The sequence below is a fragment of the Acinetobacter sp. NIPH1876 genome (assembly GCF_022808535.1).
GTDB classification, from domain to species: domain Bacteria; phylum Pseudomonadota; class Gammaproteobacteria; order Pseudomonadales; family Moraxellaceae; genus Acinetobacter; species Acinetobacter higginsii.
The window spans coordinates 1-57671 of record NZ_JALGBR010000003.1; the positions used below are offsets into that span (position 1 = coordinate 1).

The 57671-nt window shown below is 40.8% G+C and carries 54 protein-coding genes and 1 riboswitch (1 of these 55 running past the window's edge); of the genes, 33 read left to right on the forward strand and 21 right to left on the reverse strand.

Features of this window, described 5'->3' with window-relative positions:
- Window positions 1-273: 273 nt before the first annotated feature.
- From MN869_RS03895 to MN869_RS03935, 9 genes are all read left to right on the forward strand, one after another.
- Window positions 274-936 carry a hypothetical protein gene (locus tag MN869_RS03895; RefSeq protein WP_243306887.1) on the forward strand — a complete coding sequence of 221 codons (663 nt, stop codon included), beginning with the start codon at window positions 274-276 and terminating at the stop codon, window positions 934-936.
- 143 nt (window positions 937-1079) lie between these two features.
- Window positions 1080-1667 (forward strand): recombinase family protein, encoded by a 588-nt coding sequence (locus MN869_RS03900; protein WP_243306888.1) that lies wholly within the window; start codon window positions 1080-1082, stop codon window positions 1665-1667.
- 399 nt (window positions 1668-2066) lie between these two features.
- Window positions 2067-2444, forward strand: coding sequence for a hypothetical protein (locus MN869_RS03905; protein WP_241304673.1), 378 nt, complete (start codon window positions 2067-2069; stop codon window positions 2442-2444).
- 2 nt (window positions 2445-2446) lie between these two features.
- Window positions 2447-3421, forward strand: coding sequence for a hypothetical protein (locus MN869_RS03910; protein ID WP_241304674.1), 975 nt, complete (start codon window positions 2447-2449; stop codon window positions 3419-3421).
- Window positions 3422-3427: 6 nt separating this feature from the next.
- Window positions 3428-3871 carry a hypothetical protein gene (locus MN869_RS03915; protein ID WP_243306891.1) on the forward strand — a complete coding sequence of 148 codons (444 nt, stop codon included), beginning with the start codon at window positions 3428-3430 and terminating at the stop codon, window positions 3869-3871.
- A 457-nt stretch (window positions 3872-4328) separates the two neighbouring features.
- Window positions 4329-5600, forward strand: a complete 1272-nt coding sequence (locus MN869_RS03920) for a HAMP domain-containing sensor histidine kinase (protein ID WP_033133846.1) — start codon at window positions 4329-4331, stop codon at window positions 5598-5600.
- Window positions 5601-5672: 72 nt separating this feature from the next.
- Window positions 5673-8420: a bifunctional [glutamate--ammonia ligase]-adenylyl-L-tyrosine phosphorylase/[glutamate--ammonia-ligase] adenylyltransferase gene (gene glnE / locus MN869_RS03925; protein ID WP_241304676.1), complete on the forward strand. Its 2748-nt coding sequence runs from the start codon at window positions 5673-5675 to the stop codon at window positions 8418-8420.
- A 30-nt stretch (window positions 8421-8450) separates the two neighbouring features.
- The gene (locus tag MN869_RS03930) at window positions 8451-9377 is read left to right on the forward strand and encodes a branched-chain amino acid transaminase (RefSeq protein WP_241304677.1); all 927 of its coding nucleotides are present in this window, start codon (window positions 8451-8453) and stop codon (window positions 9375-9377) included.
- A 175-nt stretch (window positions 9378-9552) separates the two neighbouring features.
- The gene (locus MN869_RS03935) at window positions 9553-10308 is read left to right on the forward strand and encodes a hypothetical protein (protein ID WP_004802722.1); all 756 of its coding nucleotides are present in this window, start codon (window positions 9553-9555) and stop codon (window positions 10306-10308) included.
- Window positions 10309-10394: 86 nt separating this feature from the next.
- On the opposite strand, the gene MN869_RS03940 is transcribed toward MN869_RS03935, so the two are convergent.
- From MN869_RS03940 to MN869_RS03950, 3 genes are read right to left on the reverse strand one after another with little or no spacing between them, the layout of a single operon-like run.
- Complete coding sequence (locus MN869_RS03940) at window positions 10395-11420, reverse strand: NAD-dependent epimerase (protein WP_005206211.1); 1026 nt, start codon at window positions 11418-11420, stop codon at window positions 10395-10397.
- Window positions 11417-12586 carry a nucleotide sugar dehydrogenase gene (locus tag MN869_RS03945; protein ID WP_241304678.1) on the reverse strand — a complete coding sequence of 390 codons (1170 nt, stop codon included), beginning with the start codon at window positions 12584-12586 and terminating at the stop codon, window positions 11417-11419. Before MN869_RS03945 ends, MN869_RS03940 begins: the two co-directional genes overlap by 4 nt.
- A 35-nt stretch (window positions 12587-12621) precedes the next feature.
- Window positions 12622-13503, reverse strand: coding sequence for an ATP-grasp fold amidoligase family protein (locus MN869_RS03950; protein ID WP_241304679.1), 882 nt, complete (start codon window positions 13501-13503; stop codon window positions 12622-12624).
- A gap of 375 nt (window positions 13504-13878) precedes the next feature.
- Here MN869_RS03950 and MN869_RS03955 point away from each other — a divergent pair, with 375 nt between their 5' ends.
- The 8 genes from MN869_RS03955 (at window position 13879) to MN869_RS03990 (ending at window position 20243) form a co-directional block, all read left to right on the forward strand.
- Entirely contained in the window at window positions 13879-14877 is a 999-nt protein-coding gene (locus MN869_RS03955; RefSeq protein WP_005322388.1) for a Stealth CR1 domain-containing protein, read from the forward strand.
- A gap of 3 nt (window positions 14878-14880) precedes the next feature.
- A complete protein-coding gene (locus MN869_RS03960) occupies window positions 14881-15639 on the forward strand; it encodes a glycosyltransferase family 25 protein (RefSeq protein ID WP_005322391.1) in 759 nt (252 codons plus the stop codon).
- 69 nt (window positions 15640-15708) lie between these two features.
- Complete coding sequence (locus tag MN869_RS03965) at window positions 15709-16623, forward strand: capsular polysaccharide synthesis protein (protein ID WP_005322393.1); 915 nt, start codon at window positions 15709-15711, stop codon at window positions 16621-16623.
- Window positions 16624-16700: 77 nt separating this feature from the next.
- On the forward strand, window positions 16701-17480 hold the full coding sequence (locus tag MN869_RS03970; RefSeq protein WP_005206201.1) for a glycosyltransferase family 25 protein: 780 nt from the start codon (window positions 16701-16703) through the stop codon (window positions 17478-17480).
- A 12-nt stretch (window positions 17481-17492) separates the two neighbouring features.
- Complete coding sequence (locus MN869_RS03975; RefSeq protein ID WP_026057528.1) at window positions 17493-18257, forward strand: glycosyltransferase family 25 protein; 765 nt, start codon at window positions 17493-17495, stop codon at window positions 18255-18257.
- Window positions 18258-18284: 27 nt separating this feature from the next.
- Window positions 18285-19064, forward strand: a complete 780-nt coding sequence (locus MN869_RS03980) for a glycosyltransferase (RefSeq protein WP_005206199.1) — start codon at window positions 18285-18287, stop codon at window positions 19062-19064.
- A gap of 20 nt (window positions 19065-19084) precedes the next feature.
- Window positions 19085-19726, forward strand: coding sequence for a glycosyl transferase (locus MN869_RS03985; protein ID WP_243306897.1), 642 nt, complete (start codon window positions 19085-19087; stop codon window positions 19724-19726).
- Window positions 19701-20243, forward strand: coding sequence for a glycosyltransferase family 4 protein (locus MN869_RS03990; protein WP_243306898.1), 543 nt, complete (start codon window positions 19701-19703; stop codon window positions 20241-20243). The genes MN869_RS03985 and MN869_RS03990 overlap by 26 nt, the downstream gene beginning before the upstream one ends.
- Window positions 20244-20263: 20 nt before the next feature.
- Here the strand turns inward: MN869_RS03990 and MN869_RS03995 are convergent, their stop codons facing one another.
- The 4 genes from MN869_RS03995 to MN869_RS04010 all read right to left on the reverse strand — a co-directional run bounded on the left by MN869_RS03995 (window position 20264) and on the right by MN869_RS04010 (window position 24172).
- Window positions 20264-21127, reverse strand: a complete 864-nt coding sequence (locus MN869_RS03995) for a lysophospholipid acyltransferase family protein (protein ID WP_005322398.1) — start codon at window positions 21125-21127, stop codon at window positions 20264-20266.
- 4 nt (window positions 21128-21131) lie between these two features.
- Window positions 21132-21353: a hypothetical protein gene (locus tag MN869_RS04000; protein WP_004802750.1), complete on the reverse strand. Its 222-nt coding sequence runs from the start codon at window positions 21351-21353 to the stop codon at window positions 21132-21134.
- 122 nt (window positions 21354-21475) lie between these two features.
- Window positions 21476-23257, reverse strand: coding sequence for an aspartate--tRNA ligase (aspS, locus tag MN869_RS04005; protein ID WP_004802753.1), 1782 nt, complete (start codon window positions 23255-23257; stop codon window positions 21476-21478).
- 144 nt (window positions 23258-23401) lie between these two features.
- Window positions 23402-24172, reverse strand: a complete 771-nt coding sequence (locus tag MN869_RS04010; protein ID WP_243306901.1) for a DUF4184 family protein — start codon at window positions 24170-24172, stop codon at window positions 23402-23404.
- A 137-nt stretch (window positions 24173-24309) separates the two neighbouring features.
- On the opposite strand from MN869_RS04010, the gene znuD reads away from it, so the two are divergent.
- The 3 genes from znuD (at window position 24310) to MN869_RS04025 (ending at window position 28793) form a co-directional block, all read left to right on the forward strand.
- Window positions 24310-26388: a zinc piracy TonB-dependent receptor ZnuD gene (gene znuD / locus MN869_RS04015; protein ID WP_241304681.1), complete on the forward strand. Its 2079-nt coding sequence runs from the start codon at window positions 24310-24312 to the stop codon at window positions 26386-26388.
- A gap of 106 nt (window positions 26389-26494) precedes the next feature.
- A complete protein-coding gene (locus MN869_RS04020) occupies window positions 26495-27958 on the forward strand; it encodes a phospholipase D family protein (RefSeq protein ID WP_241304682.1) in 1464 nt (487 codons plus the stop codon).
- A gap of 25 nt (window positions 27959-27983) precedes the next feature.
- The gene (locus tag MN869_RS04025) at window positions 27984-28793 is read left to right on the forward strand and encodes a hypothetical protein (protein ID WP_241304683.1); all 810 of its coding nucleotides are present in this window, start codon (window positions 27984-27986) and stop codon (window positions 28791-28793) included.
- Window positions 28794-28876: 83 nt separating this feature from the next.
- On the opposite strand, the gene MN869_RS04030 is transcribed toward MN869_RS04025, so the two are convergent.
- Complete coding sequence (locus MN869_RS04030) at window positions 28877-29323, reverse strand: hypothetical protein (RefSeq protein ID WP_241304684.1); 447 nt, start codon at window positions 29321-29323, stop codon at window positions 28877-28879.
- Between the two features lie 170 nt (window positions 29324-29493).
- On the opposite strand from MN869_RS04030, the gene MN869_RS04035 reads away from it, so the two are divergent.
- Window positions 29494-29985, forward strand: a complete 492-nt coding sequence (locus MN869_RS04035; protein ID WP_005322417.1) for an RcnB family protein — start codon at window positions 29494-29496, stop codon at window positions 29983-29985.
- Window positions 29986-30138: 153 nt separating this feature from the next.
- A complete protein-coding gene (locus MN869_RS04040; protein WP_005322419.1) occupies window positions 30139-30510 on the forward strand; it encodes an RcnB family protein in 372 nt (123 codons plus the stop codon).
- Between the two features lie 41 nt (window positions 30511-30551).
- On the opposite strand, the gene MN869_RS04045 is transcribed toward MN869_RS04040, so the two are convergent.
- The 4 genes from MN869_RS04045 to MN869_RS04060 form a co-directional block, all read right to left on the reverse strand.
- Window positions 30552-31049 (reverse strand): phosphate-starvation-inducible PsiE family protein, encoded by a 498-nt coding sequence (locus MN869_RS04045; protein WP_241304685.1) that lies wholly within the window; start codon window positions 31047-31049, stop codon window positions 30552-30554.
- Between the two features lie 122 nt (window positions 31050-31171).
- Complete coding sequence (locus MN869_RS04050; protein WP_241304686.1) at window positions 31172-32953, reverse strand: acyl-CoA dehydrogenase C-terminal domain-containing protein; 1782 nt, start codon at window positions 32951-32953, stop codon at window positions 31172-31174.
- A gap of 162 nt (window positions 32954-33115) precedes the next feature.
- Window positions 33116-34918, reverse strand: a complete 1803-nt coding sequence (locus MN869_RS04055) for an acyl-CoA dehydrogenase C-terminal domain-containing protein (protein WP_005193034.1) — start codon at window positions 34916-34918, stop codon at window positions 33116-33118.
- 311 nt (window positions 34919-35229) lie between these two features.
- Window positions 35230-35604 carry a hypothetical protein gene (locus tag MN869_RS04060; RefSeq protein WP_004652439.1) on the reverse strand — a complete coding sequence of 125 codons (375 nt, stop codon included), beginning with the start codon at window positions 35602-35604 and terminating at the stop codon, window positions 35230-35232.
- Window positions 35605-35735: 131 nt separating this feature from the next.
- Here MN869_RS04060 and baeS point away from each other — a divergent pair, with 131 nt between their 5' ends.
- On the forward strand, window positions 35736-37409 hold the full coding sequence (gene baeS, locus MN869_RS04065; protein WP_005322421.1) for a sensor histidine kinase efflux regulator BaeS: 1674 nt from the start codon (window positions 35736-35738) through the stop codon (window positions 37407-37409).
- Window positions 37410-37454: 45 nt separating this feature from the next.
- Entirely contained in the window at window positions 37455-38141 is a 687-nt protein-coding gene (locus tag MN869_RS04070) for a response regulator (RefSeq protein ID WP_004652437.1), read from the forward strand.
- Between the two features lie 422 nt (window positions 38142-38563).
- Here the strand turns inward: MN869_RS04070 and MN869_RS04075 are convergent, their stop codons facing one another.
- From MN869_RS04075 to MN869_RS04085, 3 genes are all read right to left on the reverse strand, one after another.
- Window positions 38564-39145 carry a L,D-transpeptidase family protein gene (locus tag MN869_RS04075; protein ID WP_005206172.1) on the reverse strand — a complete coding sequence of 194 codons (582 nt, stop codon included), beginning with the start codon at window positions 39143-39145 and terminating at the stop codon, window positions 38564-38566.
- A gap of 12 nt (window positions 39146-39157) precedes the next feature.
- Window positions 39158-40600: a protein adenylyltransferase SelO family protein gene (locus MN869_RS04080; RefSeq protein WP_241304687.1), complete on the reverse strand. Its 1443-nt coding sequence runs from the start codon at window positions 40598-40600 to the stop codon at window positions 39158-39160.
- A 137-nt stretch (window positions 40601-40737) separates the two neighbouring features.
- Window positions 40738-41907 carry an acyl-CoA desaturase gene (locus tag MN869_RS04085; RefSeq protein ID WP_005193015.1) on the reverse strand — a complete coding sequence of 390 codons (1170 nt, stop codon included), beginning with the start codon at window positions 41905-41907 and terminating at the stop codon, window positions 40738-40740.
- Window positions 41908-42118: 211 nt separating this feature from the next.
- On the opposite strand from MN869_RS04085, the gene MN869_RS04090 reads away from it, so the two are divergent.
- Window positions 42119-42643, forward strand: a complete 525-nt coding sequence (locus MN869_RS04090; protein ID WP_241304688.1) for an META domain-containing protein — start codon at window positions 42119-42121, stop codon at window positions 42641-42643.
- A gap of 36 nt (window positions 42644-42679) precedes the next feature.
- Here the strand turns inward: MN869_RS04090 and MN869_RS04095 are convergent, their stop codons facing one another.
- The 3 genes from MN869_RS04095 to MN869_RS04105 form a co-directional block, all read right to left on the reverse strand.
- Window positions 42680-43396 carry a glycerophosphodiester phosphodiesterase gene (locus tag MN869_RS04095; RefSeq protein ID WP_241304689.1) on the reverse strand — a complete coding sequence of 239 codons (717 nt, stop codon included), beginning with the start codon at window positions 43394-43396 and terminating at the stop codon, window positions 42680-42682.
- Between the two features lie 21 nt (window positions 43397-43417).
- Window positions 43418-44005, reverse strand: coding sequence for a cob(I)yrinic acid a,c-diamide adenosyltransferase (locus tag MN869_RS04100; protein WP_241304690.1), 588 nt, complete (start codon window positions 44003-44005; stop codon window positions 43418-43420).
- 104 nt (window positions 44006-44109) lie between these two features.
- Window positions 44110-45954 (reverse strand): TonB-dependent receptor, encoded by a 1845-nt coding sequence (locus MN869_RS04105; protein WP_005322434.1) that lies wholly within the window; start codon window positions 45952-45954, stop codon window positions 44110-44112.
- Between the two features lie 36 nt (window positions 45955-45990).
- A riboswitch (cobalamin riboswitch) is annotated at window positions 45991-46205 on the reverse strand.
- 119 nt (window positions 46206-46324) lie between these two features.
- Here MN869_RS04105 and MN869_RS04110 point away from each other — a divergent pair.
- From MN869_RS04110 to MN869_RS04120, 3 genes are read left to right on the forward strand one after another with little or no spacing between them, the layout of a single operon-like run.
- Window positions 46325-46981, forward strand: coding sequence for a phosphoribosylanthranilate isomerase (locus MN869_RS04110; RefSeq protein WP_241287200.1), 657 nt, complete (start codon window positions 46325-46327; stop codon window positions 46979-46981).
- Complete coding sequence (trpB, locus tag MN869_RS04115; protein ID WP_065343939.1) at window positions 46965-48194, forward strand: tryptophan synthase subunit beta; 1230 nt, start codon at window positions 46965-46967, stop codon at window positions 48192-48194. Before MN869_RS04110 ends, trpB begins: the two co-directional genes overlap by 17 nt.
- A 9-nt stretch (window positions 48195-48203) precedes the next feature.
- A complete protein-coding gene (locus MN869_RS04120; RefSeq protein ID WP_033133867.1) occupies window positions 48204-48716 on the forward strand; it encodes a DUF1543 domain-containing protein in 513 nt (170 codons plus the stop codon).
- Between the two features lie 61 nt (window positions 48717-48777).
- Here the strand turns inward: MN869_RS04120 and MN869_RS04125 are convergent, their stop codons facing one another.
- A complete protein-coding gene (locus tag MN869_RS04125) occupies window positions 48778-50553 on the reverse strand; it encodes a bifunctional metallophosphatase/5'-nucleotidase (RefSeq protein WP_241304783.1) in 1776 nt (591 codons plus the stop codon).
- 216 nt (window positions 50554-50769) lie between these two features.
- Between MN869_RS04125 and MN869_RS04130 the strand changes: the two genes are divergently transcribed.
- Window positions 50770-51765, forward strand: coding sequence for a DUF2804 domain-containing protein (locus MN869_RS04130; RefSeq protein ID WP_241304691.1), 996 nt, complete (start codon window positions 50770-50772; stop codon window positions 51763-51765).
- Between the two features lie 58 nt (window positions 51766-51823).
- Here MN869_RS04130 and MN869_RS04135 read toward each other — a convergent pair whose 3' ends face one another.
- Window positions 51824-52699: a metal-dependent hydrolase gene (locus MN869_RS04135; RefSeq protein WP_005206151.1), complete on the reverse strand. Its 876-nt coding sequence runs from the start codon at window positions 52697-52699 to the stop codon at window positions 51824-51826.
- A gap of 116 nt (window positions 52700-52815) precedes the next feature.
- Here MN869_RS04135 and MN869_RS04140 point away from each other — a divergent pair, with 116 nt between their 5' ends.
- Entirely contained in the window at window positions 52816-53838 is a 1023-nt protein-coding gene (locus MN869_RS04140) for an AraC family transcriptional regulator (protein ID WP_241304692.1), read from the forward strand.
- A 335-nt stretch (window positions 53839-54173) separates the two neighbouring features.
- On the opposite strand, the gene MN869_RS04145 is transcribed toward MN869_RS04140, so the two are convergent.
- Window positions 54174-55505 (reverse strand): Na+/H+ antiporter NhaC family protein, encoded by a 1332-nt coding sequence (locus tag MN869_RS04145; RefSeq protein ID WP_241304693.1) that lies wholly within the window; start codon window positions 55503-55505, stop codon window positions 54174-54176.
- 275 nt (window positions 55506-55780) lie between these two features.
- Between MN869_RS04145 and trpA the strand changes: the two genes are divergently transcribed.
- The 3 genes in view from trpA to folC are tightly spaced (each overlapping or abutting the next) and all read left to right on the forward strand, a layout consistent with a single transcriptional unit that may run on beyond the window.
- Window positions 55781-56584 (forward strand): tryptophan synthase subunit alpha, encoded by an 804-nt coding sequence (gene trpA, locus MN869_RS04150; RefSeq protein ID WP_005192993.1) that lies wholly within the window; start codon window positions 55781-55783, stop codon window positions 56582-56584.
- The gene (gene accD, locus MN869_RS04155; RefSeq protein ID WP_005192992.1) at window positions 56581-57477 is read left to right on the forward strand and encodes an acetyl-CoA carboxylase, carboxyltransferase subunit beta; all 897 of its coding nucleotides are present in this window, start codon (window positions 56581-56583) and stop codon (window positions 57475-57477) included. The genes trpA and accD overlap by 4 nt, the downstream gene beginning before the upstream one ends.
- Window positions 57474-57671: the start of a bifunctional tetrahydrofolate synthase/dihydrofolate synthase gene (folC, locus tag MN869_RS04160; RefSeq protein WP_241304694.1), read on the forward strand. It continues 1089 nt past the right edge of the window; the window shows 198 of its 1287 coding nt (coding positions 1-198); the start codon lies at window positions 57474-57476; its stop codon lies beyond the right edge, outside the window. The genes accD and folC overlap by 4 nt, the downstream gene beginning before the upstream one ends.

Consider the following 57671-nt stretch of genomic DNA (forward strand, 5'->3'; position numbering starts at 1 on the left):
TGGTACAGCTAAAACGGTGGCTGTTGCATAAATATCTGAAGATTAGAACAACTCTATCTTTCGTCTATTTGTGCAACAAAGCCGGCAAAACCTACCATATTCTTTGTATTTCTCTATTTTTGCACCAATATGAACCGCAAAAATGATACCCCCTCCCTCCGACTTTTGACCAAGAGAAAATTTCATGGGGGGACGGTCTTTATTTAGGTGTTTCCCTTTGACTTTTGACCCCATATCCCCTTGATCGGTCAAGCCAATAGGTGTGTTGGGTAATTGCATCACAGTCAAAAATTTTGGAAAGGTATTTCCCCTTGCCAAAGGGCACACCACGGCAAAACCATCAATGTGGTTTTAAGAGTGAACATAGGCAGTTACGGCAACAATCTTCATCGACTATACTTAATGATTATCCCTTATTTTCAAAGAAGAGCATTTGATATGGATGGACTTCAATTACTTATTGAACAACAAAATGAATTTGAAGCCTATAAAAGCGAGAAAGCTAGACAGTTGGAAGAGCATGTAAACCATCTAAAGTATTTGATTACAACAGAGTTCCTTTCTACCTGTCCCGATTTCGATCATGAGATTAAAGAAGATAATGTTTTATCCTTTAAGTACAAGGAGTTAATTCTTTTAATTCAAATTGTTAATCCTATAACGGAGAAGCGTAATGAGAAAGAATATAATTTTGCTGAGCGTGCTACTAAAAGATTAAAAGTTAAAGTAACTATGAAAAGAAAAAAGGAAGCGCATCCAGAAATCTTTGAAATATTAGATGTAACTCAGTATAAAAAGAATGGACCTTACACATATAAATATGATGATAAGACCACTGAAGATTTTCTCGAATTACTTGATTTATTCTTTAAGTACTTTGTTGTTAAAAAAGTTGAATTCAATCAAAGTGAATTTACAGGGGGCTTTGGTTTGTAGACCTTTACCTATCATTAGACTATACCCTAAAGATAATTTGATAATTATATTTAGGTAGCTATCATTTAACCTATTTACTTAGTTAAATGATAGTTTTATCATAAATCATATTAAATGATAGCTATATGATAAAGGCTAATGATATGACAATTCGTATTTATGTAAGAGCAAGTACCAAAGATCAAGATGCAGAACGAGCATTGAGCGATCTTGTTTTATTCAGTCAAAGCTATGGTGACCAATACAGCACATATATTGAAAACTATTCAGGTACGAAGCTTGAACGCCCAGCATTAAACCAATTACTTACAGAGGCGAATAAAGGCGATATTCTTTTAGTTGAAAGCGTGGACAGACTTAGCAGACTTTCACAAGATGACTTTGCAATTCTAAAAGATAAGATCAAGGCGAAAGGCTTACGCTTAATCGTTGCTGATCTACCAACTACACATACAACCAATGATGGCATGACAGGTGAGATATTGAATGTCATCAATGCCATGCTTATTGATCTACTGGCAACAATGGCTAAGCTAGACAATGACAAGCGCAAGGAAAGAATCAAACAAGGCTTGGCACGTTCAGGATATGTCCCTACTGGAAAGAAAGCCAATACAGCTAAACATGAGCGAATTAAACAATTATTAAGCAAAGGCGATATGACGAAAGAAGAAATTGCAAAGGCTGTAAGTGTAGGAATTGCAACGGTTTATCGAGTGGCTAAGGAATAAATAATAAGGATATAGTTAAGGATATAATTTTATTTTCCTTAATATAATTTATTTATATCAGTATCTTATTGATATAACCGAGTCCGACCCTCGGACCAAGATTCAAAGACCCCAAGCTGGTATTAAAGGCTTGGGGTTTTTTAATTTCTGGTACGTGTGTTTTTTTACGGTATTTCTGGTTTTTTGTTGTTAAAACTCTGGGATCAGGTTGACCCCGCACAGCATGCAACTTTGCTGACTTTGGTTGGAAATTTTGCTGAAAGTTTTGGAATTAAAAAAAGCGATTAAAAGTTCTTTTGAACAAATAAACATAAGTTCATTCGTTCAATATTTTTTTAGAATAATAAAAATGTTATAAATACATCAAATTAAAAATTTTAAATTTATAAGAGTTTATAAATGTATATTACAAAAGTTTTGAGTTACAACGGAGCTTGGGAAAAGTTAGAAAAAAATCATCCTGAAGAGTTTTCTAACTTTCTTTCTTCAATAGATGTAGAAAATTTAGTCTGTGATGAAAGTAACTCATATAATGTAAATTATGATCAATCCATAAGAATGCAATTACTAGTTAGAGATAATCTTAAAGATTTAGGTTGGGTTGAAGATTATTATAGGAATTTTGACTCTCCATTTAGTGATCGAGGTGGTTATATTGGTGGGCTTGGACATATAAAAAATCGGTTATCTGTTAAAGAGTTTTTTAATGAAGAAGATACTCTTATATGGGCAATAAAAGATGTTCAAGAAAATTATAAATTAAAAAAATTGATATAGGAGTGCAATATACTATTGGTTGTGATTATTACTTGAAAGATATATTTTACTTTGAAAGGATTCTTAAGTTACTTAATAATTATAAAGGATTGTCATTTGAAGCTCCTTTTTTAATTTTTGATCTTGGTTTTAAAGAAACTGAAATTGAATTTTTTGAGCTTAACTCAGATTCGATTAAAATAGAGCGTTCAATTGAATTTAAACCAGAGCATTATCAAGCAGGATTAGGCATACTCAACTACTTCGGGACTGTCATGAGGAAAAAATATCCTGAACAGAATGCTAAAGTGCGTATTGAGCAAGATGATAATGCTGTCCGCTTAGTTGTCGAATCCGCTAATGGTGATAAAGAAGTTATAGAGCGTGCATTCGATGAGTTTGGGTTAGTGATTCATAGAGATATACAGCCTGAACAGTTTTACGATAATTACTTGGATGTTGCAGAATTAAAAACTAAATTGGGAACCTTTGAATCAGAGTTGAAGTTTCAGTATCAGCTTGTAGAAATGAAAGAACATAGAATTATTGAGCTGAAACAAGATAAAGAGTTTTTAGAAAACATTATTAGTCAGGCATTAGTCCGTCCAAATTCACCCATATATATAAATAATCAGCTTACAAATTCGCAATCCATAGTGATTAATCATAAAGCTGAGATCTTAAAATCTAATGATGATCTAGAGGAACTGATTGATCTTGCTGATAACGAGGCTCTGAAGAACAAACTTACAATGATTCAAAATGCTTTAGACAACAATAGAAACTCAGATAATCCTGAGGATATTAAAGACTCTAATGGTATGAAAAAATTAGCTAAGTTTTTAAATGAAGCAAATAAAGTAGGTACTGAGGCGAGTGAATTAGTAGAAAAGGGTGGCAAAGCTCTAGATTTACTTAAAAGTTTAGGAAGAAGTTATAACAGTATAGCTCAGTGGTGTGGCATGCCTGTTATTCCGAGTCTGTTTGTGAAGGAGTAATGTCAGATGGAAAATTTAAAAGATTGGATACCAATACTTGCAGGTCTAGCAGCTGTAATAGGTCTTTTTTATAAAAGAGAGGAAGTTTTATCATTAAGACATAAGGATTTCTCGACTCGCTTAGACGCAACCATACGTTTTTTCGATGAGTTCTATGGAAAGGAACAGGGTAAGAATAAATTGGTCTCAGATCGAGCTGCACAGGATGTAGTAAAATCTGAATTAATAGACTTTAAGTTTTTATGTTATTTAATCAAACTTGACGAAAATTTTTTAATTAAGCTAGATGAGCTTATACATCATTATAAAGTTGGCAAAGAATTTATAATATATTTACCAAGTCTTGGGCAAGTTGATGTAAATAATTTTAGCCTAAAGCTTAAAAATGATAGGTCTGTAAAAAACAAAATTTATTTTTTAATCTACAGTATTTTTTATTTGCATTTATAGTTTCTATTCCTTTTTTGATTTCTCCTTGGTTCTCTAGCTTTTTGATGTCCAAGGAGACACCTCTTATATTTGTTCTCTGTACCGTTATCCTTGGTTTTGCTAGCTTTATGGCCGCAGCTGTTGCTTTATTGCAAGCATCAAGTTTGTCACATGCAGAAAAGTTTATGCAAAAAATAACAGAAGCAGATCAAATAATTAATTTATAAAGAATGAGTCTCTCCAAAATGGATGTAGATTTAAATAGTAAAGATGGAGTTTGCAATACTGTTAGTTACTTTGTAGGGAGCAGGTAGGGAACTTACAAAGTTAAAATTTAATGAAATTTCACGTTTTGTTGCGAATTGATTGAATCAACAATTGCCTTTTCTGTTAAAGTTTGTTAATACTAAGTGATAGTTTTCACATTTTTTTTATAAAACGTAAAGAACCGTATAACGAAAATATTCGAGAGGCGGGAATGACGATTCAATTATTAGAACTACAGCAAGCCGAAAAGTTAAGTGCTTGTAAAATCTCTCTTTCTTTGGGGCTGACTTCAGAGCAGAATTTGCTTGAGCAATTTTTACAGTTTAACCGAAAACTGATGCAAGCCAGTACCGCACTGCTGTCATTTCACCAAGAACCCTATCTGTGGCACCGTTGCCCTGAAAAACTCAAAGCCATTGATTCTGCAAAAATTACCAAAAGTCTAAATACGCTATTTGTGAATGGAGATCTGGTCGATAGCGATCATCCGCAATACTCAACCTTACTGGCATTCCTTGCACCACTGAAAAAGAAAATCCAAACTGCGGTTGCTCTACATCTCAGGCATCCAGATCAAACTTCACTGGGTTATATCATCCTGTTTGATGAAGCTGCACAAGGCTTTAGTGACTTGCAAAAACAACTGCTGCAAGAACATTGCATCAACTTCATGCAACAACTGGAATTGAAGTTTAACCATGACGAGCTGAAAGAATTATACGAACAAGAAGCTGCACTCAATTTTAGTAAAACCAAATTCTTTTCGATTATTTCCCATGACTTACGTGCACCATTTCATGGGCTATTAGGCTTCTCGGAAATATTGGCGAAAGAACGTGAAACCTTAGATGAATCCAGTATTCAGAATATTGCCGACTATCTTTATGATACTTCGCAATCGACTTATAACTTATTGGAAAGCTTACTGAATTGGGCGATGGCGGAAGGTGGGCGGTTCGTCTATCACCCCATCAACTTTAAGCTGCGCCAGATCACCAATATCGTGACCGATATTCTTAAAACTTTAGCAATTAAGAAGAATATTCAACTGATTAATGAAGTCGATGAAAATCTTAAAGTCTATGCTGATATGAATATGATCACCTCGGTGATTCAGAACTTGGTGTCTAATGCGCTGAAATTTACCGATGTCGATGGTACGGGCAAAGTCTATATCCAAGCACAACATAAAGGCACTTATGTTGAAGTCTATGTCAAAGACACCGGTCTTGGTATGACTCAACAACAAATCAACGATTTGTTCCAGCCACGGATTACTATGAGTTATAAAGGCACTGCAGGAGAGAAGGGTGCAGGTCTGGGCTTAAGCTTGTGTAAGCGCTTTGTGGAAATGAATTTGGGTGAAATCAATGTCAGCTCCAATGAAGGCGAAGGTACGGTGTTTACCGTGTTGCTGCCAATCGAACGTGAACAGGTTGATTTATGTACGGATCAACAAAAAAGCAAAGCGAAATTAGTCTAAAGAGATTTTAAAGATAAGCTTGTAACTGATATAACTAACCTAGATGACATGACATCAGTCGAGCTTTTTTATATGAATGCGCAACAGCTACAAAAAACCTTAGTTGCAAGCCAATATGCTGAACAAGTTTTAAATTTATACACATTACAATTAGAACAAGACTATTCCGAAGATCAATTTCTGGACTCGCTGTCGACCGAAACCATCTATCAAAAAGTGCAACTGGCTGTGGCTGAGGTCAGCGATGAACAATCATGGATGAAAGCCTTACGCATACTCCGTGCCAAGCTGATGTTTCGCTGGATTTGGCAAGATGCCAATCAACTCACCAATGTGGTGACACTAACACGTGAGCTATCAGATTTTGCTGATGCCAGTATTTGTGCCGCCAAAGCTTTTGCATTACCACCCTTACTAGCCAAACACGGTGAACCCATCGGTTATTCAGGTCAGTTACAAGACTTGATTGTAATTGGGATGGGTAAGCTCGGTGCCCAAGAGCTGAATCTTTCTAGTGATATTGACCTGATTTTTGCCTTTGATGAACAAGGCGAAACCAATGGACGTAAATGTATTGATGTACAGCAGTTCTGTATTCTGTGGGGACAGAAGCTAATTTATTTGCTCGATCATATTACCGCTGATGGTTTTGTATTCCGTGTTGATATGCGTTTGCGTCCGTGGGGCGATGGTTCAGCATTGGCGATTAGTCATAGTGGTTTGGAAAAATATTTAAGCCAGCATGGGCGTGAGTGGGAACGTTATGCTTGGATTAAGGCGCGGGTGATTACCGGTGGCAAAGCGGGCGAAGAATTGCTCGACATGTCACGTCCCTTCGTATTCCGTCGTTATGTCGATTATTCCGCTTTCGCCGCCATGCGTGAAATGAAGGCCATGATCGAACGCGAAGTCATGCGCCGTAATATTGAAGAGGATATTAAGCTAGGCGCAGGCGGGATTCGTGAAATCGAGTTCATCGTGCAGGTGTTCCAGTTGATCTATGGCGGATCGAAGCGCGAACTACAAGATCGTCAATGTCTGGTCAATTTGCATCATTTGGGTGAAGCGGAGCTGCTGGATCAGCAAGCAGTGATTGATCTGGAAGATGCTTATTTATTCCTAAGACGAGTTGAACACGCTATTCAAGCCTTGAATGATCAGCAAACCCAATCTTTACCCACTGAGCCTGAACAGAGACAACGGATGTTGGATACGCTTGGCTTTGCTGATTGGGCTGCCTTCTTGGATGTGTTGAATCAGAAACGTGACAAGGTCAAAGTCCAGTTTAAGCAGTTGATTCAGGAAAAAGAGTTTGCTGAGCCAGTTGATGATTTTGTGCAGCTTGAACAAAAACTTAATGCCGTATTGGATGATGATGCCAAGAATTTAATTCAAAACTTTTGGCATGGTCAGGCATTACGCAAAATCCCTGCCAGTGCCTTAGAGCGGTTAAAGAAATTCTGGCCGCATTTAATCGAAGCAATTTTACAGTCGGATCAACCGCAAATGGCGCTGTTACGTTTGATGCCATTGGTTGAATCGGTGCTACGTCGTACCGTCTATCTGGTGATGTTGATGGAAAGCCGTGGCGCGTTACAGAGACTGGTCAAGATGGCAACGGTCAGTCCATGGATTTGTGAGGAACTAGCACAGTATCCAGTGTTGTTGGATGAATTCCTGTCGATGGATTTTGGTTTGCCACAACGCAAAGATTTGGAAGATTCACTGCGTCAACAATTACTACGCATCGAGATTGATCAAGTCGAGGATCAGATGCGGGTGCTGCGCTTATTTAAAAAGAGTAATGTATTGACGGTTGCTGCCAGTGATGTACTGGCAGAAAGTCCGTTGATGAAAGTCTCCGATGCCTTGACTGATATTGCTGAAGTCAGTGTACAGGCGACTTTGCGTTTGGCTTATGAGGCGGTTGCACAGCGTCATGGCTATCCAGTTGGAAATGATGGACAGCGTTGCAGTCTCGATAACAAAGGTTTTGCCGTGATTGCCTATGGCAAATTGGGTGGCATTGAGTTGGGCTATGGTTCAGATTTGGATTTGGTGTTTATCCATGCCTTTGAAGAGCAAAGTGAAACTGATGGCCGTAAGGGTATTAGTGGTGCTGAGTTTGCCATTCGTGTGGCGCAGAAGTTTATGTCCTTGATGACCACACAAACCTTGGACGGGCGTGTCTATGAAATTGATACCCGTCTGCGACCATCGGGTGAAGCGGGGATGTTGGTCACCAGTTTAAAAGCTTATGAGCAATATCAACAGAAGAGTGCCTGGTTATGGGAACATCAAGCCTTGGTACGTGCTCGCTCAATTGCAGGAGATCGTGGATTATGCACGCAATTTGAACAGATTCGCTGTCAAATCTTGACGCAAGTACGTGATGAAAATGTGGTGCGTGAAGAAGTGTTGAAAATGCGTCAAAAGATGAAAGATCATTTGGGATCATCTTCTGAGCAAAAAAAACATGGGATTTTTCATTTAAAACAGGACTCAGGTGGTATCGTTGATATCGAATTTATGGCACAGTATGCTGTGCTTGCATGGAGTGGGACGAATACAGATCTCGCCCATTTTTCCGATAATGTAAGAATTCTAGAAGATGCTGCTAAAGCAGGCTGCTTATCCAGTGAAGATGCCACAGCATTAATACACGCTTATCTCCGTGAACGAGCTGAGAGCCACCGTCTAGCGCTTGCAAATCAATCTATGCAAGTCAATGCTGCGGATTGGCACGATACCCGCGAGATCGTTTGCAAGTTATGGCAAAGATTAATTGATCCAACTGCGCAAGCATTGGAAAGTGAATAATTGTGTAAAAAAGAAAATGGAGTATGTGCGATGAGTTTGGCTGATCGTGATGGTTTTATTTGGCAAGATGGAAAATTAGTTGATTGGCGTGATGCAAAAATTCACGTCTTAACTCACACACTACACTACAGCATGGGTGTCTTTGAAGGCGTCAGAGCTTACGAAACCTCGAATGGTACAGCAATCTTCCGTTTGCAAGATCATACTAAACGCTTATTAAATTCAGCAAAAATTTATCAAATGAATGTTCCATTTGATCAAGCGACACTAGAACAAGCACAAATCGATGTGGTGCGTGAAAATAAATTAGCATCTTGCTATTTACGTCCATTGATTTGGATTGGTTCTGAAAAACTCGGTATTGCCGCAACTGACAACACCATTCATGCCGCAGTTGCAGCATGGGGCTGGGGTGCATACCTTGGTGAAGAAGCAATGGCACGTGGTATTCGTGTAAAAACCTCTTCATTCACGCATCACCATCCAAACGTGACCATGTGTAAAGCTAAAGCATGTGGTAACTATACCGTGTCGATCTTGGCGCATCAGGAAGTGGCACGCTCAGGTTATGACGAAGCGATGTTACTTGACCCACAAGGCTTTGTTTGCCAAGGTGCGGGCGAGAACGTATTCCTGATTAAAGATGGCGTGTTGCATACCCCTGATTTAGCAGGTGGCGCGTTAGAAGGGATTACCCGTCAAACCGTGATTACCATTGCTAAAGACCTGGGCTATGAAGTGGTTGAACGTCGTATTACTCGTGATGAATTCTACATTGCAGATGAAGCATTCTTTACAGGTACTGCTGCGGAAGTAACACCGATTCGTGAATATGATGACCGTGAAATTGGTTGTGGTTCACGTGGTCCGATTACCACTGTGATTCAAAAGACTTTCTTTGATGCAGTACAAGGTCGCAATGACAAATATGCACACTGGTTAACTTATATTAAATAAGCTGTAATCGTGCACAAAGGCGAAGCTTAGGCTTCGCTTTTTTATTGACGAATTAATACTAAAAAAAACAATCCGCTCTATGCTAAGATGAGCGTATATTCAGTGCATATGATTGAACACTTTTGTTTTTTTGGACAAAGTGTAGCCTCGTATCTCAAGCATTTAAGGTTATCAGATGGTAGATATTCAACAAAATTCGGCAACTCATGAAGACAATGTGATCTTGTGCATGAAGTGGGGAACCAAGTATGGTGCTGAGTACGTCAACCGTTTGTATAACATGGTCAAACGTCATTTGACTCTGCCTTTTAAAATGGTGTGCTTGACTGATCGTACCGAGGGTATTGACCCGAATATTCAATGTTTTCCGATTCCATCTCTAGATTTACCCGCAGGTAGCCCTGAGCGTGGCTGGAATAAACTGTCGACCTTTGAACCTGATCTGTATGGCTTAAAAGGCAATGCTTTATTCCTCGATTTGGACGTGGTCATTATTGATAATATTGACTGCTTCTTCCAAGCGGAAGGTGAGTTCTTGGTGATTCACGACTGGAAACGCCCTTGGCGTATCACAGGCAATAGTTCGGTTTATCGTTTTAAACTGGGGGCTTTTCCAGATATCTTGCCGTACTTCCGTGCAAACTTTAAAGAGATCAGTCAAAAGTTCCGTAATGAACAAGAGTACCTGTCTTGGTTTGTGCATAAAGAAGGCAAATTGAGTTATTGGAATAAAGAGTGGTGCAAAAGCTATAAATACCACTGTTTAAGACGAGTGCCATTTGCTTATTTCCAGCCGCCTATCAAACCAAAAGGCGCAAAAATCATTATTTTCCATGGTGAGATTAATCCACCTGATGCGATCAGTGGTGGTGGTGGTAAGTGGTATCGCTATGTATTGCCATCGGATTGGATTAAAGAGTCTTGGCAATAATCCAAGTGTTATTCATCTTGAAATTGAATAGATGAATAGGATAAAAAAATCAGGCGGAATGCCTGATTTTTTTGCTTTAAGGGTTGTTAAATATTGTGATATTGGCGATACCAATCGACAAAGTTTTTCACGCCATCAACCACCGAAGTGGCTGGTTTATAGTCCACATAATTTTCTAGCGCAGAACTATCGGCAAAGGTATCTGGTACATCGCCAGGCTGAAGAGGAAGCAGGTCTAAAATTGCTTCTTTACCTGCTGCTTTTTCAATCGCCTGAATATATTCAATCAGTTTTACCGTACGGTTATTACCAATATTGAAAATTCTAAACGGAGCATTGCTGGTGGATGGATTTGGATGGTTGCTGTCCCAAGTCTCATCAGGGGTCGCAATCTTGTCGCTAGTACGGATAATCCCTTCAACAATATCATCGATATAGGTAAAGTCACGGGTGTGATTGCCATGATTAAACACAGGAATTGGTTTGCCTTCAAAAATGTTCTTGGTGAATTTAAACAAGGCCATATCTGGGCGTGTCCACGGGCCATAGACGGTAAAGAAACGCAGTCCTGTGGTTGGCAATTTAAATAAATGACTGTAGCTATGTGCCATTAATTCATTGGCGCGTTTGGTTGCGGCATAGAATTGTAGCGGATGATCCACACCATGTTGCTCGCTAAAAGGCATGGTGGTGTTAGCACCATAGACACTACTGGTGCTGGCATAGGTTAGGTGGGGTGTTGCTGCGTAACGGCAGGCTTCCAAAATGTTGGTAAATGCAATCAGGTTGCTCTCCACATAGCTATGTGGATTTTCAAGTGAATAGCGTACACCAGCCTGCGCGGCCAAATGAATCACACGATCAAAACGATGATCTTGGAAGCATTGATCCACCACGGCTTTATTGGCGAGATTGTCACGAATCAGAGTGAAACTGCCTGTATCGTTGCGCTCAGCCAGCAGTTGTAATTGCTGAGCACGGGCCTCTTTCAGGGATGGATCATAATAATCGTTAAAATTATCAAAACCGACCACATCATCACCGCGTTCCAGCAGTTTTTTTGCAACACTAAAGCCGATGAATCCAGCAGCACCTGTGACTAGAACTTTCATTCATCGCCTCCAAAAATATCTCGGGTATAAACTTTATCTTGTACATCTAGCAATTCATTGGAGAGGCGATTGGCAATAATCACATCACAAGCTTGTTTGAATTCATTTAGATCTTGAGTCACTTTAGACTTAAAAAAGCTGTCTTCGTGAAAGGTCGGTTCGTAGATAATGATTTCCAGACCTTTGGCTTTTAATCGCTTCATCACGCCTTGAATCGCTGAAGCACGGAAATTATCTGAGCCACTTTTCATCACCAGACGATAGATGCCCACTGTGCTTGGGTTTCTTGCTAGAATCGAATCCGCAATAAAATCTTTACGGGTGCGGTTAGCATCCACAATCGCTTTAATTAGATTACTTGGGACGTTGTTATAGTTGGCCAATAACTGCTTGGTATCTTTTGGTAGACAATAGCCGCCGTAGCCAAAAGATGGATTGTTATAATGACTGCCGATACGAGGGTCGAGACAAACACCGTCAATCACTTGTTTGGTATCTAGGCCAAAGCTTTGTGCGTAAGTATCCAATTCATTGAAGAAGGCCACCCGCATCGCCAGATAGGTATTGGCGAACAATTTAATCGCTTCAGCTTCAGTTGAATGGGTCAGTAAGACAGGAATATCCTGCTTGATTGCGCCTTCTACCAGTAAATCGGCAAATTGCTGGGCACGTTCAGACTGTTCTCCAACGATGATACGCGACGGGTAGAGGTTATCGTGCAGCGCTTTACCTTCACGTAAAAATTCAGGCGAGAAAATAATGTTTTCAGTCTGATATTTATTTTTGACTTGCTCTGTGAAACCCACGGGAACGGTAGACTTGACGATCATGGTTGCATTGGGGTTAATGGCCAGTACATCCTGAATGACGCTTTCTACACTTTGCGTATTAAAGTAATTGGTTTGAGGGTCATAGTCAGTTGGGGTGGCAATAATAATAAAATCAGCATCTTGAAAAGCCAGCTGTTTATCTGTAGTCGCCGTGAAATTGAGCTGTTTTTCTTTTAAAAAGAGTGAAATATCATGATCTTGAATCGGTGATACTTTGTTATTCAGTAAATCTACTTTACTTTGTAGGATATCCAAGGCGATGGTTTCATGGTGTTGTGCAAATAGCATTGCATTTGACAACCCGACATATCCTGTTCCAGCAATCGCTATTTTCATAAGTACCTAACAGATTCGACATACATGATGGACGGCTAATAGGATAACCAGAGTGAGCCTAATTTTAAATCCCATTCTACAGGTGTAATCACCATTCGTCCTGCATTCGGAGTGAGCGTGATTTCACTAAAATACACATGATCTTGAGAGAGTAAGAAATCTACTCGGCTATAACCATACGCAAAACAAAGCTTTTCTGACAGTTGAATGATCTCTTGCAATTGTTTCGGTGCAGCTAAAGCGGATGGTGAATTATCTTTAAGATCGACCCGAAATGGCTGTAACTGCCATTGTGTATCATACATATTTGAATAGTCATTGCCTTGAGCATCTTGGACATCAATTTCTAGATATTCTGGACGACCTTCAAAACAGTGCACACGACACGTGGTAATGGCGGATTGACTGGCCGGATCGACATAGAGCTCTACATATTCTTCAACCAGTACTTTAGGGCAAATATCTTTGTAGTGCCATTCACGCTTTCTAAAATACATATTCATTTTAAGATGATTTTTGATTTTAGCGGTTGCTGCTTCGACACTAAATTTGCTTTTATCGCGACAGACCATGGCGCTGCCACTATCGTGGGTGCATTTTAAAACAAATTGATTGGGTAACTGGTTAAAATCAATCTCATCAATACATTTGTAAATGCCAATCAATGGAACAAAATAGCCATCACCAACCTTTGCTGAAACCAGCTGTCTGACTGCACATTTATCTGCTAATTTTGTGAACAGGGGACTCCGCTCGAAAATCATTCGGGCAGTGACTTTTTCATTGAAGCTTTTTGGCGAGCAAAAATCAGGGGTATAACCTAATTTGCAGATAAAACGTTTAGTGAGATACGCTTTATCTGAAACAAATTTAGTTCTAATTATTTTTGCTTGATACTCAAAGTAATTATAAATCATCAGTCAAAAGATTAAATCCCGTCAAAGTAACCTGTAATTATAATAAAAATACCTAAATTCGTCTAATAAAAATGTGGTGATTTTAGGTGTAAAATGATTCCAAAAGGTTTGATTTTGTTAGGGATTGTCAGGGGTTAAGTTGATGTTAATAAAGTCAGTAAACAAGGTGGAATTATATATCTGCTGATTACCTCATCGATATTAAAATTTAAACAATTATAATATATTGATTTATATGGAATGATCGCACAATGAATACCTCCGCTATTACGAAAAGAGACTGACTGTGAACAGATCAGTGGTGTTATCATATGCTCCTAGATTAAACATGTTTGGCCGTATTTTCGGGCTTTCGGATCGTTTAAGAGTGAATTGATGAGTGAAATGATGCAACCGGTTGATGTGGTGATTGCTTGGGTGGATGGCAATGATCCGAAGTTGAAACAGAAGCGCATGCAGTATCAGGGCAAAACACAAGCTTCTGATGCCGTTAGTGATACCCGTTTTGCCAGCAACCATGAAATTTATTATAACGTTGCATCTATTTTAAAATATGTCCCATTTTGTCGACATATCTATATTGTGACAGATGGTCAGCAACCGCAATGGATTGATGACTTTGTTCAGGATGGGATTTGTGAGGCGGGTAAAATTCGAATTGTTGATCATCGTGAAATATTTATGGGGTATGAGCAATACTTACCCACTTTCAATACACGTTCGATTGAAACCATGCTCTGGAATATTCAGGGTTTATCCGATTACTTTTTCTACTTGAATGATGATTTCTTTTTTAACGCGCCAGCACAATTAGAAGATATTCTGATTGATCAGAAAATGGTGATTTACGGGCATTGGCAAAGCAGTTTTGTGCTCAAGGCCAAGCTTTGGTATCGTCAGGTTTTAAATCAATATTTTTCCAAGCCGATACAACCTAAACATATGATTGCGCAAATGTTAGGTGCAGATATGCTTGGATTTAAAAAGTTTTTTGAGATTCACCATTATCCGCACGCGGTTGACCGTAAAATATTACAAGATTATTTACTTGCTCATCCTAAGTTTCTAGAAAAACAGATTCAGTATAAGTTCCGCAGTGTCGAACAAATCAATCCGATTTCATTGATGAATCATTTGAAAATTCAAAAGGATGAGGCCTTGTTAAAGCCTGACCTTGAGATTGCCTATTTGAAAAATGAAAGCAGTTTAAGCAGCTTCTTACAAAGCTTGGGTAATGAACAGATTAAATATGGGTGTATGCAAAGTCTGGATCAATTGAGTGATGCGGCAGCGGCAGAAATTTATGCAGCTTTAAATCAAAAATTGGCAGGCTATATCCCGAAAGTTTTATTGGCTGAAACGGCCAAAGGATAAATGATGAAAGTTGAAACTTATCTAATTAACCTTGATGGCAGTGATCAGCGTCTGGCGAGTGCGACCGCACAATTACAGCAACAGGGATGGCCGTTTACCCGTTTTTCGGCCTATGATGGGCGTGGTAAGGCCTTATCAGAGTTTAAGCAATATGATGATGCCGAAGCTCAACGAATTTTAGGTCGTAGTCTGATGAATTCAGAGCTGGGATGTTATCTGAGCCATTATGGTTGTGCTGAAAAGTTTCTTGAAAGCGACGCTGATTATTTGGTGGTGTTAGAAGATGATATTCAGGTTTTGCCCAACTTTAAACACAAGCTTGAGTCGCTCCTCAATTATCTGGATCAGCATAAAGAACTGGATTGGTATGTGGTCAATATGGCGGCGAAAAAGAAAAAACTCGCCAAAGATATTGTACAGATGGATCAATACAACCTGTGGCATGCTTATTATTTCCCGATCCGTGGGGTTGGGCTGCTTTGGTCGCGTAAAGGGGCGGAAGAGTTTGTAAAACTTGGCAAACAAATACATGTGCCTGTCGATATCTTTTTCCAAGGTTGGCTCAGCAAGAATGGAAAAGGTCTTGGTGTATGGCAGCCTTTTGTTAAACCTGCTGGATTGGACAGTGATATTTTGGGTACGGTTGCAACACAGGGTATTCAGCGTAAAGACTTGGAAAAGCGCGATTCGTCTCATGGTCTAAAGAAACAGAAACGAATGTGGCGTGACCGTTTTTATGCTTTTAAGCATCTTTACTTTTAATTAAATATTCTGGGCAAATCACTTGAGTAAAAAGCTGAGGTGATTTGAAGATATGGCTGAGTGATCTGTATGAAAATATTTAAAAAAATATTCTATCTCTTAAAGTTCTATACGATGTATTCGAACAAAATGAGAGGGATTAATGATGCCATAGACAATGAAGCAGATCTGATAGTACTTAATCCGACTATTTCTGATGCACTCATTCCAAAGAAAATCTGGATGTATTGGGAAGGACCACTGGCTGGATTTGTGGAAAAATGTGTTGAACAGGTTAAAAAGACCAATCCGGATTATGAGGTTCATTTTCTCACGCCAGATACAGTGAAAAGCTTTTGTGATATTGATTTTACTCGTTTCCCAAAGGCAACGCCGCAACAAAAGGCCGATTTGCTTCGTTTTGAGTTGATTTATCAATATGGTGGTATTTGGTTGGATGCAAGCATCCTTGTTTATGAAAGCTTAGACTGGATTCAGGAACTGATTGCAAAGAATCATACCAACAGTTTTGCCTATTACCGTGCCAAGAATACAACACTTAAAGATTTTCCCGTCTTAGAGAATTGGTTATTGGCCAGTGCAGAGAAAAATATTTTCTTTAAAGAATGGTTTGATGAACTGGCGAAAGCGATTGAAATGACGCCTAAAGCCTATCTGCAAAAATTGAAAGAAACAGAACCTGATTATCAGGATATGTTTCAACAGATTGGTCGTCTGGAATATCTAGTGGCGTATGTGGCCTGTCAGAAAGTGATGCGTCATCATTTGCCGAGTATGTGCTTAATTAACTGTGATCAAAATGCGCTGTATTTTCAGGTAAAGCACCAATGGGTGAAAGAAAAAGTGCTGATCGATATGGCAATCAATTACCCGCCTCAGCAAATGCCAAGGTTGATCAAGCTTGCAGGAAAGGAAAGAAAAACCCTGAGTCATTATTATGAAAAAGGCATGTATCTAAAGGATTCTTTGTTGGACATTTCTTAACAATAGAGGAATAGAATATTGATGAAAGGGGAAGAGGAAGGCAGTAGAATATAGCTAAGATCGAAGTTTCCATTGTTATGAAAAAATTTGTTATTAGTTTATCCACCGCACATGAGCGTAGAGCGCATATTTGTAGTGAATTCGGTAAAAAAAGTATTGATTTCGAATTTTTTGATGCTTTAACACCAGAGCCTGCAGCATTATTTGCCCAAGGGCTTGGTCTAAATACCGATGAATATACACTGACAAAAGGTGAAGTGGCATGCTTTATGAGTCATGTATTTTTGTGGGAAAAAATAATTTCAGAAAATATTCCACATATGGCAATTTTCGAAGATGATATTTATTTGGGTGAAAATGTTAAAGAATTTCTCGCAGATGATGGATGGATTGAGCCTGATTGGCATTTAATTAAAATAGAGGAATTTACACCGAAGGTTGTATTGGGGACGAAACTTAAAGAATTCATGAGTCAGCCACAAAGAGCTATGTTTGATCTAAAAAGTAAGAATTTAGGTACAGCAGGTTATATTTTATCGTTGAGTGGTGCTAAGCAATTAATGAGCTATATTCAGTCGTTGGATAAGCTGATTGCCTTAGATCATTTAATGTTTGAGAGCTTGATCAAGGATCAAATTTTATCTGTCTCCCAAATGAAGCCAGCGTTGTGTATTCAAGATGTGACACTTTATTCAACCAAAGATAGTGTGAAGTTTGCAAGTCACTTATATAAAGAGCGTCAGGTTCGGATGAAATATAATAAGAAAAGTGGGGTTGATAAAATATTGCTTGAGCTTTTTAGAGTATTTCAGCAAATCAAAAATATTATTTTCCTAAAATCTGTTGGATTTAAATAAGGAAATGAAGTGGTGAAAAATTTTGTCGTGAGCTTGAAAACGGCAGTTGATCGTCGAACACATATCGAAGATCAATTTATGCAGCAAGGGATCGCTTTTAGTTTTTTTGATGCCATAGAGCCTCAACAGGTTGAAGAACTCGCAGCACGCTTGTCAGTTCGTATTCATAATTGTCATTTAAGCCAAGGTGAGTTGGGGTGTTTATTTAGTCATATTTTGCTTTGGAAAAAAGCAATTGATGAAAACATCGACTATATTGGGATCTTTGAAGATGATATTTATTTAGGGGGACAGGCCAAAGCTTTTCTTAGTGATCATGGTTGGATAAAAGCTCAATGGGATATTATCAAGATAGAGAAAAATTCAGCATTTAACTATTTATCTTTAACAGATAAGACCTCTCTGGAAAATGGCCGAATAATCTCAAGATTATTAAATCCTAATTTTGGTACAGCAGGATATATTCTTTCGAATAAAGCAGCTCAAAGCTTACTTTGCTATATACAGAATTTATCTGTGGTTGATCATGTTGATCAAATTATGTTTAAAAAGTATTTGAAATATGGCGAATATCCAGTTTATCAGGTCAATCCTGCATTATGTATTCAGGAGTATCTTTTATACCCAGATGATAAGAAATTCCAGTCTAGTTTATCTTGGAGAGATTCTTATAAAAAGAAAGAACAGAGTCCTTTAAATAAAATTAAAAGAGAACTGACAAGAGTCTTTTTACAGTTATATCGACTGCCTTTTAAAGTGAAAATTATCTTTAAGTAATTTATAGATTAGGTTAATGAGGTACTAATGGAACTTCCAACGATTCATGCTCTATGGATTGGTAATACACTAGGTAAAATATCAAGTTCTTGCCTTCAATCATTTGTTATGCGAGGACATACGGTCTTTTTGCATACCTATGGTACAGTTTCAGATGTACCTAAAGGCGTACAGTGTGTAGATGCAAATCAAATTATTCCAGCAGAGAAGATTTTTAAGCACAATCAAACAGGCAGTTATGCACTGTTTTCAGATGTGTTTAGATACGAGTTGTTAACGAAGGTTTCTGGTATTTATGTTGATTGTGATGTCTATTGTTTAAAACCAATGATAATTCCTGAGTCTCGTTATCTTTTAGGCTATGAAAGTGACAACAAGATTAATGGTGCAGTATTAGCACTGCCACAAGACAGTTCTTTATTAAAATCATTATTGGATGCAGCTTATAATCCATTTTTTGTACCACCATGGTATAAGAAGTCTCGTCAAAAACGATTGAAATTTAAAAAAATGTTGGGTATTGGGCAACACATATCAGATATGCCATGGGGGGTGATTGGCCCTGATGCAATTACTTATTTTGTCAATGCACTCCAGTTGGTTGATCAAGTCCAACCTATCGATCTTTTTTACCCTGTACATTATCAGTGTATTGGACAGTTATTGGACCCAAGGCTACAGATTGAAGATATTGTAAGCTCTAAGACAGTCTGCGTACATTTATATAATGAAATGTTGAGAAATGTCGATTTAGAAAAAATTGCCCCTGAAAGTATTTTGGCTAAAATGTTTAGAAATGAAATTTAAGTGTAGAGAAAAAATTTAAGATGAATGTGGCACATAAAAAGATCAAAATAGGTTTAATTATTGATGAGTTTTTTGGTGCAGTTGGTACCGCTTATGGTGGATATGGTTTTTTAGCTAGACGACATATTGCCAAATATCTTCCGAATGAGGATTTTCAGGTAGATGTTTTGCTCGGACGAGGAAAGCGCAGGTTTTTTGCTGAGTCATATCAAGTCGATGATGTGAATGTCTACCGTTTACCTCGTGGGAAGTGGTTTGCGAAACAATGGTTAAAAAAACAAGATTACGATCTCTACTTAAGCATTGAACTCACATATGAATATGTTTTAAAACATGAGCCGAATCCAAACAAGAAATTAATTTTATGGGTTCAAGACCCAAGACCTCACTATGAGTGGGATGAAATTAATACCGTAAAGCTATTCCCAGAAACGTCATATTATAATCAAAAAATATATGACCTAGTTCATGAATGGTATAAACAAGACCGGGTTAAGTTCATATCACAAGGATATTTTTTAAATCAAAAAGCCAAAGATTTATATCAATTGAATGATGATGTTGATATCCAGTATCTACCAAATCCAATTGATATCGATGAAAATTTTCATTTTGATATACACCAGAAAAAAAAATATGATTATTTTTTTAGGTCGAATTGAATCGGTGAAGCGAGGTTGGTTGTTTTGTGAAATTGCTAAAAAAATGCCTGAATATGAGTTTTTTGTATTAGGTCAAACCTTTAGAGAAAATGAAAAAAACTCTGAAATCATGAAAGATTATTATGCAATTGAGAATCTGCATTTTGCTGGTCATGTTGATGGGGTAGAAAAAGAGCAATATCTGAAAGATGCGAAGATATTGGTGAATACCTCCATTCATGAGGCACTTCCGATCTCATTTTTAGAGGCTCTGTCTTTTGGTACATTGCTTGTAAGTAATCGGAATCCAGAAGAATTAACCGAGAAGTTTGGTATTTATGTTGGTGATGTTTTGGGAGATGGTTTTGATAAAGTTGATCTTTTTGTCGATGCAATTCGAAACCTCATGCTTGATGATGAAAAGCGCCAGATATTAGGCAAGCAAGCGATTCAATATATTAAAGACAGACATAGTGTTGAAGGCTTTCAAGAAAATATGCGTACGACGGTGTTACAGGCTTTAAAATTAAGTGAGTAGGGGGGGCTTACTTTTGGAGATCAAACGTAGTGATCCTGTTGACCACCTCTAAACCGTTTATAACCCCACATATATTCAGCAGGAAAGCGGTTAATCATCTGTTCAACGGCTTGATTGAGTGCTGTTGTGGCAACTTCGATATCTCGATCATATAGTTGTGTATCATTCAGGTTATCACAATACACATCAAAACCTTTACCATCTTCACGACGGAAACAACTTAAGCCGACTAAGCGGCATTGGGTTTTTTGTGCCATTTTACTGGCAAGTGTGCTTGTGAGACATGGAACTCCAAAAAAAGGAACCACAACACCACCAGACGGGTCTGGGACATGATCGGGCAAGATGACACTGAAGCCACCTTGTTTTAGGTTTTTAAACAAGGCCTTTACACCAGATGCATCAGTTGGGACTAAAGTGGCGTTAAGACGCTGACGGGCATGTAAAGCAAAAGCATTAAAGCCAGAATCTTTCATGGGTTTGTACATGATGGTTGGAATACCGTATTGATGTACCCATGCATTCATCATTTCCCATGTGCCCAGATGCGGGGTAATGATCAGTGCACCTCTTGGATCACTAAGCGCATCGGTTAATACGTCCAGATGATGTACCGTATGAATCTGTTGGATGCTCCATTCAGGTGGCATCGCCCAGCATTTACCAGATTCAATATAGCTGAGGCATTGTTTGGTGACGCTTTCTCTCGCGAGCTGTTCTTTTTGTTCTAGACTAAGTTGAGGATAGGCTAGACCTAAGTTGACTCTGGTTTTCCACAGCATACTTTTATTCGGATTTTGATTGATAAAGTATGCCGCCACTTTTGCGATACTACGTAAAAGTGCTAAAGGGAGAATACGAAGTAGGGTAGCGTAAAAAGACATGATCTTAGTCTTGTTTATCTACGTTGCCTTTAAGCACCATATAGATCAATGCGACAAAAATCAGTAGAGCACCTGCCAAGCTACTTACACAGAAGTATAAAATGCGTTGATTGGTGTCCATATTGAAGAGTTCATTTGCCAAGATGTAACGCATGAAAAACCATTGAGCAAGTGAAAATACAATAAGTACAATTGCATGTCGACGTACATCAGGACGCATTGCCATAAGACGGATCTCTCAATAAAAAGCAGCCTATTATGCCACTAGCGGACTTGTTCGCAAAGTAAAACTCGAAGATAAAAAACCCTGCATGAAGCAGGGTTTTTGTTGAAGCATAAACTTAAGGTTTATTTTTCTTCAGCTTTTGGCTTTTCACGTAAACGAATACCTAAGTCGCGCAATTGATTTGCTTCAACTGGTGCAGGTGCTTGTGTCAATGGACATTCGGCTGTCTTGGTTTTCGGGAATGCAATTACATCACGAATTGAAGACGCACCGGTCATGAGCATGATCAAACGGTCAAGACCAAATGCCAAACCGCCGTGTGGAGGCGCGCCATAACGTAATGCATTCAATAAGAAGCTGAATTTCTCTTCTGCTTCTTCTTCACCAATACCTAAAGCTTCAAAAATTGCTTTTTGCATTTCTAAAGTATAGATACGAAGTGAACCACCACCGATTTCAGTACCGTTCAGTACCATATCGTAGGCAACAGAAAGTGCTTCACCTGGATTGCTCTTCACTTCTTCAACACTTGATTTTGGCAGCGTGAATGGGTGGTGAACAGAAGTCCATTTGCCATCGTCAGTTTCTTCAAACATTGGGAAGTCAACCACCCAAAGCGGTGCCCACTCGCACGTCGTCAGCTTCAAGTCATGACCGATCTTGACACGAAGTGCGCCCATCGCATCATTTACAACTTTAGCTTTATCCGCACCAAAGAACACGATGTCGCCATTTTCAGCGCCAACACGTTTTAATAGATCAAGCACGATTGGCTCGATAAATTTAACGATTGGAGATTGAAGACCTTCAATACCTTTTTCAAGTTCGTTGACTTTGATGTAAGCCAAACCTTTTGCACCGTAGATACCAACGAATTTAGTGTATTCGTCGATCGCACTACGCGGCAATGAACCAGCACCAGGAACACGTAAAGCAACGATACGGCCTTTAGGATCTTTTGCAGGGCCAGCGAAGACTTTGAACTCTACGTCTTGCATCAAGTCTGCAACGTCAACCAGTTTCAATGGAATACGCATATCTGGCTTGTCAGATGCATAGTCACGCATTGCGTCGGCATAGGTCATACGTTCAAATTTATCGAATTTTACATTCAATAATTCATTGAACATTTTAACCGTTAAGCCTTCCATTAAATCCATGATGTCATCGTCACTCATGAACGATGTTTCAACGTCGATTTGGGTAAATTCAGGCTGACGATCTGCACGTAAATCTTCGTCACGGAAACATTTCGCAATTTGGTAATAACGGTCGATACCACCCACCATCAACAACTGTTTGAACAATTGTGGTGATTGTGGAAGTGCGTAGAAGCTACCATTTGAAACACGGCTTGGCACTAAATAGTCACGTGCACCTTCTGGTGTCGCACGTGTCAAAATTGGTGTTTCAACATCTAAGAAACCATGATCTTCAAAATAGTTACGGATCAAGTTGGTCACTTTAGAACGGAAACGCAAGCGCTCTAACATTTCAGGACGACGGATGTCCAAGAAACGGTATTTCAAACGAATTTCTTCTGAAATATTGGTGTTTTCGTCATTCAATGGGAATGGCGGAGTATCAGAAGCTGCAAGAACTTCGATGTCTTTACCTAAAACTTCAATCTGACCACTCACCATGTTGGCATTTTCAGTACCTTCATAGCGACGACGAACACGACCTGTAATTTTTAATACAAATTCTGAACGTGCTTTATCTGCTGTTGCGAATGCTTCAGGCGTATCTGGATCGATCACCACCTGTACGAGACCATCACGGTCACGCATATCAAGGAAAATTACACCGCCATGGTCACGGCGACGATGAACCCATCCGCATAAAGTAACTGTTTGATCGATTTGGGCTTCTGTTAAAGAGCCACAGTAATGAGTGCGCATCATATTGAATTATGTATCCAAACTATATTGGCTGTAGACGGTGAATGCGTAAACAGCGCACCACCAATGAAGGGGAGATTATGCCTTGTTGAACGTTTAGTCTCAAGTCTTAATGTTTTCAAGCGAATTTTAAACAGACGCTTTTTGTTAAAATGATTTTAGACGCTCTGTTCGATCCAAAAATAAGAATAATAGACAAGCCATGCTAAAGACAGTTAGGCCAGCTTGGGTAAATTCATTAATCGATTTGCCAATAAAAAAATAGAGTTCACTGTTCCAAAGATCAGAGCTGATATGACGGCTATAGTCTAAAACTGAGAACAGTCCATATAAGATGGAGAAGATGGCACTGATGAGTGCAAATCCTTTGAGTCTAGCTGGGACGGGATCGGGATGTTGATGGGTCTTATAATAATGCCAGCACATTCTTATGAGGAACGGCAAAACAATAATGGATGACCCGATCTGTAATATAAAATGTAATGGATAACTAAAACCCAACAGTGAAATGTTCTGAGCCAGAATCCCTTTAAAAGCAAACGTTCGAAAATCAAGATGGGTGAGTCCATCCCAGATTAAGTGCGTGCTGATCCCGACTATAAGTGCTAGACAACTGAGAAAGCTGAAAGAAATAAAATCATCCAGTGAGTGAATATTTAAAGGATGTTGGATTTCAAGACAGCGATAGCTTACAGGGCGATAGATTAAATACCACAAGAGGCAAAAGAATATTCCAATTGGTAGATTCGGAAATAAGATACCTGACCATTGGTGTGTTAAAACGATATTTTCTTGGGTAAATAATCGATAAAGATCGGGTGCCATGCATCCAATCGCCAATGCTGCGACAGGCAAATGACCCTGACTTAATTTAGATAAAGGTGGGGCAAGGACTGCATGAGAAAGTGTAAAAGGCATATCGTTGAAAAACGACCATTCATTGAATCATGGAGAATCAGTGTAGCAAATGTTCATTGTTGCACTGTTTTTTATTGCAAAATAAACGAAATGTTATAATATAACAAAAACAACGATCGACTGATTCGAGACCCGATATGTCATTTCCACAGAATATTTTGACCTTATCTATTTTAGCTGTTGTATCTGTATCTACTTTTGCAGCAGAAAATGAGCAAGTGACAAGCTTAGAGACAATACGAATAAAAGCACATCCATTAGAGCAAACATCGAAAGATTTTGCGGTTGCCGATACCGTCGTAGATCAAAAACGCTTGCAACAGGGCGCTGTCACCATTGGTGAGGCATTGAGCAGTGAACCTGGGATCTATTCCAATCAATTTGGTGCGGGCTCAAGCCGCCCTGTGATCCGTGGTCAAGATGGCCCACGGGTAAAAGTTTTGCAAAACTCCTCTGAAAATATTGATGTATCGACGCTATCTCCTGACCATGCAGTGACTGTAGATCCTGCATTAGCGCAACAGGTTGAAGTGATTCGTGGACCATCGACTTTGTTGTTTGGTGCAGGAACAGTGGGTGGTTTGGTGAATGTGACGGATAGCAAGATTCCAACCAAAATGCCTGAAAATGGTTATGAGGGAAATGTGGGCTTACGTTACAACACTGGCAGTGATGAAAAACTGGCAACGGCTGGTGTAACAGTTGCTTTGGGTGATCAAGTGGCCTTACGAGTTGAAGGCTTAAATCGTGAAGCCAATGACTATATCGCGCCGAACTATGTGCACGAAGGTGAGAAAGAGCGTCGTGTCGGTAATACCTTTGCCAAAGGTGAAACGGTGAATGTCGGTTTGTCTTGGATTTATGATCGCGGTTTTACGGGAATTTCATATAGCAATCGCCAAGATAAGTATGGTCTACCTGGACATAGCCATGAATATGAGAGCTGTAGTGCTCATCTTTCAGGACGTCCTCATTTACATTGTGGCGACCATGATCACGAAGATGGCGATGATCATGACCATGGTCATGACGATCACGACCACGATCATGCACATGAGGCAGGCCCTTGGATTGATCTGAAATCTGAGCGTTATGATGTCCGTACTGAATTGAATGATCCGTTTGCAGGATTTAAAAAGTTACGTGCTCAGGCCAGCTATACTGATTATAAACACGATGAAATTGAAGAAGACACCATCGCGACTCGCTTTAAAAATAAGGGTTATGATGGCCGTTTAGAATTGGTACATAACCCAATTGGGCCATGGGAAGGGGTAATTGGAACCCAATATGGTCAACAAAAACTGGAACTCACTGGTGAAGAAGCATTCTTGGCACCCAATACCACGAAGAAGTGGAGCATCTTTGGTTTAGAGCATGCACAATTTAATGATGTCCATGTTGAGCTGGCAGCACGCGCAGAAAAACAAAAAATTGATATTGATGACTCAAGCAAAAAAGATTTCGACGGTTCAGCCTTTTCTGTTTCTGGCGCTGCCAACTGGGAGTTTGCACCCAACTACAAACTCTCTTTGGTGACTTCACATCAAGAACGTTTACCTTTAGCGCAAGAGCTCTATGCCAATGGTGGACATTTTGCGACCAATACCTATGAACTAGGTAATGATCAATTGAAGAAAGAAAAATCCAATAATGTGGAACTCGGTTTCCATTATGACAATAACAAGTTTGATTACCATGTGCATGTCTATCACAACTGGTTTGATGACTATATCTACGCTCAAACTTTAGACCGTTATAAAGATTTCCGCTTGGTGCAATACGCCCAAGATCAGGCACGTTTCTATGGTGCAGAGGCAGAAGCGGGTTATCAGATCTCGGATATGTATAAAGTCGGTGTATTTGGTGACTATGTGCGCGGCAAGATCGATAATGAAAATGCGCCACGTGTCCCAGCAGGTCGTCTAGGAACAAAAGTAAATGCGGACTTTGGTGATGGCTTTAGCGGTTCAGCTGAATACTATCATGTGTTCCAACAAGACAAGATTGCGGCTTATGAAACTGATACGCAAAGCTATAACATGCTGAATTTAGGTGTGGCTTACACAGGTAAATATAGTAAGGCTACAGATTATCGTGTTTATCTGAATGCCAATAATTTGCTCGATGATCAGGTGTACCAACATGCATCATTCTTATCAACGATTCCACAAGTGGGACGTAATTTCACGGTTGGGGTGAATTTTAACTTCTAAGTGAAAATTTAATTTTTGATTTTTTAAATGATCACCAAATTAGCATTGAAAAATCAAAGCATAAGCTCTAGCCTTAACTCATTAGGCTAGGGCTTTTTTTGTTTATATGCGTATCTTCCAACGAATCCATCGAAAATTAAACTGGTCAGGTCGACGTTACATGGCAGTCATATTGTGTATTTTTGCGATTGGATACATTGCTTCGGCAATCTATCACACCGTAAAACCACTCCCAAAGGGATTGGATTTTACTGGGCAATTACGTTATGCCAATGTGAAATTCTTAGCCGATCAGACTTATATCGATGCGCAAGGTCAGCAACAAGTAGATCAGCATATTTTCAAAGAAGTGTTTCAGTTGATTGATCAGGCACAGAGTACCATTGTGCTGGATATGTTCCTGTTTAATCAGGAAGTGGGTAAGTCGACAGTCAAACAGTTTCCTTTAATGCAAGAGCTCACCGATGCCTTAATCGTGAAGCGTCGTTTGCATCCAAATGTTGAAGTTGTAGTGATTACCGATCCGATTAATTCGGTTTATGGTGGGTTAACGCCAAAGCATTATCTACAACTACGCCAAGCAGGTGTGGATGTCATCGAAACTGATTTAAAGCCATTGCGTGCTTCGAATCCGCTATGGTCAGGTTTTTGGTATATCTGTTGTCAGAACTTGGGCAATAATCCTGAAGGTGGCTGGTTAAGTAGCCCATTTGGCAATGATAAAATTACTCTGCGTAGTTATCTGGAATTATTTAATTTTAAAGCCAATCATCGTAAAACCTTGGTGGTCGATACTGTGGATGGCTGGAAAAGCTTAGTAACTTCGGCCAATCCGCATGATGGTAGTTCGCATCATAGCAATGTGGCCTTGGTGGTGGATGGGCCAACAGCGATTGATGTGTTACAAACCGAGCAAGCTGTGGCCAATATGTCTAAAGGTTCGAGCCCATTTGTGATTATGGGCGGGCTAGCCGAAGATAAAACATTACCACAAGTGCAAGTGCTGACTGAAAAAGCGATTTATGACGCCGTTCTGAAAATGATTCAGACTGCGAAAAGTAAAGAGCATTTGGATATGGCGATGTTCTATTTATCAGAACGCAATATCATTGATGCACTCAAGCAGGCACAGCAACGTGGTGTCAACATTCGTATTATGATTGACCCGAATAAAGATGCATTTGGTCGTCAAAAGAATGGCATTCCCAATCGTCAAGTGGCTTCGGAACTGAATGCAGTTGGTATTCCAATCCGTTGGTGTGATACCCGTGGCGAACAATGTCATAGCAAAATGCTGCTTAAATCAAATGCCCAGCAAGCAGAGATCATTCTCGGTTCAGCTAACTTAACTGCACGTAATTTAAAAAATTATAATCTTGAAACTGATATGCGGGTGATTGGTGCAGCACAAGCACCTGTATTTAAAGATGCGGGACAGTATTTTGATGCAGCATGGACCAACGCCAATGCACGTCAAATCACGGTGGATTATGCAAAATATGCTGATGAGTCAAAAGTAAAATACTGGATTTATCGTTTTATGGAATGGTCTGGCTTATCTACTTTTTAATTCAGCATAACGAGGGTTCTACGCAATGGCGAAAATTAAACTGAATATTAGACAGAATGAGCAGATTGATTTAGAGGTACATCAATTTAATCATTATGCAGATATTGTTGAAATTCAAAGTTGGGCAGAACTCTTAGAATGTTATCGCTCCCTTAAACAAGATGTTTATCCTAAAAAAGTGTTTCTAGTTTTAGATGACGCCGCACAAGCAAAATATACTTCGATGCATGCGGTCGAGGATGACCGTCTGTATGTCGATTTTAGTGACGACCTCAAGGGAATTGAAGTCAATGATCCACGGTGGGAGCAAACTTATCAAAATGTTTGTGTTCCAAAGCAATTGCAGCATTATCTTCAACAGTTGAATGATCCCGCACAGCAGCAGCGTTTTGAAAGCCTAGCTGAAAAAATGCAGCATTATGATGAAAATGACTTAGAAGCACTGCTTTATTTCAATCAACATCTATTGATTTCATTAGACAGTGTTATCGAAGTTAAAGTGGCTGATATTGAAACTGAAGCTTTGAAACTGGCGATGCTACCAAATGGCTATTTTTCTTGTGATTTTGATCCCTTTGAGAATTATGCGCTGATTCAGAAAATGCAGCACTATGGCTTCGAATTTATCGGACTTGGAGCAGCCTTATTGGGATGGATTAAAACCCCAGATTTTAAAGCCGAAAAAATTGAAGATTTAATTCAGGATCTCGCTTTGATTTATCCGTTAGATTCCGCTCATCAAAAGGCAATGAAAGACCTAATTTTTAAAAATAATTATCTGATTTTACCTTATTCTGAATCACCACAAGAATATCTAGGTTACGACTTATCCTGATTCAGAACCTGAGCTCAACAAGCTGAATGTGCAACTTTACTTGGGATTCAGCTTGTTGAAAGAAATATGCTATCAATAAAAAATTAAGGGTTTGGTGGAATCAATTGATCTAAATCCTTATCAGCCATTTGCTCGAGTTCACTTAAATCGGTTTTGATTTTCCACTGACTTTCATCATCCACAGGATTCGGTAAGCGTGCTTCTAGCCAGTCACAGACCACATCTGGAGTGAATTCTGGATGATTGCACTGAATGACCCAAGCCAAAAAATCTTTGGCTTCACCGTTCATATAGGGTGGTGGAGACACTGGGAAGAACTGGGTCGGTAAACGTTCATTGGTGGATAAATAATTGAGTACATGTCCAAGCTCTTGAACGGTTTGCCATGCCAACGGATGTTCAACATCAATATTGAATTTAAACCACCATGCATGTTGACCATCTGCACCGTGCGCAACGATACGCGCTTCTTGCACACTTGGAACTTTGCAAAAGAATTGATAGAGACGATCAAAATTCATTTCAGCCACAGATGTTGCCTTAAAACCAAAAAAATGATTTTAGCATATCTCGGCGGAGCTGTAGCTCGCTGCTGTTTATCTTGGGAATTCAACAGCTAATCTGAAAAAATATTATTACAACAGTGGCGCTGAATTTTTATTCTAAAATAGACAGATACTCTGCTTTTAGGGAGATCACGATGAAGCAATTTCAACCTTATATTTATGGCTTGGCAGCTGTATTGAGCTATCTCCCAGTGATGAGCTATGCCGACAATGCTTGGAGTGGCTATAGTGGGGTAGAACGCCGCTCCTCTCATCAGACGACTCCTGCCTATCAGCCGCCAGCACAAGATCCATTTGCTTTTTCGAATCAGCGTTATACACCGACAGCGCCACCGAAAGGTTACTACTATCAACCCAATCAAAATAACTATTATCCTCATCCGAATCATCGACCGGGTGTCCGTGTCGAATATTATCCAGATACGCAATATGACCGTAGCTATCGCCGTGAGTCTTTTGTGGTGGGCAATGAATTACCGGGTGAGTTCCGCAGTGAGCGTTATGTGGTTCGGGACTGGGATTATTATTCCTTACGTGAACCCCCACGTGGCAGACATTGGGTCGTCGTGGATGGACGTTATCTTTTAGTGACTGATGATAATTTTACCATTGAGATTATTCGCTGATTTTTGATGGTTTTCTAAAATTTAATCTCTCGAGGATTCTCCATAATTTCTCGCTATTCATTACAAAGCTTTGCAATGTTGCGAGTTTTATTCATGCTTTCTCCTTGAGTTTTTCTTAATCTGTTTTCAGATCGAAAAACAGAGGATTAAAGAATGAAGAAGACCGCAGTATTACTGGTATCAACACTTATGCTGGGTGTTTCTGCCTCAGCTATGGCAGATTCAAATCGTTGGAATCATGATCATAGAGATCGCTACGATAACCGCTATGATCGTTATGATCACCGCTATGATCATCGTGAACAGCCGCGTTGGTCAAATGGCGATCGTGGTAATCATTATGGTCAACGCATTAATTTCAAGCGCGGTGAGCGTTTACCATCAGAATTCCGTAGTAACCGCTATGTGGTTTCTAACTATCGGACCCATCGTTTATATGAACCACCTCGTGGCTATAACTGGATGCAGGTACAGGGTAAATATGTGTTGGTGGACTCGAAATATCGTGTTTTCCGAGTTGCATAGCAGATGCAATAAAAAAGCAGGCCATATGCCTGCTTTTTTATTTATGCTAGTTCGTCATCTTGTGGTCGAGGTGTTTTGTTGGAAGGCAATTGTTGTTCTTGATCCTTGCCCCGAATCACAGAAGGGTAGTTCCATGACGCAAATCGGACCACCAAAATCGCCACCGCTAAAATCAAGATCGAACCTGTGGTAATCACCAAATCCATAGAAGCTTTATGATTGTGCTGAATATCGGCAATCAACAGGCGGGTGAGTGCAGTAATCGCGACATAAATCAAAAAACGCACCGGCATGTGATTGGTCTTGAAGTAAATCCCCACCATCGCGCCTAATTCTAAATAGATAAACAACAGTAAGATATCATCAATGGTGGCGTACTGTTTTACCATTAGAATTTCAATCACGGTATGTACGGCTGACCATGCAATCATACAGCCGATAATAAATAAGGCTAAATAATGAAAGGCTTCAACCGCGTAGTGACCGAAGCGATCAAGTAGGCGAGGTAAGCCTTCAAGTTTCTCTTTAGAGTTCGACATAGCGATTTATATTCTCAACATGATCATTAGAATGTTATGCAAGTTTTATGCTGATTTTATTATAGCGATAAAAAAACTGCCTCAACCAAATGATTGAGGCAGTTTTTAACATCACGCCAAAATTAAGCTTGGTTTGTGAAGTAATCTTCGCTGAAGTTCATGATCAAGTCAGAACCTGCTTTGATTTTCGCTAAACGCGCATCTAATTCAGGCAAGATACGGTCTACAAAGTATTGTGCTAATGCAATTTTGTTTTGGTAGAAATCACCAGATTTGTCTTTTGCAGCAGCAGCGATTTTTGCAAACATATAGGCAAAGCTGAGTAAGCCTACTGCATGTAAGTAGTCAACCGCAGCTGAGTTCGGGAAGTCAACATTTTCAGCTGCTTGCTCAATGATGAACTGCGTGATTGCTTCGATTTCAGTTGCAGCATCTAATGTTGCATCTTTAATGAAGTTCAAGTCTGTGTCTAGGTCATTGGCAAAGTCACGGATTTCAGTGATGTACTCAGCAATGAATGCGCCGCCACATTTAATGGTTTTACGACCAATTAAATCTTGAGACTGAACACCGTTAGTCCCTTCGTAAATTTGAGCAATACGAAGATCACGGATACATTGTTCCATACCCCATTCACGGATATAACCGTGACCACCAAACACCATTTGCGCATCTAAGGTTGCTTGGAAGGCTGTATCAGTGAGGTAAGCTTTTGCGATTGGTGTTAACAGCGCAACACGGTTATTCGCTTGCTTCACAGCTTCTGCATCAGTCGAGAATTTAGTGATGTCTAACTGTTGACCGACATAAACGGCAAATGCACGTGATGCTTCATTATTCGCGCGTACGTTGAGCAACATACGACGTACATCACCATGCACTAAAATGCTGTCCGCTGGTTTATTTGGTGATTGAACACCTGCTGCACTACGGCCTTGCAAACGGTCAGTCGCGTATTGTGCTGCATTTTGATAAGCAAATTCAGAAGCGCCCAGACCTTGAATACCCATCGACAAACGTTCGTAGTTCATCATCACGAACATTGCAGCAAGGCCTTCGTTTTCTTTACCCACGAGGTAGCCTTTGGCACCATCAAAGTTCATCACACATGTTGCTGAGGCTTTGATCCCCATCTTGTGTTCGATTGAACCAGGGCCAACTGGGTTGCGCTCACCTAAAGAACGATCTTCATTTAACAGGAACTTTGGAACGATGAATAACGAGATACCACGTGAACCCGCAGGAGCATCAGGGGTTTTTGCAAGTACCAAGTGAATGATGTTTTCAGCTAGGTCGTTATCACCACCGGTGATAAAGATTTTAGTACCGGTAATGTTATACGTACCATCTTCATTGCGTTCAGCTTTAGTTTTGATAATACCTAAATCTGTACCTGCATGCGGTTCAGTTAAGCACATAGTACCTGACCATTCGCCAGAATAGATTTTAGGTAAATAGGTTTCTTTTTGCTCTTGTGATGCATAGCTATTCAATGCCATACCAGCACCCACAGAAAGAAGCGGGTAGAGCATGAATGATGGATTGGTTGCGAATAACATTTCATCAGACAGTACAGTCAGCATTTTTGGCATGGCCTGACCGCCCCATTCTTCATCAGCACCTAAGCCGATCCAGCCACCGTCAGCGTATTGACGGAATGCTTCTTTAAAACCTGCTGGAGTGAAAACTTCGCCATTTTCCCAACGTGCACCTTCTTCATCACCCGTACGGTTTAACGGATGTGTCACGTTTTGGGCAAACTTCGCCATTTCTTCTAAAATTGCTTCAGCTGTTGCGGCATCTACATGAGCCAGTTTCTCATTAGACTGCCAAAATTGTTCTGCTTTAAATACATCATTTAAGATGAATTTCATGTCTGCTAAAGGAGCATTGTAAATTGGCATAATCGTTCCCTTCTACGCACCGTTTCATGTGCAAAGTGATCAAATAAAACGAACAAATAAATTGAATCGTATAAATTTAGCATTGATTAAACAAAAAAAGGACGGTCAAAACTGACCAGTCCTTTTTCTGTGATGAACGTTGCATCTCATTCTAAACTATGTTTAGAAAGCGAAGTGTTCCGCATCAAGTTCAAACAATGGCGCAACGCCAGTTGAAAGCACGTCTACATGTGAGCGAACACGTGGCAAGATCTTCTTGAAGTAGAAGCGAGCAGTGGTCACTTTTGCATTGTAGAAGTCAACTTCAGTTGAACCTTCAGCTAATTTCTCTTGAGCAACAAGTGCCATACGTGCCCATAAGTAAGCAAGCGTTACATAACCAGAGAAGTATAAGTAGTCAACCGCAGCTGCACCCACTTCATCTGGGTTTTGCATTGCACGCATGCCGATTTGCATGGTGATGTCGCCCCATTCTTTGTTGGCAGCAGCCAATGGCGCAATGAACTCTTGCATCGCCGCATTGTCTTTGTTTGCTTCAACAAATTTATGGATGATCTTGGTGAAGTCTTTCAACATTGCACCTTGAGTTTGCAAGACTTTACGACCTAACAAGTCAAGCGCTTGAATCTCAGTGGTACCTTCGTATAAGCAAGCAATACGTGTATCACGTACGATTTGTTCCATACCGTGTTCAGAAATGAAGCCGTGACCACCAAATACTTGTACACCGTGCTTCGCAGATTCAGAACCTGTTTCAGTTAAGAATGCTTTTGCGATTGGTGTTAACAAAGACAAGATGTTGTCAGCAAACTTACGCTCTTCTTCAGTTTCGCCTTTTTCAACGATATCTGCATATTGAGCCAATAAGTACACCAACGCACGACCGCCTTCAGCAAATGATTTTTGCGTTAAAAGCATGTTACGAACAGCTGGGTGAACAATAATTGGATCAGCTTCTTTTTCAGGTGCTTTAGGACCAGAAAGAGAACGCATTGCCAAACGATCTTTCGCATACGCTAAAGCGCCTTGGAAAGAAGATTCAGATGCAGATAAACCTTGAACCGCTGTACCGATACGTGCTGTGTTCATGAAGGTGAACATGCAGTTTAAGCCACGGTTTTCAGGTCCGATCAAGTAACCTTTTGCTTGGTCAAAGTTAATGACACAGGTTGCGTTACCATGGATACCCATTTTGTGTTCAATTGAACCACAACGTACTGCATTACGCTCGCCAACTGAACCATCAGCATTGACGTGGAATTTAGGTACGATGAATAAAGAGATCCCTTTAGTGCCTTTTGGCGCACCAGGTAAACGTGCAAGTACGATATGGATGATGTTCTCAGCCATGTCATGTTCACCAGCAGAGATAAAGATTTTCTCGCCAGAGATTGCGTAACTACCGTCAGCATTTGGTTCTGCTTTAGAACGGATGATACCTAAGTCAGAACCTGCATGAGATTCAGTTAAGCACATGGTCCCTGTCCAAACACCTGAAACAAGGTTTGGCAAGTAAGTGTTCTTTTGCTCATCAGAACCGTGATGTTCTAGAGTACGAACAGCACCGTGAGAAAGACCAGGGTACATGCCCCATGACCAGTTTGCAGTACCCACCATTTCAGAGATAGAGATCCCTAAAGAGTTTGGTAATGCTTGACCGCCAAACTCTTCATCAGCAGAAAGAGATGGAAAGCCAAGTTCGATATATTTTTGATACGCTTCTTTAAAGCCTGTAGGTGTTGTTACAACACCGTCATTCCAAGTACAACCTTCACGGTCGCCGACTTGGTTTAAAGGAGAAAGTTCGTTTTCGCAGAAATCAGCCGCTGCTTCTAAATATTGATCAACCAATTCACGGCTTACAGTGTCTTGAAATGCAGGAAGTTTCGCGTAATGTGCTTCAGCATTTAATAATTCGTGCAATACGAACTGCATATCACGTAAGGGTGCTTTGTATTGTGGCATAGCGGGTTCCTCAATACTGGTTAAACCAGAGTTATAATCTTAGTCAATGATAAATGTGCCCAACAGCACCATTTTGTACTGCTAATCGTGCAACAAGTTATAGTTCGGTACAAGCTTTTGCAGGTCATTTCTTAGTGACTGTGAAGTCAAAGTTTATGGTTCAACCTGTTTAAGCGTTTAGATTGTAGGTGCTTTTTAGGCTTTTGAGTCAAACTGCCGCGGCAAAATCGTAAGCAGCTGTGTACTTAAAAATGAATATGCTTTGGCCATAAAAAAAGGCGCTTTAAAAGCGCCGATGAGGAACAGGGGGATTAAGTCGTTGCGTTGGCTTGGCGTTTAAACTGTGATTTATCTGGGGTAAAACGAACTTCACAGGTGCCTTCAATTACACGCTTATTCCATTGAACATTCACACGTTCTCCAATACGCTTTCCTTGGCAGGCTTGTTCAATCTGGGCACGTTGTGCTTGATGTTCCTGACGCATTTGTTCGCGTTGCTCTAAACGCTGTTCACGTTTGGCTTGCCATTCAGCGCGTTGCTCTGGTGTAAGTGGTGCACGTTGCATATTATGGCGGTGATGGTCACGATCCATTGACTGTTCCGCTGGGGTGGTTGACTGACAGGCAGCCAAACCTAAAACAGAACCGAGTAGGGTGGTCATCAATACGATTTTTGTCTTGTTCATTGTTTTATCCAGCATGATCAGTTGTGATTCGATGGTTAAAGATTAGATAATAAAGATGAAGAAACAATGGAGAGTTTTTTTCGACCATGTTGGTTACAATCCACAAATAGAACACTATTGAGAATCTACTTTTGAATGTTCGTCGCGTGCCCTTAGCCTTACGCCTGTTTTTAACGGTATTACTGACCACCTTGTTGATTGCAACGATTAGCTTGGGGATTTTGCATTGGACCATGCAAAAGAACTTTGCCCGTTATGTGGCCGATGTGGAAATGCAGAAGCTAGACCGATTGATTGCCAATTTAGGCAACGTCTATACGGTTTATCATGACTGGGGCAATGCAATTCAGGCACAGATTCTGCAAATTGAAGGCACGGCAGCACCAGATGACTATGATCGCCTGTCTCAGTGGTGGTTGCGCCGTCAATACGATATTGCCTTACAACAACGTTATTTTAATGACCACACCTTACTTAGCCTGTCTCCAACGCTGGCGCAAAATAATGTCGAGATCAAAAACCGCCAGATCTTTAATGATGAAGAATTAAAAATTCTCAAACAGAATTTACCTTCGGAGTATCAACCTTTTGAAGGTTTACGCTTTCCTTTAAGTCCACGTCAATTTCGTTTAAAGACGGATAGCAAACAAGATAAACAGGACAGTAAACTCAATGCTGCACCTGCTGAACAGGGCAAAAAGCGCTTTGTCTCGATTCCTGATCGTTTAGGTTTGAGCTCACGGCTGTCTTTATACGATGAGAATCAGCAGTTTATTGTAGGTGAACCTGCGACTGATCAAATTTCTTTCCGCCCGATTGTGGTGGGCGAGAAGGTGGTCGGTTACCTCGGATTAAAGCCCGTACTGGATCAGGATGATGCATCCAGTATCAATTTCTTTAGTAATCAAAAACGATATTTGCTGTTGGTCTATGCTTTAACGGTACTTTCAAGTTTGGTTGCAGCATTGTTGATGGCCACTTATTTTAAAAAACCGATTCAACGTTTATTAAAAGCAACCTTGGAATTGACCGATGGCAATTATCAACATCAAGTTGTGATTAAAAGAAATGATGAACTCGGTGATTTATCCAATCAATTGAATCATTTGGCTGATATTTTACATCAGCATGAAGAATCTCGTCGTCAATGGGTGTCTGATACCTCACATGAACTGAAAACACCTTTGGCGGTATTGCAGGCACAGATCGAAGCGATGCAGGACGGGATTCGTAAGGCGACTCCTGAACACCTGAATGCCATGATGCGTCAGGTCAGTACCTTGAAAAAGTTAACCCAAGACTTGGCAGATTTGGCGCAGGCCGATGCACAACAATTGAAATGCTATTTTGCTGAGGTCAATCCGTGGGATGTGGTACTGCAAGAAGTTGAAAACTTTAGATCGACGTTTGAGCAAAATCAGCTTGAAGTGACATTGTCCGGAGCAGGGGCAGTCCTATCTTTAGATCGGGATCGCTTTAAACAGATTATCGTCAATCTGTTAGGGAACTGTGTTCGTTACACCGAACAAGGTGGAAAAATACAGATTCACACTCAACAAGATGAGCAACAATGGATAATGTATGTAGATGATAGTCCATTGGGCTTAAATGATGAACAACTGGCACGTTTAGGTGAACGTTTCTATCGTGTCGATGATTCGCGTACACGCAGTACGGGTGGTACAGGTCTAGGTTTGGCCTTGTCGTGTAAGTTGGCACAAGCTTTAGGTGGTTCATTGACTTTCGATCATTCACCATTAGGTGGATTACGTTGTGTCCTGACTTTCCCAAAATCAATTCAATAATTTTTAGATCCTCTTGTGTTGAGGATGATGGATAGGATGAAAACCATGAAACATATTATGTTGGTTGAAGATGAGGTTGAACTCGCACAGTTGGTTCGTGATTATTTAGAAGCTGCTGGTTTTGAAGTCAGTATGTTTCATGATGGTCAGGATGCTTATACCCAGTTTCAGCAACGTAAACCGAGTTTGATGATTTTGGACTTGATGGTGCCACGCATGGATGGCTTGACCATTTGCCGTAAAGTCCGTGAACAGTCTGATCTACCGATTATTATGGTCACCGCGCGTACTGAAGAAATTGACCGTGTTTTAGGTTTGAATATGGGAGCAGATGACTATATCTGTAAGCCATTCAGTCCCAAAGAACTGGTTGCCCGTGTACAAGCAGTATTACGTCGTTTAGAGCGTAAAGCAGAGCCTGAGCAAAACGATTTATTCCGTATTGATAAAGCGCAGCAACGTATTTGGTATCAACAAAAAGCACTGACCTTGACCCCAACAGAATTCCGTTTATTGGAGTTATTCTTGGAGCACTTGGGTCAGGTTTATTCTCGTGCACAGCTACTCGATCATATAAACCCAGATAGTTTTGATGTAGCCGATCGCGTAATCGACAGCCATATTAAAAACCTACGCCGTAAGATTTCAGAGGCTGCGGATACAGGCAATCGTCATGAATGGATTCAGGCGGTGTATGGAGTGGGTTATCGCTTTGAATATCCAGATGAATAAATAATTTTTCATTCATATCTGCGCTATATTAGATCTAACTCATCTCTAAGGAAGTATGGATAAGTTTCCTTAAATAGCGCATTGTTTTTGTTTACATTGAGCGTCTAAAATAAGATGGGTCTTGATGGATAATAAGGGATGAGGAATTACAAAAACTTTTATCCTGTGGATAACCACAGCGTTATCCACAGAAAATGTGGATAGTTTCGCAAAGCTTTTGTCGAAATTATCTTCTTTTCGGGTGATAACTTAAGTATCCGCTTTTTAGAAGTAGAGAAATTTTACATTACTTTACAATTGCTTGTGATGTGTTGTGACGGTGAACTGTGACTGATTTCAGATGATAAAGTTATCCTCTGCATAAGCCTTGTGCAGTTTAATCACCGCCTTTATCCGCAAAACCAACCTGAACGGTTATCTCATCATGGGTGAATAATAATAGGGGTATGGTCAGAGACCAATAGCCATATTTCATCCATATCTGAGTTGGTCACCGCAATACAGCCCAGTGTCCAGTCTTTACGTGGCATATAAGTTGCACTTGCAGGAACGGATGTGGCTCGTGTTGGCACAGTGCCATGAATCATCACATCACCACCCGCAGATCGATTATGCTGTTGGGCATAGGCGCGATCGATTTTATTTGGATAGGAGATATGCAAAGACTTATAGTAAGCGCTTTGAGGATTACGCCAATCGATAGAATAAGTCCCTTCAGGTGTTTTGCCATCGCCTTCAAACTGTTTGTGTCCGATCGGATCAAAGCCTAAACGCATGGGATAGCTGCGAATGACTTCCTGTTGATGTTTCAATTGCAAAATGCGCTGGCTTTTAAACACTTCAATTGACGTCACGGGTTTGTTTTGTTGAAGCTGTTGTATTTCATGAGCTGAAAGAGGCTGATGTGCCGATCCCATTGTTGGGATGAACTTGCCATACTTGAAATAAGCCAGTCCCAATAACAGGATTAAAATTGCAGATCCGATCATCAGCCCAATTTTCATAGATTTCTTCTGCTAAGATGAACAACTGACAGAAATTTCAGGCACATCGCTTGGCAATGGTGCTGTATCTGCTTCCGTTTCTAAATCAGTTTGTTTTTGATAAGGTTGATTCAGTAGCTTAAACAAACGCTCAACCTCACTAAAATCACCACGCTCCGCAAGTTCAATCGCTTTCTGTGCCATATGATTGCGTAGAATATACTGTGGATTAACCTGTTGCATTTGCTCATCTAAGGCATCAGTATCTTGATGTTGTCGGATATTTTGATAGCGGGTTAGGAAGTCATCAAACTGTTGTATATGGATACAATCACCTCTTAGGGCCTTGTAATCGTGTTGCTGCAAACGAAGAAAGCTTTGGGTGTAGTCCAATTGCTCAGTTTGCAGAATTCCAAGAAAGGCAAAACTACAATCCAGACTGTCCTTATGAAAATCGGGTAGGCCCATTTTCTGACATAAGCCTTGCCCATAATGCGCTAAGAAGGTCGGTTCAAATTTTTCCAAACATGCTGCTAGATCGAGTTTGAATTGTTCTTTATTTTCTGCGCTCTCCAACGGAATTAAATTATTCAGCCACGTCCACAGATTCCAATGACCAATACTCGGTTGGTTTTGATAGGTATAACGGCCTTGGTAATCGGAATGGTTGTTAATCCAATTCGGACGGAAACGCTCCATAAAACCGTAAGGTCCAAAATCTAGGGTCGAACCGGTAATATTTAAATTGTCGGTATTCATCACCCCATGCGCAAAACCGACCAATTGCCATTTAGCAATCATGATCGCGGTTCGCTCAATCACAGCTTCGGCGAAAGCCAGAATTGGATTTTCAGCTTTCAGGCATTCCGGATAATGCCATTCAATACATTTCTGGGTGAATTCAGCCAAAAGCTCAGGAGCATATTGATTGATCCATTCAAAGTGACCCAAACGAATATGGCATTCGGAAGTGCGTAATAGCATGGCACCCAGCTCTAGGGTTTCGCGCTGTACGCCTTGTGTTGACGTGGTAAAACCTACTGCGTGACTTGATGTAACACCAAGGGCATTTAATGCATGACCCGCTAAATATTCACGAATGACTGAACGTAAGACGGCTCGACCATCACCCATACGCGAGTAGGGGGTTGAACCTGCACCTTTGAGATGTAGATCAATCGTTTCACCTTGCTGATTCAGGATTTGCCCGATCAACAAACCTCGGCCATCACCGAGTTGTCCAGCCCATTGTCCAAACTGATGGCCTGCATAGACCATAGCGAGTGGTGGGAATTCGGCAAAGGTTTTTTGTCCGCTACAAATTTCAACCCAGTTGGCTTTATCTTCTTCGCTCCATTGCAATTCATCAGCCAATGCTTCATTAAAATGACCTGCTTTGGCACCGCGCAATGGACTTGGTTGCTGTTGGTGATAGAGCTTGGGATTGAGGGAAGCATAGCGGGGATTGAATTGCATAACTGAAACATCAGAAAGAGCTGAATCATGACTATAGCAAATATCAATGTGAAATGGGGAGTCGTTAGGAGAAAGGAATGGTAGATGAACAGGCATAAAAAATGGTCTCTCTTGAGACCATTTTAGTTATCGATCATTTATTCAGAAACTGGCGCTTTTTTGATATTACGCATCAAGGTTTCTAAACATTCACGATGGTGACTTAAGCGGTGTTCAAGCAATTGGAAATCAACTTTCAGTTTGTGATCCATCTGATGAATTTTCTCAGCCATCGCTGCTTTTTTCGCTTGAAGTTCTTGTTCTTTCAGCTTAGCCCAATCATTTAAAGTATGGGTGAAAGCTTCATATTCTTGCGCGATACGTTGTTTCATTTGCACGATGTCAGTATTCACATCATGACCATAAATCGCCAAGTCACGTTCCGCATATTTGAACTTCATCGCAAGCTCTGCTTTTTTGATATTAAAGCTAGGAATACGACGTAAGTTTTTTGCTAAACCAAGTTTAGAACTGGTCCAAATCAACCATTTGGTTGGGTCATATTGCCACCATTTCACACCATTACGGTAATCGTATTGGAAAATGTGGTGGTAGTTATGATAACCCTCACCCCAAGTGAAAATAGCCAGAACAAAGTTGTCACGCGCCGTATTTTCATCGGTATAAGGACGTTTGCCCCACATATGACATAGTGAGTTGATAAAGAAGGTGACATGATGGCTGATGATCAAACGTAATAAACCACCGAGTAAAATTACACCCCAAATATCGCCTGTCGCCCAACCAATCAAGCCTAATACACCAACGTGAACTGCGATGACCATTGGCACATAGTAATTGTGTTGGAACATCACCAATTTGTCATTGAGCAAATCTGGTGCATTTTTAAAATCTGGTTTAGATGGGGAGTGATCGCGAATCATCCAACCTAAATGGGCATACCAAAAGCCACGTTTGATTGAATACGGATCTTCATCAACATCATCGACATGGCGGTGATGGGTACGGTGACCTGAAGCCCAGAATAAAATACTGTTTTGAACAGCAAAGGTGCCGCCAATCATGAGTAAGATTTTAAGCGGTAATGCTGCCTCATAAGCACGATGTGCCCATAGACGGTGATAACCTGCTGTAATTCCTAGGCTACTGAGTGCCAATAGGAAAATCATACTCACCCATGCACTTACACTAAAATCATAATAATAGGCGTACAAAGGAATTAATATAGCAGCAAGAATTGGTGTTCCAATTAAGGTAATGCTAGCAGTCCAGTTAATGGGTGCTTTTTTGAGTGGGGCGGAAGTCATATCCGTCAGCGCTCCTAAAAACCTTGTTTGCACAAGATAATAAAACTAAACGAGATAGCAAAACCAATCATGACGATATATTGCTATTTTATCACTGATATTAGCATGTCCAAATCAATTAGCACTAGCATTATTCTACAGTTGTATCGAAAGAACAGTAACAGAATTCATTTGTAAAATTAATCAATGAATTAAAAGGTGAAATAAATCAATGTCTGAGCAAATTACCATGAAAAATCCCATTTTTTCTTTGAAGGCATTTTTTAACAAAACTTTAATATTCTCTGCTGCAGTCATGCTTGCAGCATGCCAAAGCCAGCCCAAACCTGTGCAAAAAAACACCTTGCAGCCCAAGCGAGTAACTCAGCCACCAGCAATGCAAGTACGTAAGAGTACAGATGGTGTTCAGGATATCGAATGGCAGATTACAACGATTCAGGGCAAGCGAGCACTGTTCTTTAACCAATATCCAAGCTTCTTGCTTAACTCTGTTTCAAAAATGGTGACAGGGCATACTGGGTGCAACAATATTTATGGTCGTTATAAATATGATTTCACCCAGCGTAAATTGGATTTTGATGTAATGGCACAACATCAGAGTTGTAATCGTGCTCTAGCACAAGAGGCCGACTTGATGGATGCAATTCAGCGGATTGAGCGTTTTCAATTGGATGGGGCAAACTTATATTTATTAGATGCTAAAGGGCAACGTCTTATTCAGGCGCAACGTAAATAATAAAATAAAAAAGGCGGAATTTATTCCGCCTTTTGCTTACTTCAAATGCTGCAACATCGTGGTGGGTACATCGGTAATCAAACCTTGAATGCCCAATTGCTGAAGATGTTTGGCACGTTCAACTTCATTCACTGTCCAGACACTAATTTCAAGATTGGCCTGTTGGGTCCGTTGAATAATCTCATCTGTTGCTAAGGCATCTCCCCAGCCAATTTGACCGCAGCCATATTGCTGTGCCAGTTCGATTGCATATTCCCCGATGGGAATTTCCACCAACAGCCCGCGTTTAAAATGGCTCTGATGTTGCTGCAATACTGCCAAGATTTTGACATCAAAACTGGTAATGGTCGCGGTTGCTTCAAAACCTTTTAAATCTTGATGCAGTTGATAGACCAAACGCTCAGCCGCAGTTTCATCTGCAACGGCCTTAATTTCAACTTCGATATGCTCAAAATCGGTTAAACAATCCAAAACATGCGGTAGGCTTGGTGTGTATTCTTCAAATGCCCATGCCTGCCATTGATGGCGGTGATCGAATTGTTGGGCTTCTACTAAGCTACAGTTTTCTACCTGTTGTGAACGACCTGCAGTACGGACAAAATCATCATCATGAATCACCACCAAGTGGTCATCTTTCAGTTGGCGCACATCAAATTCAACGGCACGTACACCTAAATCATGCAGATAGCGGAATCCACCTAAGGTGTTTTCAGGCGCTTCGCCACGCGCACCACGATGACCAATAATTCGCATCTTTATCTACCCAACAAATGATTATGCTTGATCGATACTGTCATTAATATTCTTTTGCCACAACACTTCGTTCCCACCTTCAGCACGTTGTAAGGCACGCGAGGCAACAAATAACCAGTCTGATAAGCGATTCAGTAATTGTAATGCGGTTGCCTGAATATTTTGGTCACGATGATGTACTGATAATAGCGCACGTTCTGCACGACGGCACACTGCGCGAGCTTGATGTGCATAACTACAAGCTAAAGTACCTGATGGCAAAATAAAATCTTTTAACATCGGCAGTGATTCATTCATGTGATCGATTTCTTTTTCGAGGAACTCGATGCATACAGGTTGAAGCAGGTGGTAATTTGGAATACACACTTCGCCACCTAGATCGAACAACCAATGTTGAATCAGGCTTAAGCTTTTATCCCAGTGTAGTTTATTTTCAACTTGGCTGGCACTGATTTGTGCGCGAAGCACGCCAATGGTTGCATTGAGTTCATCAACATCACCTAAAGCTGCGATGCGCAAATCATCTTTGGCAACGCGAGAACCATCCCCAAGACCAGTTGTACCTGAATCCCCTGTACGGGTATAGATTTTACTTAAACGATGTCCCATAGTTCTGTTTCTCTGATCCTAAAAATAAAAAGGGGATAATGTCGGTCAGAACATTACCCCGAAACTGGAGTTAAGAAAATATTTTTTATTATTTTATCACGCGATTAATAACGGAATGTGACACCCGCAGAAGCTAGGCGACCTGTATTAATGTACCAATCATTCGAAGGATAGGTGTTTAATACCTCACGATACTCAACATCGCCTACGTTTTGAATGTTAGTAAATACCTTCACATTTGGATTGATATTCCAATAAGCATTTAAATCTACGGTTGCATAACCAGGTACTCGAGTCGTATTTGCCGAGTCTGCATAAGATTTAGCACGTGCGATTACTGAGGCACTGATCCCATAAGTTGCATTTTCTAACCCTGTACTGACTGTTAAGGTTTGACGTGGGCGATAAGCAATTTCTAGATCAGTCGCTTCATTTTCTGTTCTTACGTAAGCATATTGTGTTGATAAAAATAAATCATCTTGATGCCATTTGATACCAGCTTCGCCACCTGTGAAATTTGCTTTCGCTACATTTTTATTTGTACCGGCATTATAGGTAATGAGGTTTTTAATCTTTGTATGATAAACAGAAAGATTAGTACTGATATTCGGTGTGATATCGTAATCAGAACCGATTTCATAAGAAGTGCTTTCTTCTGGGGCAAGGTTTTCGTTGCCACCCCATTGTGAATAGAGTTCATTTAGTGTTGGTGCGCGGAATGCGCTACCAATATTTGCATAAACACTTGCATTAGGTAAGAAATGATAACGAATTGCAGCTTGTCCAACTGTATGATCGCCAAAACGTTCATTGTCTTCTAAACGAACACCCACTTGCGTATCAAATTGTTCATTTTTAAATTGATGTTGTAGGTAATAGCCTGTGCTATCAACACTCTGATCACCTTTCAGAATTGTGTTGGTTTTATAATTTGCATCCGTGTAGGTTGCACCAATTAAGACGTTTTGATTTGGTGTGAATTTCCATTTTAGGTTTAAATCACCTTCGTTATTTTCAGTGTCATAATGCGAGCCATAAGCGGGTACATTTTGCTTGTCTTGAGCATTTGAATAACGTGCGTTGACGATTAAATCAGGCAAAATATTGTAGGAAACTTTGGCATTAATGACGCGATTTTCAAATAAACGCTGTGCTGTATTGGTAATATAGTCATTACTGAAAATATTAGTTCCCTTATTTTCACTAATCGATGCAGAAGCATCTATGGTATTTTCTTGATAAAAACCGACTTTGGCATGATAGCCTTTTTGGTCATAACTTGCTTTTTCATTTTTAGCTTGGCTTTCAAAGATACGAGTGCCATCGCTTTCTAAGCGTTGGCCACCTACTTGTGCATAAAAACCTTGATCAGTAACTAAATTGGCATTGGCAATCGTTTTATAAGTATTATTTTCCCCATAAATACCTGTTAAATCTGCCCCTGTTTTTTCAGGTTTTTTTGAAATTAACTGAACAACACCGCCAATTGCATCACTACCATATTGTACAGATGCAGGTCCCTTTAAGATTTCAACTTGTTGAACATCGGTTGTATCTAAAAAAGCTGGATATAGTGGGCCAAGTTCATTTTGACTATTTAGGCGAGCACCATCTTTAAGAACGAGTGTGTGAACTGATTTGGTGCCACGAAGTGAAATCTCAGAAATTTGTCCTAAGCCACCACTTTGTTTGATATATACCGATGGATCACGTTGAATCACATCAGATATATTTAATAAAGGATTTTGTTCAATTGTCTTTTGATCAATTACAGTTAGACGTGCAGGAACATTCTTTAATTTTTCCTCAGAACGAGATGCTGTCACAACAATCGTATCTAGCGTCGCAGTTTTATCGCTGGATTGATCTTGAGCAAAAGCAGGTGAAGAAAACCCCATCGCAATAGCGATAGCACCAACTAAACGAGTCGGTTGAAAAACAGTAGACATGATGTCGCTCCAGACATTCACCCATCGTGAATGATAATGTGGAAATAAACAACAAGCAGGTCTCCGGACTTCACTATAATCATCAAATGAATGATGTTACTCATCATCTTCCCACATCATACCGATGCAGTGATTTGGCGTTGAGCTGAGATGAGTGATTCGGTGTTACCGTTGCGAGGGCAGTGTTGGACTTACACCAACTTCCCTATAAACAAAAGAATTTGCTTTAGACTTGTTGCAAGATTACGCAAAGTATAAAGTGTTAACGTTTTTTAAACAATTGCATTTCCGAATGAACTTTGCCCAAAGCAAGTCAAATTGCATTACAATGCGAGAGTTTCAAAAATATTCAGTTTTAATTGGACAGCTCATGCGCCAAAGCCAAATGCGAACCCGCGCCAAGATTTGTGGAATTACCCGAGCACAAGATATCCACGCCGTTGTAGAAGCAGGGGCAGATGCGATTGGTTTTGTGTTTTTTCCACCCAGTCCACGACATGTTAGTATTGAGCAAGCCCAAACTTTGGCAAAGCTGGTACCCCCGTATGTGCAGTTGGTCGGCTTATTTGTAAATGCCAGTGCTGAAGAAATCCAAACGGTGCTTGATTCCGTTCCTTTAGATGTATTACAACTACATGGCGATGAAACACCAGAACAATGTCAATTAATTGCAACACACTGTAAACGCCGTTGGTATAAGGCCATTCAAGTCAAACCTGATTTAGATGTTGTGGCTGAAATCAAGCGCTATCAAGCAGCGGGAGCCAGTGCAGTCTTGTTAGATGCATGGCATCCTGAATTGAAAGGCGGCACAGGGCATAGTTTTGACTGGACCCAATTTCCCCAACTAGATATTCCACTCATTTTGGCAGGTGGTTTGACCCCTGAAAATGTCAGTGAAGCTATTGATACTACAGCGGCATTTGCTGTAGATGTCAGCGGAGGCGTCGAGTCCGCAAAAGGTATAAAAGACCAACAACTGATTGAAAAATTTATGCAAGGAGTCCAACGTGGATCAGCAAAATAACGTGATTGACTACACCCAGTTTCCAGATGCGCAAGGGCATTTCGGTATTCATGGTGGACGTTTTGTATCAGAAACGCTGATGGCTGCACTTGAAGACCTCGAAAGTCTTTATGGTCGTATGAAGAATGATGCACAGTTTCTAGCAGAGTTTGACCGTGATCTTGCGTTCTATGTTGGTCGTCCTAGTCCACTTTATTATGCTGAGCGATGGTCTCAGCACCTCGGCGGTGCGCAAATTTACCTGAAACGTGAAGACTTGAATCATACTGGATCGCACAAGGTCAATAACACCATTGGTCAGGCTTTATTGGCAAAGCTGTCGGGTAAAAAGCGTATTATTGCGGAAACAGGCGCGGGTCAGCATGGTGTGGCGACCGCAACCATTGCAGCACGTTTAGGCATGGAATGCGTGGTGTACATGGGTGCTGAAGACGTGAAACGTCAGGCTATGAATGTCTACCGTATGCGTTTGTTGGGTGCAACGGTGGTGCCAGTACAAAGCGGTTCAAAAACTTTGAAAGATGCCATGAACGAAGCAATGCGTGATTGGGTCACCAATGTGGATAGCACCTATTATGTGATTGGTACGGTGGCTGGCCCACATCCATATCCGCAGCTTGTTCGCGATTTCCAGTCAATTATTGGTCGTGAAGCGCGTCAACAAATCCAGCAACAAGCAGGGCGTTTACCTGATGCTCTTGTGGCTTGTGTAGGTGGTGGTTCAAATGCGATGGGCTTGTTCTATCCATTCCTGAATGATCAAGACGTGAAAATGTACGGTGTTGAAGCTGCAGGTTATGGCATCGAAACAGGTAAACACTCTGCGCCATTAAATGCAGGCCATGTGGGGGTGTTACATGGCAACCGTACCTATTTGATGTCTGATGAGCAAGGTCAGATCATTGAAACACATAGTATTTCAGCGGGTCTGGACTATCCAGGTGTTGGTCCTGAGCATAGTTTCTTAAAAGACATGAACCGTGTGGAATATGTGCCAATCAATGATGATGAAGCCTTACAAGGTTTCCGTGATCTCACCAAGATTGAAGGCATTATTCCTGCGCTTGAAAGTTCACATGCGATGGCTTATGTCACGAAACTCGCGCCAACCATGTCGAAAGATCAAATCATTATTGCAACGGTTTCAGGCCGTGGTGATAAAGACTTGATGACGGTTGCGCGTATTGATGGCGTTGAAATGGTCGAGATGTAAGTTTTTACAATGCCAAGTTTGTTTATGGTGATGTTGGGTGGCCGACATGCTAGAGCCAATACCGAAGTCCATGATGTGGTAATGGCAATAGGTGAATCATTGTCTGAAGTCATACCTCAGCTCAAACAAGCTTGGTTTGGTGAGTCGAAAGGCTTACATATCGATGCTTGGGCACAGATTTCAGGTGTTCAATCACAAGGTGTGAATTATCAAATTCAGTTTTCCGATGCCGCACCGTCGGCTTTGGATGAAAAATTATATTTGATCAACTTAGGTGGATATTCACTGAATACTTTTGGTGAATTACATAGCTATCATTTGGTGCTTGCACCAGATGCTGTGATTGCAAAACAGTTGGGTAAACAATTTATCGAACAAGATTGGCATAAACCGCATACCGATCGTGTGGTGGATGTCGATGATTGTATTCCAATTGATCATGTTGCAGGGCGTTATATCCATTTAGTTCAAGGTGAGTTTAGCCCAACAATTTGGGAAAATACTTATCTGACCTTGGATTAATCGACAGATAAAATGAAAACAGGGAAGCAATTGCTTCCCTGTTTTTTTATTGCGTATGTAGTTAAGGAATCAATTTAATTCGATCGGTTTTCGGTGCATTCAGCGGTGAGTATTGCACCACATATTTTTCTAAGGCATCGATATCTTGTCCGCCACCGACTGGATTTTTACCTTCTTTTAATACCGTGAAGTTATCACCACCATCAGCAAGGAAACTGTTGACCGTCACACGATAAACCTTACTATCATTCAGCGATTGTCCTGCAACCAAGATATTGCTGGCGCGTGGTGAAGTCGAGTTGTCTTTCTTATATGAATAACTGAACTCTTTGGATGGCTGTAAGATACGAACTGTGGCTGCGTTTGCACCTGACCATTGCTGTTCTAACACATCACGAATCTGTTTGCCTGTTAGGCTTAGCGTCACAATTGAATTGCCGAATGGCTGAACGGTAAATACATCACCAAAGGTGATCTGATTACTGCTATTTACCAACAAATCAGCACGGACACCACCAGGGTTCATCAAGGTAAAGTCAGAACCTTGATTACTTGCTGTTAGTGCCATGGCTTGTTGTGCATCAGCAATTAAGTTTCCGAGTGGACTTTCACCACTTTCGGTGGCATTACGATTAATCACAGCATTGGCTGTACCGACCACACGGGCTGAAATGGTGGTGACGGCCTGACGATATTTATCCAGAATCGCCTCAATGCTTGGGGTTTTATTAAATTTTTCGTATAGATCCGTCAAGTTCACTGTGGTTGTACCAGAAGTATAAGCTTCACTTTGAATTGGAACTTGTTTGGCATCCTTCTTAATCACATCACCTGTTTTACCATCCAGTTCTAACTGAATATTGGTAATGGCTGTGCCGTATTGGCCCGCAGAAGTAAGTAAGAACGGTTTTTGTGGATTCTTAGTGGCATAGTCACAGATATAAGACTGATGCGTGTGGCCAGAAACCACCACATCGACTGCAGGATCTAAGCGATCGAGGATACCGAGTAATGGGCCACTGAGGCCATCACAGGTTTTTTTATTAAACTTGGTACTAGGTGCAACACCTTCATGCACCACCACCACAATCGCTTCAATCCCTTGTTTTTTTAACTCAGGAATCAAGGCATTCACAGTATCTGCTTCGTCATGGAAATCGACATCTTTGATGCCCGCCGCGGATACGATGCTTGGTGTCGCTTTCAGAGTCATGCCAATAAAGGCCACTGGAATGCCACCATAGGTTTTGACTTTATAAGCAGGGAACAAGGTTTTCTTGGGATCAGCCTTCATTGAGACATTGGCAGCCAAGAAATTGAATTTGGCCCCCTCAAATTTTGGATTGATCTGGCAGGGTTTTGCACTGGTATATTGCTGACAGCCACCATTTTGCAAACGACGTAATTCATCTGTCCCGCGGTCAAACTCATGATTACCAACGGCATTGAAATCAATCTGAATATCATTCATGGCTTCAATAGTGGGTTCGTCCAAGAACAACGAGGACGTGAGTGGTGAAGCACTAATCAAGTCGCCTGCTGAAACCACTGCATTGTTTGGATATTGCGCACGTAGCTTTTTAATTGCGTCAGCAAAATAACTGACTCCACCAACAGGAATACGTACGGTTTTACTGTTATCAGTTGGATCATCTGCTTCAATGAAACGTTTTGGTGGTTCTAAATTACCGTGAAAATCATTGAAGGCGAGAATGTTGATATTCTGATTTTTACGTTCAACGGTCGGTGTCTCGTTATTGTCATCATTGTCGTTACAAGCTGTTAAAGCAAGCATCATGAGACAGAGCACGTTTGCTTTTAATAGTCGTTGAGTCATCATGGTTTTGATCGAGTGGTATAAGATTGTTTTTTAAAATAAAAGGTCTGTATGAATATTTGATGAAATTGTGAGCTAAAAAAGTCCATTAAGGGCTTGGATTTATCCGGTAAAATGTGAATTTCGTTGCAGTTATTTATATAAAAATAGTAGTAAATTTGATCACTTACAGTCTATTATGGGCGTAGATGCGACCTAGCAATCATGGAATATAAAATGGATTTGATACAAGCCAATGGTCAACCGCGTTACGGACGTTTTGAGCAAGTCCCTTCGCGGATTAATCTGGACGACTATATTTATAAAACGCCTTTTGGGCAGGTGCTAACAGGCTGGCGCAAACAACTTAAATATAAAAAATTTAAATTCTGTGGTTTGCAGCATGAGCACTACAGTATTGGGGTTGCGATTGTTGATTTGTCTTGGGCAGGGCATGGTTTTTTCTATGTCTATGATCATCAGTCTAAGAAAGTGATTGAGTGGAATGCGATTCAACCCTTGGCATTCAAAACACAACTCGATGAACAGCCCTTATTTAGTCAAAGTCATTTTAAAAAATCGGCTTATCAGTTTGATATGCAACATGCCAATGGGGTGCGCTATATCCAAGTGACCAAACATGGTGAAGTACAACTGAAAGCCCGAATTTTTTGTGCGGGCACGGATGCCTTAAGTTTGTGTAGCCCGACGGGGATTAATGGCTGGACCTATACCCAGAAGCAAACCACATTGGCAGTTGAGGGATTCTTTATCAGCCCTGATCGACAACAGATTGAATTTAATGCACATAGTCTTGCTGCTTTGGATGATACCTGTGGGTTTTTGCGCCCTGAAACAGCTTGGTTTTGGTTGTCTTGTCAGTTCCGTGATGCGCAGGACCGTCGGATTGGCCTTAACCTGGCTTCAGGAGTTAATGAAAGTTTTGGTAATGAAAATGCCTTGTGGGTGAATGGACGTTTGTATCCACTGACGGATGTTTTATTTGAACAGCAAAATGAAAACACTTGGTCGATTCGTTCTTTGGGTGGATGTTTAAACTTGATGGTGGAAACAGGCTGGTGTCGTTTTGAAAATATTAATCTGCGTTTGATCGGTAGTCAGTTTAATCAATGGCAAGCCAAAGTCAGCGGTACGATTGCACATGAACAGGTGGAGTTAGTGACCTTAGATAATGAATATGGCTTATTAGAACAGCATTATGCGAAGTGGTAGCGAGTGAAAGAAAAAATCCCCTCAATTGGAAGGGGATTTCTTTATGTCTAATAATGAACTAAAGCCCTGCCTGCCAAAATGCTTCACCTGCTGCAATTGGGTCATTGGTCTTAGCTAAAGTATCAATCCAGACATCATACTGGCGAATAACAGGATGTTGATTTGGATGAAAATCCTTTTTAAACCAGTCGCTATATTGTGCTCTTTTCGCTGTTAAAATACCGTTACGACCAAAGAACCACGGTAAACCTTTACGTGCCATATCAAAACGTTGTCTTAAATTAAAACCATCGGTTTTAAGCATCACATCAGTACGATACAAGGTAAAGCCAAACATCATCACTGTGGTGAACACTAGGGCAAAGCGACGGGTGGCTTCAGGCACTTCACCGACTTCACGCATCACATCAAAAGCCACATCACGATGTTCCATTTCTTCAATCGCATGCCACGCAAAAAGTGCACGGACAAAAGGATCAGCTTCTGCCAAAGTTTCTTTTTTACTATAGAAGGTATCGGCCATCAGTGCGGTTAAATGCTCTGCTGCTGCGGTCATGGCAATGTTGTATTGCGGAGAACGGTTCTTGAGTTCAAAGCGAAAGATTTTCTTTAAACGCGTGGTGAACTGATCTACAGGCATGCCTTGATCTTTCATGACTTGGTTCATTTTGTCATGTGCAATGCCATGTTGTGCTTCCTGACGGATAAAATCAGCAACACGTTCCTGCAAGTCTGGATCATCAATTTTGTCACGGAATAAACGGACACATTCAATAAAGTAGCGCTCGCCATCAGGGAAGGTGAGGCTTAAAGCATCAAACATACGAGTACGGAACGGATCACCCCCAAACCAGAAGCGTGGTGCTTGGTCGAGGTGGAAGTCCAGTTTCGTTCTGACAACAGGATCAACTTGATAGGAAACATGTGCATTCATCTTGACTATTCCTTGTTTTTCTTCATGCACTCAGTATGGAAAAAGTCCGATGAAATGTTTTGACAGTTACAGCCAAGTTTTATACAAATAACGACAGATCAGGATGAGATTGGCGTATGTCAGTTAAAATAATCATTGGATATTTACGACTGTTTAATCGTGTTTTACAACAGGAACAAATTGATTTGTCTAAAGTTGTTGCACCTGAACTTTGGCAAGCCTTTCAAGCCTGTTTGGAAAACCCCGATGAGCGTGACTTTGATGTCGAACGCTACGCCTTATTGTTACAGGCTGCTCAAGCACACTTTACTCGTCCGATTACATTGGTATTGGCCGAGCATGCCAATTTACAAGATTTGGGGCTGATGGGCTATCTGGCATCGACCAGTATTGATCTACAACAAGCACTTCAACTATTACAACGCTATTATTCTCTGGTCTTTAAACAAACCAATTTAGAACAACTCGATGTGCAGCAATTTTCTGAATATATTCAAATTGTTTGGAGTGCATCCTATAGTGACTATCGGGAAATGTACGAGTTAAATTTGGCCTTGATCTTTAAAATTTCACAATCGATTGTGCAAGATGCTTTAGTACCACCGCAGATGATCCAATTTGGCTATGCACCGCATACCGCGCTTTATCATTTTGAAAAGTTTTATGGTTGTCCGATTCAGATTCAGCAGGGGCAATATGCGATTCGCTTTTCCAATCAAATTTTAAAGGCAAAAAGCATTGCCGCAGACCAGCAACTGAACCAAGTCTTATCCACTCAAGCGCAGCATTCATTGAATAGCGTGAGTTCTTTTGAAATCCAACAGCAGCAATTTCGCCAAAAGATACATGGCTTTATCGAGCAAGGTTTATTGCAGCAGGAAGAGGTGTTGCAAAGTTATGTAGCCAAGCGTTTGCATTGTTCGGAACGGACGCTACAACGTCAGCTTAAAGCCTATGAGTTAAATTTTCAGAATGTGCTGGATCAATATCGTTTGGAGCAGAGCAAGCTGTATTTGCAGCAAGGTAAGTCTTTTTCTGAGATTGCGGAGCGACTGAATTATGCCGATCAGAGTGCGTTTGGGCGGGCGTTTAAGCGTTGGACAGGAGTTACTCCAAAACAGTTTTTAAAGTCTCTTTAGATTTTAAATGAATCTTTCCACTGGGCGTAAGTCTTATTTAAATAGAAATTTTCTCAACAGAGTCTTGCTGTATTCTCACCTAATTATTGGATAAACCACTACGCCTTGCACTTTAGTTGAAATATATTTCAACTTTGTTCAGGTTCGACCTGAGAAGCGTTTAAAGCTTCGCAAGTGTTTTGGCAAAAGTAGGCAAAACCATTGTCATTCACATGAGGAGCGATTGAAGCTCCGCAAGGTTCACTTCCTCGTTCTTGCGCTTCACCAAAGCTTCAGTCGCTTTGGCTTGCTCAGGTTGTGAACGACATTTCCGAGTCTCGTATTTTGCACAGGATTTAACGTGTTTTGAGGCGTGGATAATTAAAGACAATTGCAAGGACTGCGCAAATTGCAAGGATCCAGCAATAATAAATATTGCCAATCAATTCAACGGGCGAAAGTTTGGCAATCGAACAGGCCAACAGTAGTTGCGCACCGTAGGGAATAATTCCTTGAACCACACACGAGAAAATATCCAGCAAAGCCGCACTGCGTTTAGGATCTACGCCATATTCTCTTGCTACTTCACGCGCCATATCGCCCGATAAAATAATCGCAACCGTATTATTGGCGACAAAGAGATTCGAGAAAACCACCAGAAAGCTAATCCCTAATTCACCAGCACGTTGTTTACCGAATTTGAATAGGCGTGTAATGGCATAGATACGTTGGATCAACCACTGCAAACCACCTTCTTTTTGCATCAAGGTGGATAACCCACCGAGTAACATGGAAAGTAATGCCACCTCAAACATGCTGACAAAGCCATCATAAATCGCACTATTCAGTTTGAGGAGGTCAAAATCTGGCTTTTCAATTAAGCCCATTAGCCCTGATAAAATCACTCCGATCATTAGCACGGCCAAGACATGCAGACGGGTAAAAGCGAGGAAAAACACAGCCAGATAAGGCAGAATCAGCCAGAGATCATAAGGGGTTGATTGAATCGATTCCGCCTCATGGCTCATTGAAATATAGACCAGCAAGGTAATAATGGCCGCAGGGAGTGCAATCCAGACATTGACTCTAAACTTATCTCTGAGTTCGACATTCTGGCTACGGGTTGCAGCAATGGTGGTGTCTGAGATCATAGATAGATTGTCGCCAAACATGGCACCACCGACTACGGCACCAATGGCATAGACAGGTGCAATATCCGTGGCTTGGGCAAAACCAAAAGCAATTGGGGCACAGGCGGCAATGGTGCCCATTGATGTTCCCATTGCCGTTGCAATAAACGCGGCAATGATAAACAGCATGGGTAAGACAAATTCTGGTGAAATAAGTGAAAGCCCCAACTGTACCGTCGCATCGACGCTGCCAATGGCACTGGAGACATTGGCAAAAGCGCCGGCCAGCATGAACACCATAAACATTAGAATCAGATTGGGGTGACTGGCGCCTTGCAAAAACTCTTCAATTGCTGCATTTAGTTTTTGTTTATATAACAACAAAGCCAAAATCACGGCTGGAATAGCTGCAACAGGTGCTTTGACTTGATAGAAGGCAAATTCTGTCCCAATCATTGAATGATAGAGACCACTCCCGAGAAAGATGATCAAAAATACCAATAGCGGTAGCAAAGCAAGGGCATTGCTTTGTACTTTTTCCTGAGAGTGGGCAGACATAAAAATAAAAAGAAAACTTAAAAATTGCGGCTAGTATAAAGGAGCTTGGCTGATTTCTAAAATGCAATGCGAACAGTCCAAAATTAGGAAGCTTTGATCATTGAGAAAAAACTCAAAATATAGATAAATGTAGCAAGGCTGTTGTAAGTAGTAAGATTCACTGTCGCATTCACGTCAAACTCTGTTCAATGAACAAAAAATAGCGTTACAATGCAGTGTTTTTGTATGACTACAAACAACTCCTTAATTTATATAAATCAGGAAAGCATAATCCTATGTCACGTCTTGCCACTCGTTTTGAACAGCTTAAATCTCAGCAACGTAAAGCGCTTGTTTCTTATGTTATGGCAGGTGACCCGCATCCACAGGTAACCGTTCCATTACTTCATCAAATGGTTGAAGCAGGAGTCGATGTTATTGAACTGGGTCTACCATTCTCTGACCCAATGGCAGATGGTCCTGTGATTGCTTTAGCCGCTGAGCGTGCTTTGGCAGGCGGAACCAATACCTTAGATGCATTGGATATGGTGAAAGCCTTTCGTGAAAAAGACCAAACCACACCAGTGGTATTGATGGGATATTTAAATCCTGTCGAAGTCATTGGTTATGAAAAGTTTGTTGCTTATGCGAAAGACTGCGGTGTTGATGGTGTGCTTCTGGTGGACTTACCGCCAGAAGAGTCTAAGCAATTAGGTGAAGTTCTTCAACAAAATGGAATGGATCAGATCTTCTTGCTTGCACCTACCTCAACCGACCAACGTATCCAACATGTGGTCAATCAGGCCAGTGGCTTTGTTTACTATGTTTCACTCAAAGGTGTGACAGGTGCAGCAACTTTAGATACCTCTGAAGCAGCAGCGCGTATTGCAAAAATTAAGTCTAAGACCAATGTGCCCGTGGGCGTCGGTTTCGGAATTAGTGATGCTGCATCTGCAAAAGCGATGGGTCAAGTTGCCGATGCCGTGATTGTAGGAAGTGCTTTCGTTAAATCTTTTGCGACATTGCCAGCGGATGAAGCTGCGCAACAGACGGTGAATAAAGTGAAGGAGCTTCGAGCTGCGCTCGATGAGTTAGTATGAGTCAAGAGTTAACATCAGGGAAGGTTCTTAACCCTTCAACACCTTGGACTGAGCGTCATGTCCCTGGTATTCAGGTTGCAGATCAACAGCAGATATTTAAAGCGACCTTTACTGAGCCTACGATTGAATGTCCTGAGTGCCATGCGCTGGTAACACGTACTGCAATGTCATTTAATGCCTATGTGTGTCCTCAGTGTGATGAGCACTTACGGATGCGTGCACGTGATCGTTTGAACTGGTTCTTTGATCAAGTGAATGGCGAGTTGGGGCAGGAGTTTAGTGCCAAAGACCCATTAAAATTTGTGGATAGCAAACCTTATCCAGATCGTATGCGTGAAGCACAAGACAAAACTGGCGAAACCGAAGCACTTGTTGTTATGCAAGGTTCACTCAAAGGTTTGGACTTGGTTGCGTGTGCATTTGACTTCGACTTTATGGGCGGTTCAATGGGTACCGTGGTTGGCGACCGTTTTGTACAGGCCGCTGAACGCGCAATCGCGTTGCATCAACCAATGATCTGTTTTGCTGCTTCTGGCGGTGCACGTATGCAAGAAGGCATGTTGTCTTTGATGCAGATGGCGCGTACTGCTGCAGCAATCCAGAAAATGAAAGAAGCGCGTGTTCCATACTTGGTGGTATTAACCCATCCAGTTTATGGTGGTGTAACGGCATCCTTGGCGATGCTTGGCGATGTGCATATTGCTGAACCGAAAGCGATGATTGGTTTTGCAGGTAAACGCGTGATTGAACAAACAGTACGTGAAAAACTGGAAGAACCGTTCCAACGTGCAGAATATTTGCTTGATCATGGTGTGGTCGATCAGATCGTTCATCGTCATGCATTACGTGATACTGTATACAGACTTGTCGCTAAGCTGATGAATTTACCTTGAAACCACTCGCTCCACATTCAACAGACACATTAACAACATGGCTCGATTATTGGGGCCATGTTCATGTTACAGGCATTGATTTAGGTCTAGAACGCGTCATTCCCGTTGCTGAAAAGCTCGGTGTGATGCAACCTGAAGCGAAGGTGTTTACCGTCGCTGGAACCAATGGTAAAGGTTCAACCACCACAACCTTG

Bases quoted from the DNA above. Each gene is read 5' to 3' on its own strand.
- MN869_RS03900 (WP_243306888.1), top strand. From the start codon at position 1,080: ATGACAATTCGTATTTATGTAAGAGCAAGTACCAAAGATCAAGATGCA.
- MN869_RS03905 (WP_241304673.1), top strand. From the start codon at position 2,067: ATGTATATTACAAAAGTTTTGAGTTACAACGGAGCTTGGGAAAAGTTA.
- MN869_RS03915 (WP_243306891.1), top strand. From the start codon at position 3,428: ATGGAAAATTTAAAAGATTGGATACCAATACTTGCAGGTCTAGCAGCT.
- MN869_RS03920 (WP_033133846.1), top strand. From the start codon at position 4,329: ATGACGATTCAATTATTAGAACTACAGCAAGCCGAAAAGTTAAGTGCT.
- glnE (WP_241304676.1), top strand. From the start codon at position 5,673: ATGAATGCGCAACAGCTACAAAAAACCTTAGTTGCAAGCCAATATGCT.
- MN869_RS03930 (WP_241304677.1), top strand. From the start codon at position 8,451: ATGAGTTTGGCTGATCGTGATGGTTTTATTTGGCAAGATGGAAAATTA.
- MN869_RS03935 (WP_004802722.1), top strand. From the start codon at position 9,553: ATGGTAGATATTCAACAAAATTCGGCAACTCATGAAGACAATGTGATC.
- MN869_RS03940 (WP_005206211.1), bottom strand. From the start codon at position 11,420: ATGAAAGTTCTAGTCACAGGTGCTGCTGGATTCATCGGCTTTAGTGTT.
- MN869_RS03945 (WP_241304678.1), bottom strand. From the start codon at position 12,586: ATGAAAATAGCGATTGCTGGAACAGGATATGTCGGGTTGTCAAATGCA.
- MN869_RS03950 (WP_241304679.1), bottom strand. From the start codon at position 13,503: ATGATTTATAATTACTTTGAGTATCAAGCAAAAATAATTAGAACTAAA.
- MN869_RS03955 (WP_005322388.1), top strand. From the start codon at position 13,879: ATGAGTGAAATGATGCAACCGGTTGATGTGGTGATTGCTTGGGTGGAT.
- MN869_RS03960 (WP_005322391.1), top strand. From the start codon at position 14,881: ATGAAAGTTGAAACTTATCTAATTAACCTTGATGGCAGTGATCAGCGT.
- MN869_RS03965 (WP_005322393.1), top strand. From the start codon at position 15,709: ATGAAAATATTTAAAAAAATATTCTATCTCTTAAAGTTCTATACGATG.
- MN869_RS03970 (WP_005206201.1), top strand. From the start codon at position 16,701: ATGAAAAAATTTGTTATTAGTTTATCCACCGCACATGAGCGTAGAGCG.
- MN869_RS03980 (WP_005206199.1), top strand. From the start codon at position 18,285: ATGGAACTTCCAACGATTCATGCTCTATGGATTGGTAATACACTAGGT.
- MN869_RS03985 (WP_243306897.1), top strand. From the start codon at position 19,085: ATGAATGTGGCACATAAAAAGATCAAAATAGGTTTAATTATTGATGAG.
- MN869_RS03990 (WP_243306898.1), top strand. From the start codon at position 19,701: ATGATTATTTTTTTAGGTCGAATTGAATCGGTGAAGCGAGGTTGGTTG.
- MN869_RS03995 (WP_005322398.1), bottom strand. From the start codon at position 21,127: ATGTCTTTTTACGCTACCCTACTTCGTATTCTCCCTTTAGCACTTTTA.
- MN869_RS04000 (WP_004802750.1), bottom strand. From the start codon at position 21,353: ATGGCAATGCGTCCTGATGTACGTCGACATGCAATTGTACTTATTGTA.
- aspS (WP_004802753.1), bottom strand. From the start codon at position 23,257: ATGATGCGCACTCATTACTGTGGCTCTTTAACAGAAGCCCAAATCGAT.
- MN869_RS04010 (WP_243306901.1), bottom strand. From the start codon at position 24,172: ATGCCTTTTACACTTTCTCATGCAGTCCTTGCCCCACCTTTATCTAAA.
- znuD (WP_241304681.1), top strand. From the start codon at position 24,310: ATGTCATTTCCACAGAATATTTTGACCTTATCTATTTTAGCTGTTGTA.
- MN869_RS04020 (WP_241304682.1), top strand. From the start codon at position 26,495: ATGCGTATCTTCCAACGAATCCATCGAAAATTAAACTGGTCAGGTCGA.
- MN869_RS04025 (WP_241304683.1), top strand. From the start codon at position 27,984: ATGGCGAAAATTAAACTGAATATTAGACAGAATGAGCAGATTGATTTA.
- MN869_RS04035 (WP_005322417.1), top strand. From the start codon at position 29,494: ATGAAGCAATTTCAACCTTATATTTATGGCTTGGCAGCTGTATTGAGC.
- MN869_RS04040 (WP_005322419.1), top strand. From the start codon at position 30,139: ATGAAGAAGACCGCAGTATTACTGGTATCAACACTTATGCTGGGTGTT.
- MN869_RS04045 (WP_241304685.1), bottom strand. From the start codon at position 31,049: ATGTCGAACTCTAAAGAGAAACTTGAAGGCTTACCTCGCCTACTTGAT.
- MN869_RS04050 (WP_241304686.1), bottom strand. From the start codon at position 32,953: ATGCCAATTTACAATGCTCCTTTAGCAGACATGAAATTCATCTTAAAT.
- MN869_RS04055 (WP_005193034.1), bottom strand. From the start codon at position 34,918: ATGCCACAATACAAAGCACCCTTACGTGATATGCAGTTCGTATTGCAC.
- MN869_RS04060 (WP_004652439.1), bottom strand. From the start codon at position 35,604: ATGAACAAGACAAAAATCGTATTGATGACCACCCTACTCGGTTCTGTT.
- MN869_RS04070 (WP_004652437.1), top strand. From the start codon at position 37,455: ATGAAACATATTATGTTGGTTGAAGATGAGGTTGAACTCGCACAGTTG.
- MN869_RS04075 (WP_005206172.1), bottom strand. From the start codon at position 39,145: ATGAAAATTGGGCTGATGATCGGATCTGCAATTTTAATCCTGTTATTG.
- MN869_RS04080 (WP_241304687.1), bottom strand. From the start codon at position 40,600: ATGCAATTCAATCCCCGCTATGCTTCCCTCAATCCCAAGCTCTATCAC.
- MN869_RS04085 (WP_005193015.1), bottom strand. From the start codon at position 41,907: ATGACTTCCGCCCCACTCAAAAAAGCACCCATTAACTGGACTGCTAGC.
- MN869_RS04090 (WP_241304688.1), top strand. From the start codon at position 42,119: ATGTCTGAGCAAATTACCATGAAAAATCCCATTTTTTCTTTGAAGGCA.
- MN869_RS04095 (WP_241304689.1), bottom strand. From the start codon at position 43,396: ATGCGAATTATTGGTCATCGTGGTGCGCGTGGCGAAGCGCCTGAAAAC.
- MN869_RS04100 (WP_241304690.1), bottom strand. From the start codon at position 44,005: ATGGGACATCGTTTAAGTAAAATCTATACCCGTACAGGGGATTCAGGT.
- MN869_RS04105 (WP_005322434.1), bottom strand. From the start codon at position 45,954: ATGTCTACTGTTTTTCAACCGACTCGTTTAGTTGGTGCTATCGCTATT.
- MN869_RS04110 (WP_241287200.1), top strand. From the start codon at position 46,325: ATGCGCCAAAGCCAAATGCGAACCCGCGCCAAGATTTGTGGAATTACC.
- MN869_RS04120 (WP_033133867.1), top strand. From the start codon at position 48,204: ATGCCAAGTTTGTTTATGGTGATGTTGGGTGGCCGACATGCTAGAGCC.
- MN869_RS04125 (WP_241304783.1), bottom strand. From the start codon at position 50,553: ATGACTCAACGACTATTAAAAGCAAACGTGCTCTGTCTCATGATGCTT.
- MN869_RS04130 (WP_241304691.1), top strand. From the start codon at position 50,770: ATGGATTTGATACAAGCCAATGGTCAACCGCGTTACGGACGTTTTGAG.
- MN869_RS04135 (WP_005206151.1), bottom strand. From the start codon at position 52,699: ATGAATGCACATGTTTCCTATCAAGTTGATCCTGTTGTCAGAACGAAA.
- MN869_RS04140 (WP_241304692.1), top strand. From the start codon at position 52,816: ATGTCAGTTAAAATAATCATTGGATATTTACGACTGTTTAATCGTGTT.
- MN869_RS04145 (WP_241304693.1), bottom strand. From the start codon at position 55,505: ATGTCTGCCCACTCTCAGGAAAAAGTACAAAGCAATGCCCTTGCTTTG.
- trpA (WP_005192993.1), top strand. From the start codon at position 55,781: ATGTCACGTCTTGCCACTCGTTTTGAACAGCTTAAATCTCAGCAACGT.
- accD (WP_005192992.1), top strand. From the start codon at position 56,581: ATGAGTCAAGAGTTAACATCAGGGAAGGTTCTTAACCCTTCAACACCT.